The organism is Streptomyces scopuliridis (genome assembly GCF_042790125.1).
GTDB classification, from domain to species: domain Bacteria; phylum Actinomycetota; class Actinomycetes; order Streptomycetales; family Streptomycetaceae; genus Streptomyces; species Streptomyces scopuliridis_A.
On the sequence record NZ_JBHTZS010000042.1, the window covers coordinates 1 to 55,048 of the forward strand.

The window sequence follows — 55,048 nt, forward strand, 5'->3', positions numbered from 1 at the left end:
GGCCTCCGCCAGATCCAGTACTGCAGCAACGCCATCGACGGATGCCTCACCGCGACTGGACTCACACTGACGACACCACGCCTACAACCTCAGTAGAGGACCCGACCCTGGTGGTGCTGGACACCCAGAGTGTCCACGTGGCCGCCGGGGTCCCCGCCTCCACGAGTGGCCATGATCCGGCCAAGCGGGTGCCGGGCCGCAAGCGCGGCCTGGCCGTGGACGTCCTCGGCCTGGTCATCGCGGTCGTCGTCCTCGCCGCGAACACGCACGACAACGCCGCGGGTGTCGTCCTGCTGGACAAGGTCGCCGAGCACGCCGGCGGAACCGTCCGCAAAGCCCTGGTGGACCAAGGCTTCAAGAACCAGGTCGTCGTGCACGGCGCCGGCCTGGGCATCGACGTCGAGATCGTCGGACGCGACCCGCAGGTCAAGGGGTTCGTGCCGCAACCGAAGCGATGGAGGGTCGAGCAGACCTACGGGATCCTGATACTGCACCGGCGCCTGGTCCGCGACTACGAGCACCGCCCCTCCTCCTCCGCCTCCCGCGTCTACTGGGCGATGACCCACATCATGACCCGACGCCTCACCGGCGCGAACGCGCTCACCTGGCGCGAGCCGCAGGCGGTGGCAGCGTGAACATCCGGCCCCTGCTCGACGCCCTGGACCTCCAAGAAGACGCCGCCCGGGCCCTGGCCGACGACTTCCGCGCACAGATCAACGACCTGCAGACCCGGTTGCGGGAGGCCGAGACCCACCTGGAGCACCTCGCGATCACCCGCAAGACCGTCACCGGCCTCGCCGACCGGCTCCCGGCCGTCGTGCCGGCCCTGCCCGAACACCCGGACTACCCCCGCATCCTGACTGCCTTCAACCACGCAACCGGGCCGCTACGGGCCAAGGACGTCTGCAAAGCCCTCGGCCACGATTCGCTGCCGAAGAACGTCGAAGGCACCCGCGCCAAGCTGAAACGCCTGGTCAAGCTCGGGATCCTCACCGAGGCCGACACCGGCAACTTCGCCAGAAAGCAATAGCCGACGGAACCTCCACCAGCGGCCTCGCTCCCACCCTCAGCCGGAAACGGACATCACCTTACGAACCGCCCACTAAGAAGTGGGGCGTCTTCGAGGAAACAGCCGTATTGCGCTGAGTGCTCAGGCTGAGCCGCAGGCGCCGCCATGATTGAGTCTCTGAATCTTATGCGGCTGTGGTAGGTCGCTTAAACTCCCAGTGGATCTCGGGGCGGGCCATCGCGAGCCTGCGGAGCATGTTCTGGAACCGATTCTCATTGACCTGAAACTGCCCGTGCGGGCCCTTGCTGAGCGCGTCCATGATGTAGTCGAGCGCCGCACGCTCTTGCGCCTCGGAAGCGAGCACACTTACGTCAAGGACGAGGAGTTCGGGCCTGTAGACGACGAAGGCCCAGCGCTCGTCGGAGTGGAGCAAGCGCTCTGGGAACGTGCGCAGACCTCGGCGTACGATCTGAGTGCGGACAGCTTGCAGGCGCGTGATCCGCAGACGATCCATCCCTTCCCGGTCGCGCACCCAAGCGTTGCGGATGACGGCCGAGCCGTTGTTCTTGTTCACCGCAGCTTCGATCGAGTCGAGCGTGCTGGTGCGTACGTAGACCATGGACGCGCCTCTCCTGTTAACCGTTCGTTAGCAGGAGACATCGTCACCGTCAGAGCGCGTCTATGAACCGAATTGTTGATTTCCAACCCGCAAGGCTGGCTTGAGTGGTAATGCGGACGTTCGGCGGTGTTCTTCATCGGCGGCGACGGCCTGGCTTGCCGCAACCGGAGGGATTGGCTGGTGGCGGCTCAGGTGAGGGAGGGGTGAAGCGGGCCAACTGCGTACTTGCCGCGAGCCTTGTTCATCCTGGGTGGCGCAGACCGCGTCAGAGGGTCTCGGGACCCGAGAAGCCTTAGTTGTCGTGCTGCGGTCTGGACGCCATCTGCCCCTTCGGCTGTGGATCGATCTGGGCGACTTGGGGCACGCGGAGGGCATGCCACTCTCTAAGAGGTCTAGACAACAAGGAAGCCCCGGGCCGCTGGCCTGGGGCTTTTGCGTGGAGCGGGTGACGAGAATCGAACTCGCGCTCTGAGCTTGGGAATCAACGACGCTCCGGAGTACCGCAGCGCTCTGACCAGGGATTACGTGGGTGAGCGAGCAGTACGGAAGCCGGTTCGATTGACCGCTTCTGACCCTGGTGTACCGCCCTGAAGGGCTGGAGTGGGGCTGGGTCTGCGACTGCGCAATTGCCAAGGCGGTTCGGGTGGTCGCGTCAGCATGGCAAAGCACTTCATGATAAAGATCATGGGGGCGGTGTGCTCCCGCGAAGATTCGGAGCACCTCCTCCGCTCGCGCGTGCGTCAGCACGCCTTCCAACTGTTCATACGGAGTCTGCCCCGGTTCGTCACTCCTGACTTGGCCAGAGCGATTCCATGGCGTGCCTCCGGTCCGTGCCGGCTGCTGTTCTGGCTCACTGAGCGTTTGAAGCCGTGCGCTTGGCCAAATAGGCATGCTTGCCCCCGCTCCAGGCGGGTCTTCAGGCTTTCGACATGGTCTATCGATGTCGTGCGCAGAAGCCGGACCGCACGTTATGCAAGAACCGAGTGAGTCGCCCGGATACCCGCTGTCATCACCATTTGGGCAAGCCAGCGGGCCGCGTTCCTACGCCTCGAAGCCGACCTGTCAAGCGTGTCCAGGCGCCGCGGCGAGTACCTCGCCCTTCGGCGGCTCGGGTTGCCCTCCCGACTCCACGTATCTCCCAGCCGCCAACGCGACCCGCGCGGGAGCGTCTGAGGGTTGAGGGGTCGGCAAGGGCGGCCTTGGACGTAGTAGAGCGCGGTGGCACTGCTGTCATCGCTGAGCGCGCGGTCGCTTACGCCTCGGGCGACTCTTGGAGCAGGTTGGTCAAGCGCCACAGCAGGAGAGGCTGTGACGATCTCGCGCTGCTGGCTCGCCGGATCCTGCTGGGGAAGGATCAGTTGCACGATGTCGTCGGCCGTGCGGCAGGTGGTCTTTTCGGGCTGCTGGGACGTCCCAGGATCGAGCGGGTCTTCGCGCAGGAACTGGCGCGGAGGATCCCGCTACCCGTCGACGCCCAACTCTCCACGGCGGCAAGAGGCTTGCAGATCGCCGGCATCTACGTCTGTGTCGTCGGCAAGCAGAGCCTGACCGATTGCGCCTGCCTGCATGACGTACTCATTGTCGACGGTCAGGAACGCCTGCAGCAACTGCTCCAAAGGTGCTTTGGAGGACTGGCAGTGGCTTCCCCGGCGACTGAGTGGGAGCGTCGCAAAGTGAGCACGATGCTGAGTGGTCCTCTCCTACAAGGCGGCGTCTCGCGCATGCCGACCTCCGACTCGTAGACGTTTACGTTGGCCACAGCCTCACCGCTTTTACACCCTCAATGAAGGCGGTCTCCCTTTCCTCGGATTCACTGAGGGCGATGACGTCCAGTGGTGGAAACGTAATTAGCGATCTAATTCGATTGCAGAGGATATGTGCCGCTTCTAGATTCCCATCCTCGTATAGAACAAGGACGTCGATGTCGCGAGGTTTGTCTCCGGATCGCAGAGCTGAACCGAATACGAATAGGCGAACCCCGCAAAGAAGATCCGAGCAGTAAGAGATCACCTGTGTGAGGGTGGCCTCGACGTATGAACTAGGGATTATTGATTACCCCCATAAGTTCGGCGAGGCTCAAGAGGCGTACGCCTGCATGCTCGGCGTGTTCCAACGCCGCAGAAGTCGCCCGTCCGCTTGGGTTGGAGTTCAGTACGACATCCACTCCAGGGTGCCTGCCCAGTGCCTTTACCAGGGATTCTTCACCGAACTCGTATCCATATTCGACCGAAACGGTGACGCTTGCCATTCCCCCTTTTCGGATGAGTGTCATCGATGACTCGCACACCATTTGAACCTGCTGCACCCTTGAGTGCTGCCCAAGAATCCTCCTAGTGGAGTCCACGTCCTTTGATAAGAACCCCTGAGGGTCATCCTCGGCCATGGACCAGAAAACCTCGCTCATCGTCTGTACATCGGATCCCAGCTCATTTGCACGCTCCCTCGCCGACCAAAGATAGTGTGCGGTCTTTGGAACTAGACAAATGATCGTCGCCTCATCTTCTCGGAGAATGGCTTCCACTAGGGGCGGGGTAAGGGTTTCTGTGCGAATCGGCGCGATGCTGAGCTGCACCCCATCACGCCTAATTACTCGAAGGCGGCGATCGGAAATGCTGGAAGTCGAATATACTGCATCATGGTCCGAAATCTTAGGAGTAAACCAGTTGGTTAGGTATTGGACTTCGGTCACTCTCCCTCCTCCGTAAAAATCTTCTCAGCCCGTGCGGGGAATCGAGGAGCTGGCCCGAGCAAGGGTTCTCCCTTGTGTTTGCTTTCAAGCGCGTCAGTATGCTGACGAAGAAGCTCTGCCGTTTCCATCTCTTCTGCGGTGGCCAAATCCTCATTCACCTCAATCAGTGCTACGAGTAGGCGGCTATTGGGGACGATCTCATTGAGGATGCAACTGGACCAAACGGCAGCCTTTTCTCGCGACCCAGTGGACCCAGTGATGGGGTCGGGCCCCTTGGTCTCAAATAGTATTCTATTTCGCAGCAAAATCCTCCTAGCCGCCTTTCGGGCTTCCATCCTGCTGGAGAACGAAGGCGTCCCGCCAATGCGAGAAACGGCTTGCTTTCGCGCCTCCTTTGCTTTGGTGAGATAATCGGCTGGGTAACTTTCCGGCGCTTTGTCTACTTTCGTGTGGCAGTTGGGGCAGAGGAGCACTATGTTTGATGGGGAATCGCGATCCGGTTGTGAAATCCCGGAATCTGCACGTGGTCCGTCGTCGCTATGGGCCACGATGTGAGCCCGTTCTGCGATCGGGATGGATCTTTTACGCTTTGGGTCCGAGGGAAAGAGTGTGGTGTTGCATAGGAGGCAAGTACCAGCCGACTCGGCAAAAAGGGCTCGGTCGGCATCCTGACCCAGAGTTGGCCGCCCTGAAGTACATGCCATCCCGCACTCCTCATGAAGATTACGTATGGCTACGGATCATGCCAGGTCGCCCCGGGACTTGCCCATCCCATGCGAGCTGCCGACTCAAGCGAGGTCGGTGGAGAGGCTTGGGCGCAGGTGCCTTTTCGAGGGACAGGGCGGGTCGAAGGCAGGAGCGTCGGCGGTGAGCTGGGGAGCGAGCCGCCTTGATGACGTAGGTAGGTTGCACCGCGTCGGGTCCTCCCTCCGGGCAGTTGTGGGCGCGCGCCTGCGGCGGCAGCGCCGAGAGAGCCGAAGACAGGAGCGCGAGCGCAGCCAGAGCCGGGTGCTTGATGGAGGGGGGAAAGTTCTACCGCGCTGGGATCAGGTGCGAGGGACATTGAACGTGGAGGTCGCATCGCAGCGCGCGCCCCTTTCCCGTTCAGTCCCTCCAGTCATCCCGCGCGTGATCGGCATGGGCTCTATGATGACCGAGTCTTGACCAGATCAGACTTCGCGCCTATCTAGTGCGTGGGATGAAGTCAGAAACAGAGGTCCCGTGTCGGAGCCCTCTTCCGGCCCGCAGGCGCAGCCTTCAGTGACGGTCTCGGGCGAGCGGGCCATTGCGGCTGGCCGCAACATCGGCGTCGCCGTGACCGGCGATCACAACGTCATCAACTACTACCTGATCTTCGGCAGTACCGGGGACGGGGCCTCAAAACCGACTGAAGCGGGCGCGGCGCCCCAGCCTCTGACTGCCGCCAAGGTCAAAGCCCTCGTTCCTGTGCTTGTCGGCATCGTCAACTGGGTCGGCCAGAGTGTCTCGCTACACCCTGGTCACCGTTTGGTGCGTTCCTATGTCAAGCATGCGCTGCGCCAGGTGGGCACCGACGGAGTGATCGCCTACGGTCAGGAACTCGACACCGGCGAGACTCTGCTGCTGTTCACCGGAGCTGAGGATGTACGCACCCTGGGGGCCTTCCTGCTTCACGAGCTGGACCAGATGATGGCGGCAGACTGGGATCACACCACACGCAAGGCAGGCTACCTGTTGCCGCAATTGCGACTGGTGCTGCACGCAGGGTTCGGCGAGTTCGACGGTTCCTGCATCTCCAGCCCGTTGCTTGTGCATGCTCTCCGGTCGCACTCCAAGACCACGGCAATGAATGATGCGTCCGTCGGGGACGCAGTAGGCGTGGTGGCGCTGATCGCGCACGACGCCTTTGACGCCGAGATCTACGCCCAGCGCTGTGGCAGGAGTCGGCGCTGGCTTCCTTTCACGCAGAGGGTGGACGGTGCGCCCAGTTTGGACTTCTGGTCCCGCAGCGCACTGGGCATGACACGTTGCGAACAGACTGATGATGCGTGACACGGTTTGGGGCGTAGGACGGTCAACTAGGTTGTGATTAACGAAGATGATCTGGAGATGCGATGATGGTCGGCTGGCGCAGGGGCATGTTGTGGGCAGTGGCGACGGCAGCCGGCTTGAGCGTTGTGGGGTTGACGCTGCTGCTGTGGCTAAAGGATCTCGACACGGCGGGGACTGCGGCAGGCTTTGTCGCCGACACCACCGCGATCGTCATGACTGTCCTCACCGTGCGGGCGCTGTTGCTCCAGTCCGTTCAGCAGCCGAGCCACACCACAGCATCAGGCCCAGGGTCCGTTGCGGCCGGGGGGAGCATCGGAAGGGCCGTGACAGGCGATGGCAATCAGGTCTCTGTGCTGGCCCCGGCCGTCCCGCCGAGTGCGCCGGCGCCAAACGGAGCGGTGGACGCACCGGGCTCAAAATCGGTCGCGGCAGGCGGCTCGATCGGTGAGGCTGTGACGGGCGACAACAACACCTGAGACACCCAAAGATTTATCGGCAGGGCGGCCGCAGGGAACGGAAATAGCACGTGAAGAGTTTCCATCAAGCAGGACGACGACTCGTCCCGTGGGCCGCAGCAGCATTCGACTCGCCGCGCGAGATGTCCGCGTCAGTGACGGGTCCATCGCAGTGGGCGGTCTGCCGGAATCGCTGTGACCGGACGTGACGACACCGCGGTGCTGCAACCGTGGCTTGAGGGGTCGGGAACGCTTGGACATGACTGACGCGAGTCGGGCCCGCATGGCGCAGCGCTGGCACGCGGTCGGTGTTCCGATCGCTATGGCGTCCGAGTTCGCCGACACCCCCCAGCTGGGAACCCTGGCCGCAGCGGTCGTCGCCTCGACGGAGAGCCGTGTCGTGGTGCTGGAGGTCGGCTTCGCCGCGTAAGACCCTGGCAGCCGAGCGTCAACACCAGCAGGGCATCACCGCCGCCCGCGCAGGCGGCGGTTCCCGTCTATCTCACTAAGCGTATCGAGAGCGCTGTGATCGACGCCTGCGATTCGGGCGGCACGCCCCTCGGCGAGTTCGCCGCACGTGGAGTTGCCCTGGTGGTGGACGGGCTGGATGAGCCTAGCCCAATCCACGGTAGGGAGCTGCCAGATCACGGTCTCAGCTGGGGTCGCATCTACGACCGGGCAGCGCTGGCGCGTCCTGTTCACGGCCCAGCCCGGCCTGGAGATGGATTCCCGAAATCTTCGATGCTGTGCCGACTGTCCGTTCGTGCCCGCCGCACCATGCGTGATCGCATGGGCCCCGCCCAGTGGCCCTGGGATTCTGGTGCTGACGCTTCACCTGAATGGAGCCGTTGGAGGGGTGGTTCTTACGGCAAAGGTTTGAGGGGCGTCGCATCGATCTAGGTGCTGAGCCCACACTGGCCTGCGGCTCTGTGCTTGGCCGGGTGGTCGTGAGCGGAGGCTGGCAGGTGTCCGGACGTGTTCCATGCTCGAACAGGGGCCTGGCAGTGCTGGAGGTAGGGCACTAGGTTGTCAGCGACGCTGGCGGTTCTTGGGGGCGATGTGGAGGAGCAGGCGTTCAACAGGGCTGTGGCTGGGCTCATCCGAGACGCGCGGAGGCGCGCGGGGGTGACCCAGGCGTATGTGGGGCGCCAAGCGGGGCTGTCGCGCGCTTCGATCGCGAACATCGAAGCCGGGACGCAGGCGCCGCCGCTGTACCGGCTCGCTCTTATCGCCGTGGCGCTAAACGTACAACCGGCGGAACTGCTGCCCCCTCTCCGCCCCGACGAGGCGGCCGGTCTGCCGGCCCGACATGCTGCGGACGTAGCTGCGGTGTGGGCGCAGGCCGCCAAGATGAGGGATGGTCATGGCGAAGGCTGACATCGTGGCACGTGCGCTGCTGCGTGAGTTCCGCATCGATGAGCCCCCGGTCGACCCGTTCGAGCTGGCCCGCGAACTCGATGTCCTCGTTGTTCCTCAACGCATGGATGACGATGTCTCAGGCATGCTCCTCCGCAAAGACGGCAGTTGCGTCGTCGGTGTCAACGAGACCCACTCGCGCGAACGGCAGCGCTTCACCGTGGCACACGAGCTGGGGCATTTGCGCCTGCACGAGGGACGTCCGTTGATCTTGGACACCGACGCACGCGTGAACTACCGCAACTCGTTGTCGAGCATGGCCACCGACCGTGAGGAGATCGACGCCAACCGCTTCGCTGCGGCGTTGCTCGCCCCGGAGGAGATGGTCCGCCGGGCTGCCCAGCGCATCAGTTTCCGGACGACGGACGATCTTGTCCGCGTGCTTGCCAAGCAGTTCGTGTTGAGCGAGATGGCCATGACGTACCGCCTGATGAACCTCGGCATTGTCTCAGGTCCTGCCCACTGAGAGCGCGCTCCGGCCGCCAGTAGGCGGACTGGCCGTCGGCTGCCCCGAACGGGCCCTCGGCTGAACTTGGCACGCCCATAGCCTGGCTGAAGCAGTGTCAGTGGCGTTTGCTGGAATGTCAGCGAGACTGACGCTCAAAATGTGTCTTGCGCGAGCATTGCTCTGTGTGGTGCACTGGTTACAGCAGAGAGTAACCGGTCTCTCTGCGTGTGAGGTGAGCCCTGCTCGGCCTGAGGCTGAGAGGAGTCCACCCGCGCGTATAACGGGCGTACCGAGTGCATGTGCCTGGCCGCGATGGCCTCGGCACCTCTGACTGGACTGCACCGATCTCCATCCGATGGCCAGCGTCGCGAGCAGTCATCCGCTGATGCCGCGGAGCGGCGGACCCTCCGCGAAGCGCCGCCGCCGTTCTCCCACGCGAGCACGCACCCCGGGACCGTCACTTCGCACAACAACCCATACGAGGGGGCGTACCCGCTCCACGAGCGGGTCCCCGTGGCGACCCGCTCCACGAGCGGGTCCCCGTGGCCTTCCGCCCCCACCACTCTCCGTGGCCTATGCCGTCGTGCCTGTCGGCGTGGCCGTCGCACCCGCGTGGCCCCGTCACGCCAGACAAGCGCCATCCGAGCCCTTCAGCCCCTACAGAAAGGAAGCACCGCCATGCAGCACGTCAAAGGTTTCGACGTGTTCCTCCGGGACGCTGTGAACCTCAGCCAGGCCAAGCTCGACCTCCTCGCTACCCGCGTCGAGGCCATTTACAACGCCCTCAAGGCCGACCCCGACCTCGGGCCGCTGGTCCTCGGCAAGAAGCCGCAAGGATCCTGGGCCCAGCGCACCATCATTAACCCCGTCGGCGGCAGCGAGTTCGATGCCGACTTCATGCTTCACCTCGCTGAGGTAATCGAGTGGGCTGACAGTCCCAAGACGTACATCGACAAGGTCTACGCCGCCCTCCACCGGCACAGTGCCTACGGGGACATGCCGCACACCCGCAAGTGCCGCTGCGTGCAGCTGAGTTACGCCAACTCCATGCACGTCGACATCGTGCCCTACCTCCACTTGGAGGATGGCCGCGAGGTGATCGTCAACCGCGACGACAACCTGTGGGAGGAGACCAACCCGGCCGGCTTCACCGCCTGGATGCAGAAGAAGGACGGCATCGCCGACGGCAACCTACGCAAGATCATCCGCCTGATGAAGTACTTGCGAAACCACCGGAAGTCCTTCACCGGCACCCGCTCCATCATCCTCACCACCCTTCTCGGCGAGCGCGTCAGCGAGACCAAGGTCGTCAGCGAGCCCGGCTCCTACAGCAACGTGCCCACCGCCCTGCTCACCATCGTCGAGGACCTCGACGTATGGCTGCAGGACCGCCCCGTCAAGCCCTCCATCCCCGACCCATCCGGGTCTGGCGTCACCTTCGACCACCGCTGGAACCAGGTGACCTACGCGTACTTCCGTGAGCGCATCCACACCCACGCCCGCCAGATCCGCGAGGCTTACGACGAGCCGGACTACGACACGAGCGTACGCCTGTGGCGGAACCTGTTCGGCGACTCATTCCCCGCCCTTCCGCGCCCCACTGCCTCGGTCAACCCGACGAAGCCCAAGTTCCCGACACCGCTGCTGATCACCACTACGTCCCGTAACGGGCGTGCTGGATGAGCAAGCGCAATATGCCTCGGGCTCGGCCCAACGCGTGGCAGCAGGAGCTGCTGGACCAGCTCAAGACGCTCGCGGCCGGGCACCGCCAGGACCTGCGCGTCACCGGCCACCCTCGCACTGGTCCCGGAGGCCCGGTCATCGTCCCCATCAGCGTCCGCACTGGCGACATGCCCCAGGGGCCGGGCGGCCTGGCCGTGGGGGAGGTCGAGGACTTCATCCTCGTACTCCCCCCTACCCCCAGGATCCCGCCGTGGGTGCAGACCACGCACACTCGGTTCGCCGGCACCCCGCACGTACTGCAGGGCAACCGGCTGTGCATCTATCTCGACCCCGCCCGGGAATGGGACCCCACCGCCGGAATCACCCCCGTCATGAACCGACTGTGGGAGTGGCTCGCTGACGCGGCGGCTGGCAGATTCGACCCCGAGACCGCCCTCTACCACCCCGTCGGAGGCATCCTGCACCACACTCCAGGTGCTCCTACTGTGGTCGTGCGAGAACCCGTCCCGCACCACAGCCACGGCACAGGTTGGCTCACCCCGCGCTCCCCCGACCGACTCGACCTGACCGGGCAGCCCGCAGACGCGCACAGCCGCCGCACCCCGATTCTGCCGGTGGACCACTCGCTGCCCCTGGGGGCCGGCAGCACTCTGGCCGAGCTCGTGACGCTCATCGATTCCACCACCGCCGACACGCCCGTGTTCGCCCTGCGGACGGGCGACGCATCCCAGGCGCTGCTGACCGCACTTGCTGCCAGCGCCCTGCGCAACCCCGAGGGAACGGCCCAGCACTTCGTCCTAGCCGTCAGGCACCCCACTGCACCGGCAGCACCACCTTTCCTCCTCGCCGGCCGACTGCAGGCCCAACCCAGTGACACGCTGCGCCTGCTTGCCCGCCGTCGAATACCAAGCCACCTGGGCACCCTGCCCGACGAACTGCGCCAGGCTGCTATCGAATGGTGCTACCTCTCCGACGAGCGCCCTGAGGTCACCACCCGCCGGGACACCCAGCGCCCCGTTCACGCCTTTCATGGCGCCCATGTCCACATCTGGGGCTGCGGCGGCATCGGCTCATGGGCGGCCGAACTGGTCACCCGCGCCGGAGCCTCACGGCTCACCCTCAGCGATCCCGGCCGTATCACCGGCGGACTCCTCGTCCGGCAGAACTACACCGAGAACCACATCGGAATGAACAAGGCGGCAGTCCTGGCCCAGCGCCTGCGCACTATCCGGGACGACGTCACCATCGATATCACCGACCCGCTCCCCGACTCCGCTCTCCTTGAGGCCGCCGACCACGCGGACATCATCATCGACGCCACCGTCAGCATGGCCACCGGACGCTTCCTCGACCTCCTTGCCCAGCGCCCCCACCGCAGAGCGGTTCTCGCCCAGATGGCCACGGACAGCCTCACCGCCAGCCTGGGAATCCTCACCATCGCCGCCCCCGACAACCCCGCCAGTCTCTCCGCTATCGACCACACCAGCGGCCAGCACGTCCTGGACACCCCAAGCCTTGAGCCCTACCACCGCCTGTGGACCGAACCGGCCCCAGGCGACGAACTACGCCCCACCCGCGGCTGTTCCACCCCCACGTTCCATGGCTCCGCCGCCGACCTCATGGCAACAACCGCCACCCTGGTCAACCTCCTGGGCACCCAGATGCGTCACCCCGTATCAGGAACCCACCTGTGTGCCCAGCCCCATACCGGCACCCTCCCGGCCCACCACTTCATAGCCCACACGAGCCTGGACCGATAGATGGGCCCATGCCTCGGCTGGGCATCAGGACGGGGCGGCGTTGTGCACGCGGACAGTCGCTCGCACGCGCACAGCGGTGCTGCCTGCCGCTGCGTCAGCTGGTGGTCTGCCCCACCTCGAGTGTGGACACATAGCTCCCCGCCAGCCGCTCGTAGATCACCAACTGGGGGTGGACCTGAGGATGATGGACACGGCCCAGTACCAACGCTGCGGACATGGGGATGGCAGGCAGGACGTGCAACCGTCGCAGCGTCTTCGCCTCGGTCTCCAGCCGTGCCAGGAAGTCTCGGAGAGTGTCCTCCAGATGCCGTAGGGACGCGCGCTGGCGCAGTATGTCCGGGCGGGTCGCCGCGTTGGCTGGGCTGATCTCGTAGCGGCGCAGGGCTGCGAGTTCCGCAGGGACCTCGTGGGGGATGATCGCCCCCGAGACATTCATGATCACCACGGCCTCGTCATCGACCAGGTCGCCGCCGACCACACGCACAGTGAACTCCGTGGCCGGGCCGGTCTCAGCCGGCCACACCCAGGATTGCTCGGGCCGGTGACGCTGATAGACATCCGTCGGCACAGTATCGTCCAGCCGGGACCCCAAGTACACCAGCAGCGGCAGGCGCGCGAACCCGAACACGCTCACATGCTGCACGGAGCCGCGCTCGACGCCCGGCCGCAGCTGATGCCTGATCACCTCATCGATGACCTGTACCGCCTGCCGGTAGTAGCTGCGGCTCGCTGCTGCTGCGGACAGAGCGTTCCCGGACGTCGTGTCCTCCTCGCCAGGCGTGCGCTGCAGATCGATCTCCACCCCATGCCGGGAATAGGACTCCAAGAACAGCGGAAATCGGTGCCGCGCCGTCACCGCGCTCGCGGCGGTCTGCCGCGACAGTTCCACAGCCTTCCCGTGCACCGGACCCATCATCCGCACCACTGTGGTGGCACGGCTGGGTCCCAGACCGGTCACGTGCCTGATGCGGTCCTCATGCTCCTGCTTCAGATCATGCAGCCACGTAACGGTGAAGATGTCCTGTGTGGCCTTCGCATCGATTTCGGTGTGCTCCTGAGCGCACACCAACATCAGGTTGTCCGCCTCGTCCCGCAGCGTCTCTTCCAGCGGATCCGCGCCTCGCGGTGAGCGCTCATGTGTGCTCTGCCCGACGATGTGCGCGATCTCGCCCAGACGCACCGTCCGCCCTGACATTCGCCCGTCCAGCAAGTATGTGTTGCACAGCACGCAGCGGCCCCCACTGCGAACCCACACCTCCAGAGCCACCTGCTGGGCAGACCGGCCCCCTCTGCGCACCCTGCTGCCCGCGCTCATCGCTGCCACTTCCGTTCGCCCTCGTCCATCGGATTAGACGCTAGGCGACGTTCGCTCTCCTGGTGGAGCAACTTGACAAGAACGGGGCGATGTTCATAAGGCCACCGAGTAAAGAGCCATAGGAAGGACGACGGGTACGAAACCGTCCGCAGGGACGTGATCGGTGGCTCGCACGAAGGACATCCCGTCAGACACGGAGTCGCCTGCTTCCTACCATCATGCTGACAGCAACCTGCTAGGGGGTGCCCCGGCTACGGTGCCAGCGGGGGAGAGGCCGGGGCAGGAGTGTGGGCCCGGCCGGGGCCGGGCCCACACTCGGTTCTCGAACAGTAGGGCGTCGTTAAGGGTCGAGGTCCGGGGTGATCGCGCCGGGTGGGTCGATTGCTCCTTCGAGGACGGTGACTGGGCCGGTGTTGGTGTGGCTGCCTGGTAGGAACATGGTGATGCCGGAGTCGGGGCCGGGGGCACTGAGGAAGTACGCGACTTTCACAGCGAGGCGGGGGACGCGGTCGCGGCCGAGGTCGGCGACCGACCCTGAGCACACCTACGCATTCCCCGGCGGCCGTGAACTGGTGCTGTCGGTCGGGGACCACGTCCGTCTTCGTACCAACGACTACCGGGCCAAGCGAAGCCGTGGTGAGCGCCTCCAGCAGCTCGAACAGCAGCTGACTGCCACCAGCCGTTTCGGACGTCCCACGCTGCGCGGAGACGACCGGGCAAGCGTCGAATCTGAATATGAAGAAGTGCGCCGAGGCTACGCGGAGACCGGCATGAACTGGAAGAACTTAGCCGTCGCCTTCGCGAGCGTTCGGCAGCGGCGGGACCCGACACCGAGCATGGTGACGTGCTGGCTGAGGCTGCCGACATCGCTCGCCGCAAGGGCGCGCTCGTCCTCCAGGCTCAGGGGAAGGACGACGAACTCGCCAAGACGCTCCGGGCCGACGCGGCAACAGCCCGAGGCACTGCGGACGGTGCCGCCCACCGTGCAGCCCGACTGCGGGCCGAACTTGATGGTCGTCGTTCCGATTCGACGTTCCAGAGCGACTCGGAGCCGTCGCGGAGTCGGAAGCATGGGCCCGTACACGGGTGGACACCGCACGATCGATGTGATCCAGCCGGATGCTCCGGGACCGGCAGAGCCTCCCGCTGCACCACTGCCATAGATGGTGTCCGCCCGTTTCGTTGCGGGGAAAGTCAACGCGCGGACGGCCCGGCACGAGGTTGGTCGTACCGGACCGCCCACGCGCACGGGAGGGCTACGAGGCAAGGACTGATTCAACGCGCTGGACGACGTCGCCTTCGAGGTAGGCCATTACGCCGATGGCGAGAGCCTGTAGGCCGAGGAGTAGCCGTGCCTGCGCGTTCTCGGGCAGTTCCGTGATGGCTTGCCCGGTGGGTAAGACTCGCAGCACGGCCCGAGGGTCGCGGTACGCGAGATCCGCGGTGTCCTCGTGGGTAAGCGGATGCGTCGCTACGAGGTGTGAGATGACCTTCCGGCGCCGCATCTGCATGTGGTTCACGGCGACCTGTCGAAGCACGGGTAAGCCGTGTCGCGTTCCTTGCAGCGCTCGTTGGGCGGCCTGCTCAGGTGATTCGTCGTTCTCTACTGAGCCGGTGGGGAGCACGATGTCACCGCAGCCCGTAGCGTCCGCGACGAGTAGTTCATCGGCACCGATGGGCACGAGGAGCATCACCCCGATCACCGGGGGCCGCCAGTTTTCGTACGGGGCGCGTGAACGCGGGAGCGCTGCGGCGGAGGCGGCGGTCGGTGTCATGGCCGCCCGCTGTCCCTGACGGCGTTCACGATGTCCGCGAGGTGCCGGGGGTTGCTGGTCCCTGGGATGGGAGCCACGTGAGGCCCGAGCTGGAGCAGCCAGGAGAGAGGGGTTGTGACGTTCCCGCCCAGCGCCGCGCTCCCCGCGTCGAGGGGGCGATAGGGCACGTACGGAATGCCTTCGTCCCGGCAGAGTTCGAGCATGGGGTCGTAGCGGTCGTGGACGTTGAGAACGTTCTGTACCGCCGCGACGGTGACCTCCTTCGTCACTCGCTGGAAGTCCTCGGGAACGACTTTTGACAGGCCGATGTGCCTGATCTTGCCCTCGTCCTGGAGGGCCTGGAGTGTTCCGATCTGGTCAGCGATCGGTACCTCCACGTCGATGCGGTGCAGATAGCACAGCTCCAACTGCTCGACGCCGAGGCGGCGGAGGCTCGCTTCGACACAGGCCCGGAGGTAGGCGGGGTGGCCATGAGGGGTCCACACATTGGGGGCCGGCCGCGCCATGCCGACCTTGGTGGCGATCAGCACGTCTTCGGGGTACGGGTGGAGGGCGTCCTTGATCAGGTGCTCGACGGTGTGGGGGCCGTAGGCGTCCGCGGTGTCGATGTGCGTGATGCCGTACGTATGGACGGCCTGTCGGAGCACGCTGAGAGCTTGGTCGCGGTCGGGCGGGTCGCCCCAGGCGCCGGGGCCGGTCAGGCGCATGGTGCCGAAGCCGAGGCGGGAGACGGCCTTCCCCGCGATGGTGATGGTGCCCGCTGGCGGTGTGCTGCTCATATGGCGGCCTCCTTGAGGCAGAGCTCAAGCGCGCGTTCCACGGCCCGCGCCTGGCTGTCGGCATCGCTGGTCACCCGCTCGTGTGGGATCTCTTCCTCGTCCAGCAGCGCGTGCGTGTGCCGGTCGACGAGCGTGCGGTATCGGGTGTCGTAGTCGTGCTTGGGCGCGAGCGGGACAGCCGAGTCAAGGACCGTCGCGAAGAGCAGGTCGTATTTCGGGGCCTGGGTGGACGCGAGGAGCCGCAGCCGCTCGCGCTCCAGGCGGTGCGCGTGCTCCTGGCGCCACTCCTGGGCCGCGTGGAAATAGGCGAGGGCATCCCAGGTAGCACGATCGGCCAGGACTACTCGGACGGCATCGGGGCCCGGCGGGGCAGCGGCAGCGATCTCGTCGGCGATGCCCTGTGCCATGACCCACTCGGTGGAGGCCGCCGTGTGGTTCTGCATCTTCGGCAGGCCGACGAGCGCGGCGCGTCGCCCGAGCCTGCCGGTGCGGGCCACAGGGATTCCACGGCCGCGCAGCTCCATCTCGATGCGCTTGAGCAGCATGGTCTTGCCGGTGGAGTGGGTGCCCATCACGCCGATGCGGATGGGCGAAGTCGCGGTCACCACAGCATGGGGTCCTGTTCTGGTTCGGGGGCTCCGGGCAGGCCGGGCGGCACGGCCGCGGCGACGAGCTGGTCCCAGGTGTCGTAGCGGGCGGCCATGGCGATCAGGAGTTGAGCCGTGGCGTAAGCGTCGAAGGTGGCTCGGTGCCGCTGTGCGGGAGCCGCGCTCAGGTCGGGGTGCGCGTGCTCGATCAGGGCATCGAGGGAGTACTTCGGCAGGTCGGAATAGGTGGCCTTGGCCAGCCGCAGGGTGTCGAGCACTCCGGCCGGCTGCCACTGCGGAAGATGCGCGGACAACGCCTTGTAGTCCACATGTGCGTTGTGGGCACAGACCCACGAGACGCCCAGGAGGGCGTGGACCTCGTCGGCGATCTCCTCCCAGCCCGGCTCCTTCTCCAGTCGTTCGTTGGTCAGGCCGTGGATGCGAGCGGCGAGCGGTGTGACGGGGTGCCGCGGCTTGGTCAGCCACGCCCCCGCCGTGCTCGTGTCCGGCCGCCCCTCGCGTACGGGAAGGGCGGCGACCTCTACCAGGTCGGGCGGGTTGGTGCCGTTGCCCTCGACATCGACAACGAGGAGCCGGGGCCAGGAGGAGAAGTTCATGCGCCGGTGGGTCCGTCCTCCGCCTTCCAGCCGATGGGGGCCCGGCCGTGCTGGCGGTAGTGGTGGGGCTTGGCTCGGTCGTGGCACTGGTAGCCGAAGCCGTGCTGAAGGAAGTAGCGCGGCGGCTCGTCCAGTCCCTCCACGACAATGGCACGGTCGTTGACCTCTACCTCGCCCGTCGCACCGAGTGCTCGGGCTTCCTGCGTGACGGCCACGAGATCCGGCTTGACCCACGCTCCCTGGCACCGCGCGATCTGCTCCGCGGGACAGATGTCGCACAGTTCTCGAACACCGAAGTGGCCGTTGTAGTCCGCCTCGCCATGCGCGTAGGCCACTGCGCAGGAGGTCTTGCGGAAGAGGGCGCCCCAGGCGCCGTCACGCTCGAAAGCGTCGAGTATCCGCTGCTCGGCAGCCTCGGGCATGATCTTCCGCCGGGCCGTCTCGTCGTACGGCATCGGCAGGCCGTGCGACTCGTAGTACGAAGCGATCTCTTCGCGGAAGAACAGCCCGGTGAAGACGGTGGCGTGCGTGTACTGGGACAGCACCCGTGCCCGCTCGATGTCGGTGGCGGAGTCGTTGAGGCCAGGCACGATCGGCCGCCAGTACAGGACTGTTCGGTAGCGGTCCGCGTGCTCGTAGAGGGTGCGCAGGCTCTGAGCTGCTATGCGGGAGTCCACAGGCTCGATGTCGGGGTTGTCGATGTTGGAGTGCGTGACCAGCACGGTCAGGCGCAGGTTGGTGAAGCTGTTGAGGACAGCGCAGTCCTCGGGGGTTACCCGCCAGCGCGTGATGACCAGGACATGGTTGGTCAAACCCTGCTCGTCAAGCTTCCGCAGCACGGAGAACACGTGCGGTTTGACGATGGGGAGCATGGGGTCGGTGGCCCGGTTGAGGAGCTGGATCGGAGTCTTGTGCGCTCGGAAGTACGGATGGCCGATGAGGCGAGTGACCGCCTCCTCGTCGCTCATCAGGCGCCGGGGCACCTTCATCTCGAAGTTGTCGAAGAGATGCCGGACGCAGTACCCGCAGTCCAGCGGGCAACCCACGATCCAGTTCAGGGACAGCCCCGACTTGCGGTACTCGATCACGTCAGCGAGTGACGGCTTCAACGCGTCGATCTTGTCGGCGGACAGGATTGGCAGAGCGCGGCCCGGTACGGCTGTGGTCATGGAGTCCTCCGTAAGTTGTCAGGTGGCCCGGGACGGCTGGGCGTGGACTGGAGCGGGACGGAAGGCGCGAGGAGCGCGTGACGATCGGCGCCGAACCAGGTGCCGAAGTCGCGGCGGGCGGCGCTCGGGTCGTCGGAGGTGTGTACAAGGTTCTGTACGAGCCTCTTCTCCGCGAGCGCCGCAGCGAGGCTGTCGTCGCCGAGGTCCCCGCGGATGGTGCCGGGTGCGGCCTGGGTCGGATCGAAGTGACCGAGGAGCTGCCGCAGACGGTCGTGGATTCCGGGCTCTCCGTGCGCGAGGGCGACAGCCACGGGCCGGTGGGCATACATCGTGTCCAGGCACGCGGGGATGTCCCGGCCGGGGAATCTGTCGGCGTCCACCAACAGGTCCCAGTAGTGGACGTGGGCCTGCCATGCCTGCGCGGTGAGTTCGCGGCGGTTGGTGACGGTGACGCCGGTGGCAGCGATCCGTTCGAGCACGGCGTTGACCAAGTCCCGCTGGACGGCGTCCGGTTTGCACAGGACGACCGCGCATCGGGAGAAGTCGATCACCTCTACTCCGATGCCGCTCGGCGGCTTGCGGCTCACTGTTCGGCTCCGGCGTTCGCGCAGGCCGGCCAGCGGTGTCCGAGGAGCCAGCGCAGGCCCGGGTGGAGCGCGTCCAGCACATCACGGCTCACGGCATCGGTCTGATCGTGCTCGATCTGACGGTAGACCTCGAAGAGCAGTACGGCCTGCTGCCAGTACGCGTCCACGTCAAGGCTCGCGATCGTGTCCGCGCTGTACTGAGCCTTGTTCGTGCGCAGCAACTCCTCATGTTCGAGGACCCGCGTGATAGTGGCGGGGGTGGTCCGCGCCGACATCGCCGGGAACGGAAAGTGCTGCGGGTGCCGTCGCTCGTCCGCCTCATTCAGCACCCGCTCGACGCGCTCGGCGTTCCGATCGTTGACGTGCGCCGAGCCGATGAAATGGGTGTACACCCCCAGCTCCAGACCGAGTTGCACGGCCGCGTACTCCTGGATCATCGTGAAGCTGAAGACGTCGCTGAGCAGACCGCAGTCCAGGTCGTTCGCGCGCATGTTGCACACCATGTGGAGTCGTCCTTGACGCGCGAGCAGGTGCAGCCCGGCCAGGCAGGCCACGTCGGGGTTGTCGCTGACAGCCAGTTCGGCGGCGGAGAAGACCGGCAGGTACCCGCGTTTGCTGTCGGTCTCCGTGCGCAGCAGCTCCAGAACCCGGTCGAACGGCGAGACCGTGTCGCTGTCGGCGGGGTTGAAGAGGGTGTAGCCGTAGGCGGACCCGCCGAGGTTGATGCCGTCTGGGGAGCTGGAGCGCATGGACGGCGCGTAGTAGCCGACCATCTCCAGGTCGCGGCGGCCGGCCAGATACCAGAGGGCTTCGGCGAATTGGAAGACGGGATTCGCCTTGCGCGTCGCCAGGTAGGGGAGTCGTTGGCGGGGGTCGGGCAGCCGGAAGCCGACACCGATCACCTCGCGGGCCTCGTTACCGCGGGCCGTGATGTGGTGATCGTGCTCGTGGGTTGCCAGCTTGAGCAGAGCCAGGTAGGCGCCTTCGACGCCCCGGAAGGTATTCGGTGTGAGCATGCGGGCTCCAGAGGACGGGGTGGTTGCTGAAGGGTTAGCGCATGAGGAGGAGCGAGGCAGTTGAGTGGGGCGGGCCGCCTGCCCCAGCAGCGACGAGAACAGCGCGCGAGGTCTTCATCCCAGCTCACCTTTCGTAGTGGTGAGCTGTGTTTTCCGGCTCTGGACGCGCCCCTGAGCTGAAAGGCGTTGGAAGCCGAGAAGTGGGCTTCCAGGCGCTGGCGTCTCCTTACGGGGAAATTCGAGGCTGTTGTTCGATGTGCTCGAATTGGTGCAAGAGGACGGGGCTCAGATTGTAGGTGCGCCTGCTTTTCAGGTCGTAATGCTCGGCCATGGACTCGATCAGGTCCAAGGAGTCAGGCGGTGATAGTGAACTCGCCGCAATCAGGCTGTATGCAAATTCGTATTGTGCCACTGTTTCTGGATCGTCAAACAACTGGCCAGATGCGAAGCATTTCAGATAGGCGAGTGTCGGTGCATCCGAGAAGGTCATCAGTTTCAGTGCGCCTTCAATTGCCGGGTGTCCGCCGGCCGTAAATAGCAGTACCTGTGCGATGATTCTGCGCCGACGCATCAGTGTGGCGATGTGGCGCAGTGCTTCGGCCATCACCGCAGGGCCGCCGATCATCCGCCGTAGGACGGCCTCGTCAAGTACGGTCCACACTGCGGGCCCTGTTGCGTCTTGGAGCATCTTTGCGCGTTCGAGCACTGGAGTAAGCAGGTCTTTGATCGCGTCCTCGGCTGCTGTTGGGAGGCCGGAATGGAGGGCCGCTTGCGCGTACGCCTTTGTTCGCAATATTCCCGGGATGACCTGTGGGGCATACTCTTGGATGCGTTTTGCGGTTTGTTCGGCCTTGGCTGCTTCAATGCTTTGGTCCGGCTGTCGTAATTTCTTCAGTGCGTCACAGTTTCGGAAGAAAAACCCTCCGGTGTCGAAGAGGTCGTCAAGCCTGGGCGCGATTTCCGGCCGGATCTTGCGCGTGCCCGCCTCCAGCATTCCAATGAACGCGCCGGTCACAAAAAGCTGATGCCCCACCTCTCCCTGTGACATTCCTTCCTTTTCGCGGTGGTATTTGAGTTCTGCGCCGAGTAAGGCATGGACTGACGGTGACGTGTCCAGCGGCTTTGGGTGCATGGGAATCCTAGGAGAGTCAGTAGAGGCGTCTTGTCCGCTGCAATCAGTCCTGCAGTGGACGAGACATCTGCTGTCCTTACAGGCCCTTCAGGGCTTGCTGTTCGTATCGGACGATCGCCTCGTCGGAATAGCCGAGGTGTTTCCAACGGGTCACGGCGTCACCGCGGGGAAAGTCGTCTCCCCAGACGACCGTTCGGCGCGCGCTGTGAGCGCTTCCAGTCCCGCGCAAACGTACGGAGGGGAATCCCTGTCGGCCGGCCAGCGCGGACAGCGTCGCCTCCGCCTCGGCATCGTTCGCGACGGTGAGAGATCCTGCCCGGCGGGAGCCGCCAACCGGCACGGCGAGCCGGTACCGCATCTCGCCGTCCGTCTCACCCACGGGCACGGCGAACGCCGAGTCCAGGAGCGTGGGGTCGGCAAGCCTTTCACGCATCGACGCGCGGTCAGTCTCCAGTGTGTGCTTCATGAGTCCCCCTGTCTGAGGTCAGTCCCGGCGGAGCCGGACGAGTGGCCCTGTGGTCAACCGGGCCGACGCGGGACGCATCGCCGCGTCGGCCCGGAGTGGTGCGCCGCTCGGCGCGCCAGGCTGTGACGTCCCTTCGCGCCGAGCGGCTGTCTGGGGTGGGGTTGCCGCCAGGCGAGCGCATCACTTGTCGTCTCCCATCAGGTCGAGGAGAGCGAGGATGGCGAGAGCAAACCGACGGAGGTGAGGCACGGCCTGGCCCGGTTCCGGGCGCTCGTCGCGCAGAGCAAGCAGGAGACGCAGCTCCTCGGCGGGGTACATGGCGACACGGTGCGGTACGACCTGTATGAGCTGGGTCGTTGCCCTGCGGAACCTGTCGCTGATACGCGCGGCTTCCTCTTCACTCAGCACATGAGTGGAATGCTGCCGCGTCCGGCGCGGCAGGGGGAGACAAAGACGGGCTAAAAGGCTGTTTACCGTGCGGCCCGGGGCCGTTGGGGCGGGGCCGGCCTGCTCGCAGAGCACCTCGTTCAGGACGTCGTAGAGGTCGTCGCTCATCCCGTCGTCCGCGAGCGAGCGGGTCAGGGCGTCAACGAGCCTGCGCATGGTCGTCTCTTGGGTGGAGACAGGCCCGCAGACCACAGGGGTGATGTCCGCGAGGGTGACCATTACGGCTTCCTTTCGGGGACGCGGAAGCTGCACCACGTCGTCATGCCGTCGTCGCTGACGCCCCAGTCCCGCGCGAAGACGGCGACCAGGAACAGACCGCGACCCGTCTCGTCCACGGCGTCCGCGCAGCGCAGCACCGCCCGGGTCGGGTTGCCATCGGTGACCTCGATGCGCAGCTCGTCGAGGGTGCGCAGCACTCGCAGCTCGACGTCTCCCCGGCCGTGCCGGATGGCATTGGTTACCAGCTCGGAGACGGCGAGCACGATGTTCTCGGCCTCGGGATCGGGGACCTTCCACAGCCGCAGGTGGGCACCGGTGATGCGGCGCATGCGAGCAACGCGGGTCTTGTCCGGGGGGAACGCCACCGCGAAGCCGTCGGAGGTCTGGGACAGCAGTTCTGCTGCGACCGTTGCGACGGGTGTGGTGGGGGTCATCGGGAGCCTCCCAGGTGGGCACTGCGGCGTGCGGCGTGGGTGTGTCGCGCGGTGGCACGCCTCGTCTCACTGATCACCAAGCGTGTCCGTACGGTGACCAGAGAACACCGCGCGGTGAAGGCTTGGGAATGACTTGCCGACGACGTTGACTCGTCAGTAACCAGCGTTGGGGTGCCGCCGGAATCGGCAGTCCTGACATGCTGGGCGGCATGGTGACACTCGATGGAAAGCCCGTATCCGCAGACGACTTGCTTCCCTTGGCCCTGACCAACCTGGGCCACTTCACGTCCATGCGCGTCGATGGCGACGGCAGCATTCGCGGCCTTTCGCTGCACATGGAACGTCTCGTGAGGGACTGCAAAGCTGTGTGGGGGGCAGACCTCGACACCGGACGCGTCCGCGACTATGTCCGCCAGAACCTGGACGGACAGAACGGCCCGTGCGTCGTCCGCGTCACGATCTACGACCCCAAAGTGGATATGGGGCACCCGGCGAACGCCGACGAGCCGCACGTCCTGGTCTCTGTGCGCGGTGCCGGCGCGATGCCCCCGGAGCCGCTGCGAGCCATGAGTGTCCCGTACGACCGCGATCTGCCGGCGGTCAAGCACGTCGGTCTCTTCGGTGCCCTGCACGCCCGCCGCGCCGCGCAGCTCGCCGGGTTCGATGACGCCCTGTTCGTCGGCCGCGACGGACTCGTGAGCGAGGGCGGCACCTGGAACGTCGGCTTCGTCGACCACGACGGCACCGTGGTGTGGCCGCAGGGGCCTGTACTTCCCGGCGTCACCATGGCACTGCTCCAGCAGCATGCCGAGCACCGGGTAGCCACCGTCACTCTGGAGCAGGCGAAGGGTATGACGGCTGCGTTCGCGACGAACACGAGTGTCGGCGTCCGCGCCCTGAAGTTGATCGACGAGGCCGAACTTCCCGACGAGCACCCCGTCTTGAACCAGCTTCGAGAGACGTACCTCTCGGTCCCCGGCGAGACTCTGTAGAGCGAGAACATGGCGGGGGTGATCAGGTGGACCGGTCATGAGGCCGGCCTGCTGCGTAAGGCGATGCGCAAGACCGGCAAGGCGTTCGCCGAACTGGTCGGTGTGAACCAGCGCCAGATCCCCCGGTGGGAGGGCCGCGGCGAGACCCTGGAACTCAGTCTCGTCAACCAGGCGGCCCTCGACACCGTTCTCGCCCAGGCGGACCGCGACGTACAGCAGCGGTTCGCAGCCCTCCTCACCGAACGCGCCGCCGCCGAGCACGACGAACGCGCCGAGGAACTGCTGCGCCGAGATGCTCGCACCAGCAAGCACCCCGTCGACGGCAAGCTGATGACCCTCGTCGCGGAAGGCATTTTCCTGTCCGGCGCCGACAACCGTTCGGTGTGGCTGGACAGCTTCCTCATCGACATCTACCCGACGACCAACGAGGACTACAGGAAGTTCATCGCCGCCACCAGGCACCGACCTCCGCGGCACTGGCCCGGTGGTCGCTTCCCCGCCAACCTGGCCACCCATCCGGTGGTGTGGGTGACATGGAACGACGCCTCCGCCTATGCCCACTGGGCCGGCAAAGCGCTGCCCACGGCCCGGCAGTGGGAGAAAGCAGCCCGCGGCTCGAAGGGACGCATATACCCGTGGGGCACCGAGCCCACAGCCGCGAAGTGCAACGTTGCCGAGACTGGCATAGACATGACGACACCCGTCGCCCGCTACCAGTCCGGCGTCAGCCCGTACGGGGCCTTCGACATGTGCGGCAACGTCTGGGAATGGTGCTCCACCGAGGAGACGCCCGGCAGCGGCCGGTACGAGCTGAAGGGCTCGGCGTTCACCAGCCCGTTCGAGCGCTCCACGCCATCACTGCGGAACGCGGCGAACGCGTCCATGCTGGACAACGACACCGGCTTCCGCTGCGTCAGCCCCGCGTAAAAGGTCTCCAGTTCGCCAGGTGTCAGTGGGGCAATGCCGCGCGGGCTCGCAGGCAGGAGCAGCGCCAGTTCGGAGAGGGCCCTGAGTCGCTGTACGGCCCGGGGGACGGGCTGCGGGAGTCGACCGTCCGACTTCCGGTGGAGGTATGCGGTGTGCCATGAACGGTTCCTTCAGCAACATGGCCAGCACATCAGAGTTCCGTCGCAGCGTTCGGACGCGTGGAGCCGCGTTTCGCCGTACGTACGCGGTGACGCTCGGATATCTCGGCGTCACGCAGATCGCGAGCCGGAGCGTGGAGGAAGCGTGTGCCACCTGGGGCGGCGTACTGGACGCGATGGAGGAGGGTATCTACTCCGGACGCGCACGGCAGGCAGCCGTGGATATGCGCCATCCCGTCTTCCGTACCGTCGTCGTGGCATCGCGGCGGTCGCCGACCTGGACGCGCGGGCTGCCGCGTATCTCGCCCGAGTAGATTGACGCCGTCGCCACGCAGGCTCGAAGGGGAGTGCGGATCGCATGACGAAGTCACTGGAGATCAAGCCCATCGCCACCGTGGTCGGCGGACGCACCGAGCCCATCGACGACCACTGGACGGGCACGGCCATCATCCGCCTGAATCCGGACTTCCCCGTCGAGGTCGTGGAGGGTCTGGAGGAGTTCTCCCACCTGCTGGTTGTCTGGCACTTCCACCAGGCGTCGCCCGACGACGTCGCTCTCCACGCCCGTAGTCCCCGCAATAATCCCGAGTGGCCGTCGACCGGGACGTTCGTTCACCGCAACCACCGTCGGCCGAACCAGCTCGCCCAGTCCTTCCCCCGGCTGCTGAAGGTCGACGGCCTGGACCTGCACGTCACGGACCTGGACGCGATCGACGGAAGCCCGGTCTACGACCTCGCTCCGTACTTCAGGGAGATGGGCCCGCGTGGCGAGGTACGCGAACCCGGTTGGCCGGGCGAGATGCTCGCGGACTACTGGGACGACGCAAGGAGCGCAACCTGAGTCAGTGGAGCGGCCTTAATTGGTGTCCTGCCCAGTTTGGGAGCTGCCCCAAGCGCGGGCCACGGCACGGCCGCGCTGTGTGTGCGGATGTGGCCCTCAGGGGATGATGGACAGGCTGCGTTTCGCAGGAGCCGTCACGTGTCGGCCCTCACCATCGAAGGTTGTGAGGGTGAGCCCGAAGAGGAGCCGATTCATCTCCTCGCTGGTGAGTCCGAGTTCTGTGGCCACGGACGAAGGGCGGATACGCTTCGAACGCAGTGCGGTGAAGACCTTCGTCAGCACCTGCGACGTTTCGCGCCGGCCCATGCCCTGCGGCTCGTCGGACCGGTACCCCAACCGGCTCAGCTCGGCGCATGTAGAGCGGTACTGCCAGTCGGAGAGCAGGCCCAGGTCGTGGATGCGGTAGGTCAGGGCCATGGCGGAGACATTCCAGATCTTCTTGCCATGAAGGATCTGGTCGACGTGCGCGCCCGACGGCATGTGTCCCAGAACGCTCGCTCGCGGCATCAGGAACGCGGAGGCGAAGTGGTTCGCTTGCCGTTCGGCCTCGGGCCCTGAACTGGCGTGCTCGCTACCGTGCATGACGAGATGTCCCAGTTCGTGGGCGGCGTCGAAGCGGCCCCGCTCGGCAGACTTGAGCGTGTTGAGGAACACGAACGGAACACCGTCGCGCCATACCGCGAACGCGTCGACCTCGGCATGGTCGGGATCCAGTGAGAACACCCGAACTCCGTGCGCTTCCAGAAGGTGCACCATGTTGGGCGCCGGCGCCTCTCCCAGACCCCAGCGGGTGCGGACCATGCCAGCGGCTGTCTCGGGGTCGGGTTTGCCCAGTGAGGGTACGTCCACTGCTGGGAGGCGGAATCTTTGGTCGATCCACTCGTACAGCATCGCCCCCAGCGTGCCGGCGGCCCGAGCGGCTTCGAGGATCCTCGCCGACGTCTTGCTGCGCGCTCGCCAGGAGATACCTTCGGCGGGGAGTTCGTCCAGCGCGGGGCCTTCGAAGAACGCGGCGGGAAAGTCCAGCGCCGAGGCGATCTTGTCGAGAGTGTCGGGACGTGGTGCGGTGCGTCCTGTCTCGTAGTTCGACAGGCTCTGCAGTGACACCCCGGCCCGGTCCGACAGCTCAGCGAGGGTGAGGCCCCTGCGCTTGCGGGCCAGTGTGATACGGGACGGGGTCACCATGTGGGGCTGCCTCAGTTATTGGCGGTGCACGGTGGGGCGACAGGTTTCGCCGCCCCACCAACGGGCCTCAGCGGAAGTCGACAGGGATGTCGATCTCTTCGGGCCCATCATCGTTCACAAGTTCGATTCCGTCCATCACCAGGGCGGGAAGTGGAATCCGTCTACCCCATTCGACCACGAAGCCGTCCTCGAATCTCTTTGGCCGCGACAGTTCGCAATCGATCCGCACAGTGTCGCCGATCTTGGTCCGGTAGGACAGCAGGAACCACGTCTTGAGGGCGTAAGCCTCTTCCTCGCTCAACGCAACCCCGTCAGGACCGGCACCGGCTACGAACAGAGCCGTCTGTACGTGCGAGATGACCTCACCGGCATTGGCGCGAGTCACCATGTCGGTGGCGGGGCCGCGCCGGCGTGCGTTCTTCGGAAACAGGCGTGCCTGCCCCGTGGCGGCATCGCCGATCATCACGCCCATCGCGACCGACCGGTCCTCGTTGCAGACAAGCTCGAGGCGACCGTGAATGAGCCGGGCCCACCGCTCCTTCTCGATGTGCAACTCGCGGATGGTCCGCACATGCGCTTCGTAGGCCCGTCGGCCCGCCGTTCCCGTCGGGTCATTGGGGACGGCGGTGCGCCTCGCCGCCTCGCCCGCGCGCAGTACCTCGTGCAGGAACTCCAACCTGGTCCCCAGTCCGCCCAACTGGGCCCGTACGTCATCGGGTTCAGGGGACGGCTTCGCGAGGGACAGGACCAAGGGAACCTCCGGGAATCGATAGCAGGCTTATAAAGATTCTACCGCAAACGAGGAGCGAGTTTTATAAGGCTCGTCGGGGTTCGTGTTTCGAGATGGCCGCTACAGCTCATGTCGGCGAGTCCACCTGGGACGCAGAAGTAGCCTACCTACAGCCTCGTTCGCGCAGGAGAGGGCAGATGTAACTGCCCTTTCGACCGCTTGGCTTCCTGAGCGCTGAGTTTCAGCGGCGCTGGTTGGCTGCCTTCGTCGGATCAGCGCGGGGCGGGGCGGGCAGTTCGGAGTGGACAGGTTCTGTTGTCCGAGTGGCTCCTGTGGTTGTGCGTGCTTGGGCGGCGCGTGCTCGGGCGCTCGGGACGGGGCGCTGGGTGAGGCGGTGGATTCGCCAGGCGAGGACCTGTGCAGGAGAACGTGCGTCGTCCAGGGCTCGTTCGTCGACTGCCTGCTGGAGCAGGCGTTCCGGGGTGTGCCCTGCGGCTTCGGCGTTGGTGAGGGCGGCAGCGAGGGACGCCCAATGGGGGCCGGTGAGGATTTCTTCGGCGTGCTCGGGTGCGTACGCGCGTATGTGTTGGGCGTGGCGTGTGATCGTGTGGGCCGGGGGCCTGTGTTGGGCGAGTAGGGCCAAGGGTGCTGCTGCGGCGTGCTGGTAGGCGGCCTGGAGGTGGTTGAGGGTCTGGCGGGCGGCGATGACTTGTTGGTCGTGGTGGCGCAGGTCGTGCCAGCGGATGGCGGCCATGACGACGAGGACGGCTGCGTCGAGGAACATCGCGAGTCCGGTGCCGTCTCCGGTGGTGGGCTGGCGGAGCATGGCGCGGACGGCGCCGCGTAGGGCGCTGGCGTGGTGGTGGTCGGCGTGGATGCGGGAGCGGGTGGCGCGTTTGAAGGCGTCTGCGGCTTGTCGGAGTTGGGGGCGGATGGCTGCGGGTGCGATGAGGGGGAGGGCGTCGAGGGCTTCGCCGAAGGCGGCGAGGTGGGCCTGGGCGGCTGGGTCGTCGGCCTGGTCGAGGTGGTGGGGGATGCGTTCGGCGGCTGCGCTGGCCTGGTGCCAGGGGTTGGGCCTGTGCCGGTCTCCGGTCTGCGGGGTGGCTTGCGGGGCGGTGGCGGTCAGGCGTTCGCGGACCTGGGGGAACGACAGGTCGGGGGCGAGGGTGGAGCCTGAGAACCAGATGGGCTGGCCTGCGGCGTTGGTGTCGCCTTCGAGGGCGATTTTGTAGCCGCGTATCCCGCCGGAGGGGAAGTACTGGACCTCGGTCAGCACCCCTTCGGTGTGGGAGAGGAGATGAAGGAACTCTTCCGGTGTGATGGCGATGGCGACCATGGTGCGGGCGGTGGAGCGCAGGTGCTCGCGGGCGGTGCGCTGTCGGCCGGTGCGGGTGGCTTTCTCTGTCTCGGCCCGGGTGGGGCGTTTGGCGGCGGTGCGGTCGCCTCGTACGACGTGGCGGAGGCCGTATTCCTTCTCAATGGCGGCGAGTTCGCGGTCGGCGGTGAGGTAGTCGTTCCAATGGCGTGCGGTGCGCAGGTCCGCGCGGACTTTGGTGGCGGCGATGTGGATGTGGTCGGGGGCGTGGCGTACGGCGACCCAGCGGCAGCCGTCGGGGTCGTCGTCAGGGGCGATGCCGGTGGCTGCGACGACGCGGCGGGCGATGTCGGCCCAGTCGTCGTCGCTGAGGATGCGGTCGGTTTCGGCGGCGCGGATCGAGCAGTGCCACACATGCTGCTCGGGCGCGCGGCCGAGGCGCCTGGCCTGGTTGACGTGTAGGTCGAGGTCCGCGACGAGGAGTTTCCTGAGGGCGTCGGAATCTTCGGCGCGTCCGGGGTCGGGGGCGAAGCCGTCCCAGGAGGCGACCAGGTGGGGGTCGGCGTGGTCCTTGGCCTTCTTGGTGTCGAAGAGGTAGCGGATCAGGCCGGTGGTGCTTTTGCCGCTGCTGATCTTCGCGATCATCGGCCCGCCGTCGTTGTGGCGGCCTGGTTGGCGGCGTGGGCGATGTGGCGGATGGTGGTGCCGATCGCGGTCAGGGTGCGTTCGGTCTGGGCGAGGAGGGCGGTGTCCCCAGGGTGTGGATGGCCGCCGGAGTTGAGAACGCGGGCGATCTGGTTGACGTTGCGGCCGATGGTGGCGACCTGGTGGCGCAGGGCGTTGAGTTCGTCGATGTAGTCGTCGAGTGGGGTGCGCTGGCCGGGCAGGGTGAGGTCGCCGTGGACGTGGGCCATAACGACGCCGCCGACGTAGTGGGCGCCGGCGATGTTCAGCGACCGCGCCTTGGCGAGGATGCCGGTCTTTTCGTCGATGCTGTAGCGCACGTCGACGCGCTCTTTTCGCTGCTCATTCTTGCGCGTGCGGCGGCGGGCGACACGGTGGAGTGCGGCTTCGTCGGCGGCGCGTGGCGGTGGCACTACGGCGACGTCAGCAGGCTTGTTCTGCTCGGGCGCCCCCTGGTGCCCGAGTTCCTCCGCCACCCCCGGGGCGGAGGCTTCCCCGTTGGTCCGGCCTGTGGACGGTCCAACGGGATACCTTGCTCCGTCTGTGGCTGGGGTGGTGTTCATCTGCTCTGGGTTGGTGGGAAGTCCTTGGTGCTGGCCGCGCATCTGTTTGCTCTCCAGGGTGGGTTCACGGTGTTGGTACGGATCGGTTGCGGGGGCCGAGGCCCGTCCCTGGCCTGGTTGATCGGCAGGGACGGGCGACGGGGGCTGCGGATGGCTTGGGTGCGCGTGGGATTTCAGACGTGGGCGTGGTCGAGTTCTTCCTGGAGCACGCGGGTGGCTTCGACCAGGCGGTCCTTGCCGATGGAGTGGCCCTGGGCGCGGATCGCTTTCTCGACGGCGCTGCGTGAGATGTTGCCGTCGGGGCCTCGGGGAGCGTCGCGGCCGATGGTGATGAGTTCGGCCATGGTGGCGCTCGGTTGGCGGCCTTTTGGCTTTGCGCCTTCCGCCGGGCGTTCCGCCACGTCAGGCGCGTGAGTCGCCACATGGCTGTTCGGCCGTGCGGCTTCGGGCTGGCTCGGAGAAGCCGCTGCGGCATCGGGGCCCGGGTGGCTTTGTGGTGTGGCGGATTGCGCTAGCCGAGGTGGCTGGGGCCGTGTGGGGTGGCGGCGTATGACGAGGTAGAGGTGGACGGATCCGGCGAGGGCGAGCGGTGCGATGGCGGAAAGGGCGCCGACGGTGAGGTCGTCGAGATGGAGTCCGGTGTCGTGGGTCTGCTGGTTGAGGCGGATGGCGTGCAGGGCGTTGGCCCAGATGCTGGTGGCGGTGGCGATGCCGACGAGCGCCCACACGTACAGGCGGGAGGGCAGCGGGGCGGTGCGCAGGATGAGCAGGGCGCCGACGCCGATGGCGATGAAGCCGTCGATGACGAGGGGGAAGGTGTAGGTCAGGAGCCCGCGGATGTGGATGGCGACGGCCATCTGGCGCAGGGCGTCGTAGGAGAGAGCGAAGCCGATGGTGCCGAGGAGTGTGATGCCGGCGCGGATCGCGGCGCTTCCGGGGGTGGGCACCGGGGCAGTGGTTATGGCGGGGGGCATGCGCAAGTACTCCGGGAAAGGTGTGTGGCGGCCACTGGCCTGGGCGGGGGCGGCGGTTGGCTGCCGACGGGTGGCGACTCGTACCACTCGTCGCGTGCCTGTTCAGGGCAGGTACGGGTGAAGTGGTGATGTCGGGTTGACTCGTTGCGGGTGCCGCACTCGTCCCCGCCCTGACCTGCACGGGGACGAGTGCGACGAGTGCCTACGGGTTACGGGCCGACCGCGGCGGCGGGCGCCGGTTCCTGTGCGGGGCAGTAGCGGGCCCAGGCGTCGAGGAACTGGTTGCGGGCGAAGCCCTTGGCCTGGGTGCCGCCGGGGAAACGGTGGTTGGCCGAGCTGATGCCGTAGTCCTTCAGCAGCAGTTGCAGGCCGCGCGGCGTGAGGCCCTGCGCGCTGTACTCGGCCCAGGGCGCTTCGGGGTCGGCGTTGAGCTGCTGGATGAGGCGGCCTGTGCGCAGGGTTGCCGGATCGCCTTCGGCGGTGAAGACCCGGCGGATGTCGACGAGGATGCGGGTGCGGAGTCCGGCGTCCTCGTCCTGTCCGGCCTCGTGGGCGGTCATGGCCGAGCAGGTTGTACGGGCGAGGGCCGGCCACTGGCCGCCTGCCAGGTCGGCGACGATGACCAGTGGTTCCCAGGTGTCCGCGGCGCGGTCCTCGACCGGCATGACGGGCTCCATGCTCATTGCTGTGGCGTGCAGCGGGTGCAGCCAAGCGGTGAGGCGGTCGCGCAGCGCGTGGAGCGCGGGGGTGTCCCGGCCGGTGCGGAAAGCGGCGACGCCCTCGTGCGATGCCCTGCGGCGCATGCGGATGACCACGGACCGGTCCATGATCGTGTCGGGCAGGTCGCCGATGCCGGCGAGGGCGGCCATCGCGAAGGTGGGGAAGGCGACCGGTGTGTGTTCTGGGCCGGTGACCCGGAGGGTGGGGCGGTTGCGCTGGTGTCCGGCGTTGAGCAGTCCGCGCAGGTCTTCGTTGCGTTCGGCTGCTTTGAGGGTGCCGAACAGGGTGTCGGCCTCGTCGACGAGCAGGGTGGGCGGGTTCTTTGCCGTGATCGACCGGAAGATCGCCGCTGGGCTGGCGTTGACGGTGATCAGCGGGGCGTGCACGGTCTCGGTCACCACGTCCAGGAGCCGTGATTTGCCGCAGCGTTTCGCCGGACCGACCACGGCCAGGCGCGGCGCGTGCTGCCACGCGGTCTGGAGATGGGTGGCCGCCACCCAGAGCGTGACCGCCGTGAGCGCCTCCTCGCTCGGCATCACGACGAACCGCTTGATCTCCTCCCGGAGGTCCGCCAGCACGTGCTCGCCTTCGGAGACCGAGACGGGATCGGGCTCGTCGGCGGGTGGCTCCGGGGACGCTGGCGTGGGGGGCGCGGGCTGGCCGGGTGTGGCGACGGTGGGCCATGCGGCGGGCGCGGCGGGGAAGGATGGCGTGTTCGGTTTCGGGTCGGGCATACTGGGATCTGCTCCTCTGCTTGCGGGCCATATGGGACGGCAATCCCGGCCTCGCGGGTTGATCGCTAGGGATGGCGGTTGAGAGGTTTGCGCTTGGCCCCCCGGCATCGCCGGGGGGCTTTTCGCGTCCTGAGGGCGGGGCTTCGTGGTGCTCTCTGGTGGGACTACCAGTGTGCCACATGATTGCGGATTGCAGAACTGTTTTGCGCACCGCAGAACGCGTGCTACTGTTTTCCTGTCCCTGCGAACAGCAGAGACCCGCTACAAACGGAAGGGGGTGGTCATGGTGGAAGAGGACTCCCAGCAGGGCGTGCTGATCAGCGGCGAGGAGAACGTCGCGGTGCGGATCAAGCTGGAACGCGAAGCGCGTGGCTGGAGCACCAACTCGCTGTCCGACCGCCTGAACGAGGCCGGCTTCGACATGAACCCGTCCGCGGTATGGCGCATCGAGAACCGCAAGCGCCGCATCAACGTCGACGAGGCCATCGGATTCGCCGAGGTCTTCGGCATCGACCTGCGCAACCTGGTCGGCCCGCCGAACCTCGCTGCCAAGGCCCGCGCCATGGAGCTCATCGACGCCGTCACCGACGCCTTCCGCCAGACGCAGCGCGCCAACGCGGCCTTCACGAAGGCCCGGGTCGCCCTCGACGCCTACCTCGCCGAACACCCCGACATCCGCGAAGAGGCCGACGTGATGGTCTCCAACGCCATCGCCCAAGCCGCCGACAGCCACCTGCTGGAAGCGTACGGACCAGGGCCGGGTGACCATCCGGCTGGCGAGAGCGGCCCCAGCGGCGACGCGTAGCCCAACCTCCGCCCCTGGCCCGCAAACCCCAGGGGCGGACGCCCGTACACACGACCGCCATCCCACACGATCAACCCCGCAGGCCGGCATTGCCGTGCCACACGCCTGCGAAGGAAGGACCCCGCCTTGCCCCGGCCGGCGATACCCCATGCCTCCACGCAGCCCCCGCGCACAGCGAAGGAGGTGACACACACCGCCGACCGCCTCCTCACCGTGGACGAGACAGCCGAACGCCTCGGCACCGGCGTCCGCTTCGTACGGCGACTGGTCTCCGAACGCCGCATCGCCTTCGTCAAGGTCGGACGCCATGTCCGCGTATCCGACAGCGTTCTCACCGCCTACATCGAGGCCCACACCGTCCAGCCCGTACGGCGGGTCCGGTCCGACTACGGCAGGGCTGCCTGATGGCGCGCAAGCCGCAGCGGCGGCGCGAGTTCGGCAGCGTGCGCAAGACCGAGTCGGGGCGCTTCCAGGCCCGGTACTGGGCTCCGGACGGTAAACGGCGCTATGCGCCACACACCTTCGAGACCAAGACGGAGGCGACGACCTGGCTCACGCTGACCCAGGCGGACATAGAGCGCAAGCAGTGGGCTGACCCCGACGCTGGCGCGGTCAACTTCGAGGACTTCGCCAATAAGTGGGTTCGGGACCGTGGCCTCGCGGCGACCACCGAAGACCTGTACACCCGCCTGCTCAGGCTCCACATCCTGCCCGCCTTCGGGGCATGGGACCTGGACGAGATCGAACCGGCGGACGTGCGCGTCTGGCGAGCCGAGCGGCTCAAGGCCACCAACGGTGCGAAGACAACGGTGGCCAAGTCCTATCGCCTGTTGAAGGCCGTGCTCCAGACTGCGGTCGACGACGATCTCCTCAAGAGCAACCCATGCCGCATCAAGGGCGCTGGCAAAGAGGAGGCGGACGAACGCGACGTCGCCGAGGTCGAACAGGTCTACACGCTGGCCGAAGCCATCGGACCGCGCTGGCGGATCATGATCTTTCTGGGTGCCTTCGCCTCCCTCCGTCCCGAAGAGCTCGCGGAGCTGCGGCGCCGTGACATCGACCTCGACGAGGGCGTCGTGTGGATCCGGCGTGCCGCGCCGGAGCTGACCAATGGTCAGAAGGTCATCGGCGATCCGAAGTCGCGGGCGGGTAAGCGCGCGGTCTACCTGCCTGACTTCGTGGTGCCTGAGCTGCGTCGCCACCTTCAGTGGTTCGCCGAGAAGGAGCCGGACGGGCTCCTCATCGTGGGTGAGCGAGGAGCCGCCCTGCGGCGGTCCTCCTTCGGGCGGAAGTGGCGCAAGGCGCGGACTGCGGCGGGTCTGCCGGACAACTTCCGCTTCTACGACCTGCGCCACACCGGCAACACCCTGGCCGCCGACTCGGGCGCCAAGCTCAAGGACCTCATGGTCCGCGCGGGCCAGTCCAGCCCGAAGGCACAACTGATCTACCAGCACTCCAAGAAGAAGCACCAGCGCAAGCTCGCGAAGAGCATCGACGCCGAAGTGCGCCAACAACGCGCGCAGTCGGCCGAGGAGTCCCAGACGGAGACGCGGAAGCGCTCCGGCTGAGAGCTGAGGCAACGATCCCTCACCGCAGGGGCAGCGTGGCGGAGGCAGGACTGCTCGGCAATGCCGGTTCTGTCTTCGCCGCCCCGCGCTCTCTACGGAGTTCGTGGAAAGCCGTATTGCATCCGCAATGTCGCGACGGCTCACATCCACGTGACCCAGTTCACATGAAATGCGTCTCGCCATTTGAGAAGCCTGGTGCGGAAAGGCTCTCAGGTGACACGGAAAGCCGCTCAAACGTGGCTCCTGCCAGCAGATAGGGCTGGCGGAGGGCTGGCTTGCCCGGAAATGTTCTAGACAACAAATAACCCCCGGGTCATTGACCTGGGGGTTTGTCGTGGAGCGGGTGACGAGAATCGAACTCGCGCTCTGAGCTTGGGAAGCTCATGTTCTACCATTAAACTACACCCGCGAGGCGGGCCGGTGATCGGCTTCGCATCGTCGGACACTCTACCTCATCGCGGGCCCCGGGCGTATTGCGCTGTGGGGCCCGTGGTGTTCCCGGGCGGCGTGGGGGCGGTTGTGGTGGGTGGATGCGGGGGGCGGATGTGGTGGGTGGTGGGCGGGAGTTGGGGCGTAGGGTCGGGGGCGGAGTGCCGTTGACGGGTGGGTTCTGTTCATCCCCTAGTGTGGGCTTTCGTCCGCGTTTGTTGGGGAAGGGACCTGATGGACTTGATGGAGCGCACCGTCGTCCGCTGTGCCGAAGGGCATGTGTTCAGTACCGCCACGTTTCCGATGCAGCAGCTTGATTCCGGGCGGATCGGCCCCGGGCGGCTCATCCGGTGTCCGCGGTGTGCGCGGTTGCGGCATGCCGTGCCCGTGGAAGCAGCCGGGGCTGTGGCCGAGGCAGTGACGGTGGACGCAGTGGTGGTCGAGGCCGTGGCGGTGGAGCGGCACTGACCGTCGTGGTTCAGGCGCGCGGGGCCGCCCGATTGGGGTGGGCTCGCGCGCTCTGCGTATCCTCGGGGCGTGCTTCTCTCAGACAAGGACATCCGGGCCGAGCTCGAATCCGGACGCGTACGCCTCGAACCGCATGATCCCTCGATGGTGCAGCCCTCCAGCATCGATGTGCGGCTCGACCGGTATTTCCGGGTGTTCGAGAATCACCGCTATCCGCATATCGACCCCGCCGTCGAGCAGGTCGATCTGACGCGCACCGTCGAGCCGGACGGGGACGAGCCGTTCATCCTGCACCCCGGGGAGTTCGTGCTCGCGTCGACGTACGAGGTCATCTCGCTGCCCGACGACATCGCCTCCCGCCTGGAGGGGAAGTCCAGCCTCGGGCGCCTCGGGCTGGTGACGCACTCGACCGCGGGCTTCATCGATCCCGGGTTCTCCGGGCACGTCACGCTCGAACTGTCGAATATGGCGACGCTGCCGATCAAGCTCTGGCCCGGGATGAAGATCGGGCAGCTGTGTCTGTTCCGGCTCAGTTCGCCGGCGGAGTTCCCGTACGGCTCCGAGAGGTACGGCTCGCGTTATCAGGGGCAGCGGGGGCCGACCGCGTCCCGCTCGTATCTCAACTTCCATCGGACACAGGTGTGATGCAGGCATGACGGAGACCCGAGAGAACCTCACGTACGAGAAGTTCGGCCGCGCCGTCCGCGAGCTGGCGCAGACGATCGCCGACGACGGGTACGAGCCCGATGTCGTGCTGAGCATCGCGCGCGGCGGTGTCTTCGTCGCCGGTGGGCTCGCCTATGCCCTGGACTGCAAGAACATCCATCTGGTCAATGTCGAGTTCTATACCGGGGTCGGGACCACGCTCGCGATGCCCGTCATGCTCGCGCCCGTCCCCAACGTCATCGACTTCTCCAACAAGAAGGTCCTCATCGCGGACGACGTCGCCGACACCGGCAAGACGCTGAAGCTGGTGCACGACTTCTGCATAGATCACGTCGCCGAGGTGCGCAGCGCCGTCATCTACGAGAAGCGCCAGTCGCTCGTGAAGTGCGAGTACGTCTGGAAGCGCACCGACGACTGGATCAACTTCCCCTGGAGCGTGGAGCAGCCCGTCGTCCGCCGCAGCGGACAGGTCCTCGACGCCTGAGGCGGCGGGCAGGCGGGCAGGCGGGCAGGCGGGCAGGCGGGGATGTGTACGCCGAAGGGGCCCGGCAATTCTTCCGCCGAGCCCCTTCCGCATGCGCACGTGCCACGTTCCGCATGACACGTGCCGCGTTCCGCTACAGCGTGCCCAGCTTCAGCAGTGACAGCAGCGCGATCAGCTGGATCGCCGACGCGCCAAGCGCCTTCGGCCACGGCAGGTCGTGCGACTTGCTCACCATCACCGTGAACAGCGCGCCCGCGCCGATCCAGGTGAGCCAGCCGAGCAGCTGCACCAGCGAGTTCTCCCCGCCCAGGAAGAGCGCGAAGACCAGGCGCGGGGCGTCCGTGATCGACATGATCAGCATGGAGAGGCCCACGGTCGGCTGCCAGGCGCCGTCGCCCCCGAGCTGGCGGGCGAGGGTGTGGGTCACCGCGCCCAGGATCAGCCCGCCGAGGACGAAGACGACTCCGGTGGTCAGTACGTACGGAATGGCCGTGGAGAGGGTCGCGTTGATCGCGTCCTCGCGGGCCGTGTCGAAGCCGAAGAGCGCCAGCAGGCCGTAGACGAACGTCACGATCAGGGCGGGCGCCCAGACCGGGTAGTCGCGCATCCGCAGGAACGTCTCGGAGGGGCGCAGTACGACGCCGCTCAGCAGTTCCTTCCAGTGCAGCCGGGGTCCCGCGGGGGCCGCGGCCGCGCCGGCGCGGTAGGCGGTGCCGTCGCCGTACGGGTCCTCGTTGACGCTGAACGCCTGCGTATGGCCCGGGTTGTTGGCGTACGGATCGCCGGGCTGGCCGCCCCGGGGAGAGTGCCCGTGCTGACCATGCGGGCCCTGCTGGCCGTACGGGTCGCCGAAGTACTCCGGTTCGCCATGACCACCGCCGTGCCCGCCACCGCCGTGCCCGCCGCCGTACCCGTTCGGTGCGCCGCCCGCGGGGGGCCACTGCTGCTGCCCGTACGGGGGCGCGGCTTGGTGCCCGCCCCCGTACCCCGGGGGCGGCGGCGCCTGCCGTCCATACGGCTGTTGCTGCCGCTGCTGCGGTTGTTGTCGCGAGGTGCGGTTGTCCCGGCCGCGTCCGATCCTGAATCCAGCCACGCGATCGAACGTACCCGGTCCGGGCGGGCGGGGCGGCTGAGGTAGGGAAACGGGAGGCCCTTTGCGGCCGAGCTGTGACATCCCCTAGGGGAACCCCATGGGGACCGCCCCCGGGCGCCGCCCCGAGCCCCGCCCGCCCCGTCCTGACTATCCGAGGAAGATCGACGTACTGAACGTGATCACCGGCCGGTCCGCTCCCGACGCGTACAGCGCGATCAGATCCGTACGCTCGCCGCGGTGGGTGCGGGTCACCAGATCCTGGCGCCCGTCCCCGGTGAAGTCGGCCGCGCCGAGGAGCTCCGTCACGGCCCTGCCGGACCCCGACGGGAGTCTGGGCGCGGTCGGGAACCGTACGGCCTTGAAGCGGTACGCGCCTCCCGCGCGCCCCGGACCCTCCGGGCCGCCGAGCAGCAGCTCGCCCTTGGCCGCGCGGCCAAGGGCGTGGGCCCGGGTCGAGTGGACGAGGTCGTCGTAGCCGTCACCGTTGACATCGGCCTTCGGCGTGGGTGCCTCCAGGACCGGGCCGCCGCCCGGGATCGGCGCGGAGGCGGCGCGCGGGGTGCCGGTGCGGCTGAAGGGGCCCCGCAGGTAGCTCACCTGGCCCGCGCTCGCGGTCACCGCGAGGTCCATCGCGCCGTCGCCGTCGAAGTCGCCGCAGACGGGGTGGTCGGGCCACTCGTTTCCGGCGCGGGCCTTGGCGGGGATCCGGAGGACCACCGCCCTGCCACCGTTCCCGTCACCACCCTTGCCGCTCGCGCCGAGGCCGTCGGGACCGCCGAAGAGGATCTGGAGCGGTACGGGCGGCGCACCGATCCCGTCGTACGGCGGGTCCGTGGCGACGATCAGATCCCCGAACCCGTCGCCGTCCAGATCGCACGCCGCCTCGGCGTCGAACGCCGCGGGGAGCGCGCCGTCTACGGGGGCGCCGTGCTTCCGCGGGCTGAGGATCTGGCGTACGGCCGGATCGAGACCGCGGGCCGTGGCGGTGCCGTACACGATCCCGATGCCGGCGTCATCGTCGTACGTGTCGCCCGGGGCCTTGACCAGGTCGTTCAGTACGAGGTCACGGTGGCCGTCGCCGTTGAAGTCGTCGGGGATGCGGCTGCCTTTGCCGCGGGGTACGGGACGACGTGGGGCGCCGGAGAGGCCGGAGAGCGGGGCGGTGTCGCCGTTCTTGCCGGCAGTCGTGCCCTTGCCCCGGTCCTGGCCATCGCCGGGGCCCGAGGGGGAGGTGCAGCCCGTCAGCAGCAACGCCGCGCAGACCACGGCACATACAGCCGTGCCGACACCGCGTTTCATCGCCGTAGCCGTAGCCGTAGCCGTAGCCGTAGCCGTAGCCGCAGTCGCAACCGCTGTCACGCGTATGTGCATGCCCCCCACCCGCCCCACCCGCCACGTCCACCTGATCCGCCCGGTCCGCCCGGTCCCTCACGCCGGCCCGGCCGTCACATGGTGCCGTACTCCTCGTCCCGCCTCGCCCCGCCCCCCACGCCGACCTATGTCACCCACTCCACCCGCCCACCCGCTACTTCACGGGCTGAGGCTCCGGATCCGGGTCCGGGTCCGGCGCGCTCTCCGGCTCCTCCGAGCCCTCCGGCCCCGCCGGCGTCCGTACCGAGTCGAGCAGCAGCTGCGCCACGTCCACGACCTGGAGGGACTCCTTCGCCCGGCCGTCGTTCTTCTTGCCGTTGACCGAGTCGGTGAGCATCACCAGACAGAACGGGCAGGCCGTCGACACGATGTCCGGGTTCAGCGAAAGGGCCTCGTCCACCCGCTCGTCGTTGACCCGCTTGCCGATCCGCTCCTCCATCCACATCCGCGCGCCGCCCGCGCCACAGCAGAAGCCGCGCTCCTTGTGGCGGTGCATCTCCTCGTTCCGCAGACCGGGCACCTTCGCGATGATCTCGCGCGGCGGTGTGTAGATCTTGTTGTGCCGGCCCAGATAGCAGGGGTCGTGGTACGTGATCAGACCCTCGACCGGTGTGACCGGCACCAACTTGCCCTCGTCCACGAGGTGCTGGAGCAGCTGCGTGTGGTGGATGACCTCGTACTCGCCACCGAGCTGCGGGTACTCGTTCGCGATCGTGTTGAAGCAGTGCGGGCAGGTCGCGACGATCTTCTTCGACGACTTCGGCTTCTTCTCTGCCTCGTTGTCGTCGTCCTCGCCGAACGCCATGTTCAGCATTGCGACGTTTTCCTGGCCGAGCTGCTGGAACAGCGGCTCATTGCCCAGGCGGCGGGCCGAGTCGCCCGTGCACTTCTCGTCGCCGCCCATGATCGCGAACTTGACGCCCGCGATGTGCAGCAGCTCCGCGAAGGCCTTGGTGGTCTTCTTGGCCCGGTCCTCCAACGCGCCCGCGCAGCCGACCCAGTACAGGTAGTCGACCTCTGTCAGGTCCTCGACGTCCTTGCCGACGACCGGCACCTCGAAGTCGACTTCCTTCGTCCACTCCAGGCGCTGCTTCTTCGCCAGACCCCAGGGGTTGCCCTTCTTCTCCAGGTTCTTGAGCATCGTCCCGGCCTCGCTCGGGAAGGCGCTCTCGATCATCACCTGGTAGCGGCGCATGTCGACGATGTGGTCGACATGCTCGATGTCGACCGGGCACTGCTCCACGCACGCACCGCAGGTGGTGCAGGACCACAGCACGTCCGGGTCGATGACGCCGCCCGTGGCGAAGCCGCTGCCGGAGTCCGCCTCCAGCGTCCCGATCAGCGGGCGTTCGGCCTCCGCGAGGGCCGCGGCGGGCACCCCGGCCAGCTGCTCCTCGGTGCCCTTCTCCTCGCCCTCCATGGTCTTTCCGCCGCCGGCCAGCAGATACGGCGCCTTGGCGTGCGCGTGGTCGCGCAGCGACATGATCAGGAGCTTCGGAGAGAGCGGCTTGCCCGTGTTCCAGGCCGGGCACTGCGACTGGCAGCGGCCGCACTCCGTACACGTGGAGAAGTCGAGGATGCCCTTCCAGGAGAAGTGCTCGATCTGGGAGACACCGAAGACGTCGTCCTCTCCCGGGTCCTCGAAGTCGATCTCCTTGCCGCCGCTCGTCATCGGCTGAAGGGCGCCGAGGGCCGTCCCGCCGTCCGCCTCGCGCTTGAACCAGATGTTGGGGAAGGCGAGGAAGCGGTGCCAGGCGACGCCCATGTCGGTCTTGAGCGCGACCGTGATCATCCAGATGAAGGACGTCGCGAGCTTGATCAGCGCGACCAGGTAGACCAGGTTCTGCAGGGTGCTGAGGCTCAGCCCGTCGAACGCCGCGACCAGCGGGTACGAGACCAGATACGCCGCCTGGTACGAGTCGACGTGGTGCAGCGCGCCCTCCAGGCCGCGCAGGACCAGGATCGCCAGGCCGATGACGAGGATGACGGCCTCGACGAAGTACGCCTGGCCGAAGTTCGACCCCGTGAAGCGGGACTTGCGGCCGGCGCGGCTGGGGAGCGAGAGCTGCCGGATGACGATCAGGGTCAGGATGCCGAGCGTCGTCAGCAGGCCGATGAGCTCGACGAAGACCTCGTACGGCGTCCAGTCGCCGATGACCGGCAGCAGCCAGTCGGCCCGGAAGAGCTGCCCGAAGGCGTTCACCAGGGTCAGTACGAGCGAGAAGAAGCCGATCGCGACGAACCAGTGCGCGACGCCGACCACGCCCCAGCGGTTCATCCGGGTGTGGCCGAGGAACTCCTTGGCCACCGTCAGGGTGCGCTGGGCGGGCTCATCGGTCCGGGTGCCCGCGGGGACGGGCTGGCCGAGCCGTACGAAACGGCAGATCTGCGCGATGGCTCGGCCGAACAGCGCCACACCGACGACGGCGAGTACCAGCGACACGATGATCGCGGCGAGTTGCATTGGGGGCTCCTCGGGCCTGCGAGGGTGGGAAATCGGCCCACTCTTCCACGGGCTTCTGCTTTACGGGACGGGCTACTGGCTTCCTGCTGCGTACCGACTACTGCGACCGACTGCCGCGTACCGGAGCAACGGCTACTACTAAGCGGTAACTTAATCGGCTTGTGCTGAGGTTACCCACTTATCCCGCCGCAATGTAGCCGCGGAGCCGGTGATCTGTGTCGCTCGGGGAGCCTCAGGGGAACGTGGCGGCCCTCAGCGCGCGTCCGGGCGTGCGCGCGAGGATCGCCAGGTCCAGGCCGATCCAGTGGTGCTCCACGTAATGCTGGTCAAGGAGCGGCGTCTCGTCCCACGGCAGCCCCGAGTGGCGCCGTACCTGTGCGAGGCCGGTCAGGCCGGGCCGTACGAGCTGCCGCCAGGGAGCCGCCCCCGCGGGGGAGCCGGGCCGCAGGGGCGCCGGCCCGACCAGGGACAGCTCGCCCCGTACGACATGGGGCAGCCGGGAGAGCAGGTCGAGCCGGAACCGGCGGGTGCGCAGGGAACTCAGCAGGAAGGGGCGACCGTTGAGCCCTGTGCGGTAGTCGCGTACGAAAACGCCCCCGGCCGGCCGGGACAGCGCGAGGGCGAGGGCGGCTGCCGCGAGCAGGGGCGCGGTCAGTACGAGGAGGGCCGAGCCGAGGGTCAGATCCAGAAGGCGCTTGGGCTCCGGGGGGCGGGGCGGGCGCCAGGTCGTGGGGCGTCGCTTCAAGGTCACACCTGACCGTTCTTTTCGCTATGCGTGCTCTGTTACGTTCGGCGGTGGTTTCGGTGACTGATGTTTGGCTGATGTGATTTGGGTGCTTTTGTCACGGAACGATCGCACGGGGAGGGCGCGACAGCCGGTCAGGCGGGCCCCATAGGCGCGTCCGGAAGTGCCCGTCGCCCGCCCCGAAGGCCCCGGAGTCCGGCGTCGGCGCACGATAGTTGAGTCGGACCGACTCAGGTCCTTTGACTCCCTGAGATCCGTGATGCATCCTTGAGTCAGTTCCACTCAAGTCAGCTGGAGGAATCGAAATGGCACGTGCGGTCGGCATCGACCTGGGCACGACTAACTCCGTCGTCAGCGTTCTCGAAGGCGGCGAGCCCACCGTCATCACCAACGCCGAAGGCGCCAGGACCACGCCGTCCGTCGTCGCCTTCGCCAAGAACGGCGAGGTGCTCGTCGGCGAGGTCGCCAAGCGCCAGGCAGTCACGAACGTCGACAGGACCATCCGGTCGGTCAAGCGCCACATGGGCACCGACTGGAAGATCAACCTGGACGGCAAGGACTTCAACCCGCAGCAGATGTCGGCCTTCGTGCTGCAGAAGCTGAAGCGGGACGCGGAGTCGTACCTGGGCGAGAAGGTCACCGACGCGGTGATCACCGTCCCCGCGTACTTCAACGACTCCGAGCGTCAGGCCACCAAGGAGGCCGGCGAGATCGCGGGCCTCAATGTGCTGCGTATCGTCAACGAGCCGACGGCGGCCGCCCTGGCCTACGGGCTCGACAAGGACGACCAGACGATCCTGGTCTTCGACCTCGGTGGCGGCACCTTCGACGTCTCGCTGCTGGAGATCGGTGACGGCGTCGTCGAGGTGAAGGCCACCAACGGTGACAACCACCTCGGTGGTGACGACTGGGACCAGCGTCTCGTCGACTTCCTGGTGAAGCAGTTCGCCAACGGCCACGGCGTGGACCTCTCCAAGGACAAGATGGCTCTGCAGCGTCTCCGCGAGGCCGCGGAGAAGGCGAAGATCGAGCTGTCGTCCTCGTCCGAGACCACGATCAACCTGCCGTACATCACGGCGTCCGCCGAGGGCCCGCTGCACCTCGACGAGAAGATCACGCGCTCCCAGTTCCAGCAGCTGACCGCGGACCTGCTGGACCGCTGCAAGACCCCGTTCCACAACGTCATCAAGGACGCCGGCATCCAGCTGTCCGAGATCGACCACGTGGTGCTCGTGGGTGGTTCGACGCGTATGCCCGCCGTCGCGGAGCTCGTCAAGGAGCTGACCGGTGGCCGCGAGGCCAACAAGGGTGTCAACCCCGACGAGGTCGTCGCCATCGGCGCCGTGCTCCAGGCCGGTGTCCTGAAGGGCGAGGTCAAGGACGTCCTGCTCCTCGACGTCACCCCGCTGTCCCTCGGTATCGAGACCAAGGGCGGCATCATGACCAAGCTGATCGAGCGCAACACGACGATCCCGACGAAGCGTTCGGAGATCTTCACGACGGCCGAGGACAACCAGCCGTCGGTGCAGATCCAGGTCTACCAGGGCGAGCGCGAGATCGCGGCGTACAACAAGAAGCTCGGAATGTTCGAGCTGACCGGTCTGCCGCCCGCGCCGCGCGGTGTGCCGCAGATCGAGGTCGCCTTCGACATCGACGCCAACGGCATCATGCACGTGGCCGCGAAGGACCTCGGCACCGGCAAGGAGCAGAAGATGACCGTCACCGGTGGCTCCTCGCTGCCGAAGGACGAGGTCAACCGGATGCGCGAAGAGGCCGAGCAGTACGCGGACGAGGACCACCGCCGCCGCGAGGCCGCGGAGACCCGCAACCAGGCCGAGCAGCTCGTCTACCAGACGGAGAAGTTCCTCAAGGACAACGAGGACAAGGTTCCCGGCGACATCAAGACCGAGGTCGAGACGTCCATCGCCGAGCTGAAGGAGAAGCTCAAGGGCGAGGACACCGCCGAGATCCGTACCGCCACGGAGAAGGTCGCGGCCGTCTCCCAGAAGCTCGGCCAGGCGATGTACGCGGACGCCCAGGCGTCCTCCGGCGCCGCCGCCGGCGGTGCCGAGGCCGGCGCGGGTGCCGGGCAGGCCAAGGCCGAGGACGATGTCGTCGACGCCGAGATCGTGGACGACGAGAAGCCCAAGAAGGACGGTGCGGCGTGACGGAGGAGACCCCGGGCTTTGACGAGAAGCCCGACGTTCCCTCCGGCGCGACCCCCGAAGATGCCGCGTCGAAGGGCGCCGAGTCCGACTCCGTAGCGGAGTCGGGCCCGGCGGCCCCGGGCGGGGACGTACAGGAAGTCGCTCTGACGGCGCAGCTGGACCAGGTCCGTACGGCGCTCAACGAGCGCACGGCAGACCTCCAGCGGCTCCAGGCCGAGTACCAGAACTACCGCCGCCGGGTGGAGCGCGACCGGGTCACGGTCAAGGAGATCGCCGTGGCGAGTCTGCTGACCGAACTGCTGCCTGTCCTGGACGACATCGGCCGGGCGCGCGACCACGACGAACTGGTCGGCGGGTTCAAGTCGGTGGCCGAGTCGCTGGAAGCGGTCACGGTGAAGCTGGGCCTCCAGCAGTTCGGTACGGAGGGCGAGCCCTTCGATCCGACGATCCATGAGGCCCTGATGCACTCGTATGCGCCGGATGTCACGGAAACGACGTGCGTCGCGATCCTTCAGCCTGGGTACCGGTTCGGCGAGCGGACGATCAGGCCCGCCCGGGTCGCGGTGGCCGAGCCCCAGCCGGGGGCCCAGCCCAAGGCCGCGGACGAGCCGGCCGAGTCCGCCAAGGACAAGGAGAGCGGTGGCCCGGAAGAGGGCTGACGCGACGGCAGGCAGTGAAGGCGGAGAGGAGGGACGTCGGGAATGAGCACGAAGGACTTCGTGGAGAAGGACTACTACAAGGTTCTCGGCGTCCCCAAGGACGCCACCGAGGCCGAGATCAAGAAGGCGTACCGGAAGCTCGCCCGCGAGTTCCACCCGGACGCCAACAAGGGCGACCTCAAGGCCGAGGAGCGCTTCAAGGAGATCTCCGAGGCGAATGACGTCCTCGGCGACCCCAAGCGGCGCAAGGAGTACGACGAGGCCCGCGCCCTCTTCGGCAACGGCGGGTTCCGGCCCGGTCCCGGTGCCGGGGGCAACGGCTCGTTCAACTTCGACCTGGGGGACCTCTTCGGCGGCGGCCCCGGGGGCTCCCAGGGCGGACCCGGCGCCGGCGGCTTCGGCGGCGGGCTCGGGGACGTCTTCGGCGGGCTCTTCAACCGAGGCGGCGCCGGGACCCGTACACAGCCGCGCCGCGGCCAGGACATCGAGTCCGAGGTGACGCTCAGCTTCACCGAGGCGGTCGACGGGGCCACGGTCCCGCTGCGGATGTCCAGCCAGGCGCCCTGCAAGGCGTGTTCGGGCACCGGCGACAAGAACGGCACACCGCGGGTCTGCCCGACCTGTGTGGGCACCGGACAGGTGTCACGGGGCTCCGGCGGCGGCTTCTCGCTGACCGATCCGTGCGTGGACTGCAAGGGCCGTGGGCTGATCGCCCAGGACCCGTGCGAGGTCTGCAAGGGCAGCGGGCGCGCCAGGTCCTCCCGGACCATGCAGGTCCGTATCCCGGCGGGCGTCAGCGACGGGCAGCGGATCAGGCTGCGCGGCAAGGGCGCTCCCGGCGAGCGCGGCGGCCCCGGCGGCGATCTGTATGTCGTCGTCCATGTCGACGCCCATCCGGTCTTCGGGCGCAAGGGCGACAACCTCACGGTCACCGTGCCCGTCACGTTCACGGAGGCGGCGCTCGGCGGCGAGGTGAAGGTGCCGACCCTGGGCGGTCCGGCGGTCACGCTCAAGCTTCCGGCGGGGACACCCAACGGCCGTACGATGCGCGCCCGCGGCAAGGGCGCGGTACGCAAGGACGGCACCCGTGGCGACCTGCTGGTCACCGTCGAGGTCGTCGTCCCCAAGGACCTCGACGCGCCCGCGCGGGACGCGCTGGAGGCCTACCGGAAGGCGACCGCGGCCGAGGATCCGCGGGCGGAGCTGTTCCAGGCGGCGAAGGGAGCATGACCTCATGGACGGGCGGCGGCGGCAGTCTTCATCGTTCACCAGGGCGTATCAGCTGACCGAGGAAACGCCGGTGTACGTCATCTCGGTGGCGGCACAGCTCTCCGGGCTGCACCCGCAGACGCTCAGGCAGTACGACCGCCTCGGTCTGGTCTCCCCGGACCGTACGGCGGGCAGGGGACGCCGCTATTCGGCCCGTGACATCGAGCTGCTCCGCCAGGTGCAGCAGCTGTCGCAGGACGAGGGCATCAATCTGGCCGGCATCAAGCGGATCATCGAGCTGGAGAACCAGGTCGCCGCGCTCCAGGCACGGGTCGCCGAGCTGTCGGCGGCGGTGGACGGCGCGGCGACGGCGATGCGCCAGCGCGAGGCGCAGGTGCACGCCTCGTACCGCCGGGACCTGGTGCCGTACCAGGACGTGCAGCAGGCGAGCGCGCTGGTGGTGTGGCGGCCCAAGCGGCCGACGGACTGAGACGTGCGTGAGTGGGCGGGCGCCCGGCCGGGGATTCCCGGCCGGGCGTTTCGCGTTGTCGTGGTGCCGTGGTGCCGTGGTGTCGCGTTGCCGAGGTGCTGCGGTGCCGAGCGGTCGGAGCGGGCCGGTCAGCCGAGCTTGCGCTCGTCCGCGGCGGCCTCGGAGCTCCACCACACACCGAGCGCGAACTGGGTGTCCACGCCCACGGCTTCGTAGAGCTTGTTCAGATCGCTGTTGACGGTGCGCAGACTGACGCCCAGCTCCGTGGCGATCTGCTTGAGTGTGCGGCCTTCTCGCAGCTTGTTGAGGATGCGTCGGGACCGGCCCGTCGTGACTGTCTCCGCATTTCGTAGAAAACGGCCGCCCGCCCAGGGCTCGGCACGCTCCCACTGCTGGTCGTAGATATGGCGGAAGAAGGCCAACAAGCCGGGGTGTGTCGCCTTGAAGGCAGCGTTCGCGCTGGTCCCGCCCCGGTGGTCGGAAATTATGGCGACTTTGTTGTCCACCAGAATCATGCGCTCGAAATCGGTGGCGAGGGTACGTACCGCTGCGCCGTGCTTGCTTACCTCCGCGGCCCATTCTTGTTCCGCGGATCGAGTGCGAGCGGTGTCCGGATAGATCGTGCGCAGCGCGATACCACGCTGGAGGAGCTTGATTTCGGAGGTGACCACCGCTCGTAGCGTCTCAGGCCTTCTGTTCTGCGGATGCGCCGTACAGATCTGGAGCCTCGCCGAATCGACCGCTTGCATGATGGCGGCGGTGACCAGTTCGTTCCCGTCGAGGAACTCGATACCGTCACCTCTCGATGACTCCGCGTTTCTCAACTCACTGTGCAGCTCGGAGAGTTGGTCCATGCGGTGGAGGTGATGGGCGATGGCGGCACGCTCCTCCGCCAGGGCGGTTTGCTCGGCGTGCCACATGTCCGCCGAGCCCCATCGGTCGTACTGCGGGTTGTGCACCGCGAGGCCGAGGGCGGCCAACTCCGCGCGGCCGGGCTCGGAACCATCGACTTGATCGCCCTGGACGAGCCGGTGCAGCAGGGCACGCGCCTCTTCTGACATGTCGAACGCCGGCGTCTTATGTGAGGCTATGTTCTTTTCCCCCACTTGTTCCTCCCTGCGCGATTCCGCAGTGCATATCAGTGCAGTCGCATTCCGCTTGACCGGTGTGCTCCGAAACGGCAATCTCAAGCAAACGGTTCAATTGGTTCACTGCTTCAGTGGCTGCCCGGGGGTGCGCGTCCGTCACCGATCGCCGCCGCCGCGGCTCTCCGGCTCAGTGTTCTTCGTCCAGGATTCCCGAGTGCGCGATGAGGTAGCCGAGTTGGGCGCGACTGCCGCTGCCGAGCGTATTGGCGAGTTTGGCGATATGGGCCCGGCAGGTTCGTACGTTCATCCCCAGGCGACGGGCGATGGCTTCGTCGACGTGTCCCTCGACGAGCAGCTTGGCTATGGTCCGCTGGAGGCCAGTGATGCCGACCGGGGTGGGCTCGTACGAAACCTGCTCGTTGAGGGGCGTGGCGCGCCGCCAGAGCTGCTCGAAGACCTTGACGAGATAGGTCACCAGGCCCGGGTGGCGCAGCTCCAGGGCGACCTGCTGGTCGTCGCGCGCGGGTATGAAGGCCACGGTCTGGTCGCAGATGATGAGCCGCTCGATCAGCTCTTCCAGGGTCCTTATCTCGATCTTGCCGCTGGCCATGCGGTCCACATAGGCCATGGTGCCCTGGCTGTGCCGGACGGTGTGCTGGTAGAGCGTGCGCATGCTGACGCCGCGGTCGATCAGTGGCCGGTCCCGCTCCAGCGCCTGACTGAGAATGTGCTCGCGTCGGCCGCCTCCGGGCTGGATCGTGAGCATCTCCGTATGGCACTCGGCTGTGGCGAGATTGAGAGCGGCGTTGATCCGGTTGAAGCCCTCCAGAACGGTGATCGAGTGGGTGGGGGCCGGGTTCAGTGCGCTGATCGCCATGAATGGCTCAAAGGATTCTGTTAGATCATTCGAGAGGCGCCTCCGGTCCAGGATCTCCCGCTCGATGGGATGGAGTCGCTGCGCGAGCGCGACGGACGGCGGGACAGGGCGCAGCCAGTTCGGGTCGTCCGGATCGGGGTGCAAAAGAGCAAATTCGAGAAGGCACGGTGCCTCCTCCGCCTCCGCGCGGGAGATGCGCCCGGCGCTCAGGGCGCTGGCGTAAAGGTGCGCTCCCTCGTCGCACAGCGCGGTCACAGCATGGGGATGTGTCGGTTTTGGAATGATCTTAGGCAAATCTCCACCCCCCAGGGTCCTGAACGTACAGGAACATGATGCATCGGCCCTGTGGCATTGACGTGCCTGAATGAGCCATCGTCTTGTGACGCGGGGGAGAGGAATCCATCAAGTGAGGACGAAGCCGACTATGTACAAGAGATTGCTTCGCTCGGTGCTTGCCGCAGCTTTCTCCGCGGTCGTGGCTTACGGGGTTCTGGGTGGCGCGGACAGTGGTTGGGGATTCGCGCCTCAGGCCGGCCAGTCGGACAGTGGCTGGGGCAGTGCACCGGCCGACAGTGACTGGGGCAGCGGCACGAACTCGAATGACAGTGGTTGGGGCTCCACGGCGGCGAACGAACCGCCGGACAGCGGCTGGGGGAGCTCGCCGGCCGATGTAAGCGCATGACTGTCCCGCCGGACGACCGGGTCTTCCGGCGCGAGATGGCCACGGCCTACCGGTCGGGGTGGCACTTCATCGATCTCGTCACCGCTATTCCTCACCGTGGCGACTCGTTGATGGTCACCCTCTTCGGAGAGCCGATTGTCGTCGTACGCGAGGAGGACGAGGACGTCCGTGCCTACCGCTGCCTTCGGAGGCCGCGGGGGGCTCCGCAGCCGGTCCGGTGTGCCATCCGGTACGACATGATCTTCGTCAACCTCGACCAGCGTGACCACCAGCTGGTCGGATCGAATACCACCATCGCCACCCCCCGCAGCGCCTGAGCGATTCCCCCGTCGTTGTAAATCGCTCGGGCGCTTCCCCCACACAGCGGCGCCATCGTGGACCTGAAACACGATGGCGCCGTTGTGCTGCCCGCGTGCGTTTCCGCGTGCGGGCTCGCGTGTGCGCGCCGGGCCTCCCGGCTCTCGCGGTCAGCCGCGGCCGAGCGCCCGTTCCAGGGCGATCTCGATGACGACCCGGTCCGGGTTGGGTGAGGGCGTACGGCCGTAGCGCTCCGTGTAGCGGCTCACCGCGTCCGCGACGACCTCCGGCTCCGTACGGACCGTCGCGCGGCCCTCCAGCGTCGACCAGCGGCCCTTCTTGACCTGGCACACCGCCACCCGCGCGCCCTCCGGGCCCGCCGCCAGGATGTTGGCGACCTTCGTGCTGCTCTTGCTGGTGATGACGCGGGCGAGCCCCGCCTCCGGGTCGTACGTCACGCCCACCGGCACCACATGCGGACTGCCGTCCGGACGCGGGGTGGTGAGGGTGCAGACAAGGCGCTCGCGCCAGAAGGCGAGAAAATCGGGGCTGGGATCGCGTACGTCGTGGGCCATGCCGGAAGCCTAGAACGGGTGACCCGCGAGCCGGGGGAGAGTGCGGGACGGCGCCGGAGGGCGCGGGAGGGCGCGAGGGGCGCGGAAACCCTGGGAGGGCGGCCCGCGCGGAAACCCCCGAGATAGCGGCCCGCCCGGAAACCCGGGAGAGCGGCCCCGATTCAGGCTTGAGTGGAATAGACTCAACTTTGCGCACGTTCTCGATGTCAGGGTCGGACGGAGACCCGAGGTCTGTGCAGAGGAGGAGAGGGCGCACGTGGACGCCGAGCTGACCAACAAGAGCCGGGATGCGATCAATGCCGCCACCAACCGGGCCGTGGCCGGCGGGCATCCCGATCTGACCCCCGCGCATCTGCTGCTCGCGCTGCTGGAAGGCCAGGACAACGAGAACATCACCGATCTGCTGGCCGCCGTCGAGGCGGACCAGGCAGCGGTACGGTCCGGAGCGGAGCGGCTGCTGGCCGCACAGCCCAGCGTGACCGGTTCCACCGTCGCGCCCCCGCAGCCCAACCGCGAGCTGCTCGCCGTCATCAACGACGCGGCGCAGCGGGCCAAGGAGCTGGGGGACGACTACCTCTCCACCGAGCACCTGCTGATCGGGATCGCGGCCAAGGGCGGCCAGGCCGGGGAGGTGCTCGACCGGCAGGGGGCGGGCGCGAGGAGACTGCTGGACGCGTTCGAGAAGACGAGGGGAGGGCGCCGGGTGACCACACCCGACCCGGAGGGTCAGTACAAGGCCCTGGAGAAGTTCGGTACGGATTTCACGGCCGCCGCCCGCGAGGGCAAGCTCGACCCGGTCATCGGCCGGGACCAGGAGATCCGGCGTGTGGTGCAGGTGCTGTCACGCCGTACGAAGAACAATCCCGTGCTCATCGGCGAGCCCGGCGTCGGCAAGACCGCCGTCGTCGAGGGGCTCGCTCAGCGCATTGTCAAGGGCGACGTGCCGGAGTCGCTGAAGAACAAGCGGCTGGTTTCGCTGGACCTCGGTGCGATGGTGGCGGGTGCCAAGTACCGCGGTGAGTTCGAGGAGCGGCTCAAGACCGTTCTCTCCGAGATCAAGTCGAGCGACGGCCAGATCATCACCTTCATCGACGAGCTGCACACCGTCGTGGGCGCGGGCGCGGGCGGCGACTCCGCGATGGACGCCGGGAACATGCTCAAGCCGATGCTGGCCCGCGGTGAGCTGCGGATGGTCGGCGCGACCACGCTGGACGAGTACCGCGAGCGGATCGAGAAGGACGCGGCGCTGGAGCGGCGCTTCCAGCAGGTGCTGGTCGCCGAGCCGACCGTCGAGGACACCATCGCGATCCTGCGCGGGCTCAAGGGCCGGTACGAGGCCCACCACAAGGTGCAGATCGCGGACGCGGCGCTGGTCGCCGCCGCGACGCTCTCCGACCGCTACATCACCTCGCGCTTCCTGCCCGACAAGGCCATCGACCTGGTGGACGAGGCCGCGTCCCGGCTCCGGATGGAGATCGACTCCTCGCCCGTCGAGATCGACGAACTCCAGCGCTCCGTCGACCGCCTCCGCATGGAGGAGCTGGCGCTCAAGAACGAGTCCGACCCCGCCTCCAAGCAGCGGCTGGAGAAGCTCCGCCGCGATCTCGCCGACCGCGAGGAGGAGCTGCGCGGCCTCAACGCCCGCTGGGAGAAGGAGAAGCAGGGCCTCAACCGCGTCGGCGAGCTGAAGGAACGCCTGGACGACCTGCGCGGCCAGGCCGAGCGCGCCCAGCGCGACGGCGACTTCGACACCGCCTCCAAGCTGCTGTACGGCGAGATCCCCGGCCTGGAGCGCGAGCTGGAGGAAGCCGCCGAGGCGGAGCAGGAGGCCGCCAAGGACACGATGGTCAAGGAGGAGGTCGGCCCGGACGACATCGCCGATGTGGTCGGCTCCTGGACCGGCATCCCGGCCGGCCGGCTGCTGGAGGGCGAGACGCAGAAGCTGCTGCGCATGGAACAGGAGCTGGGCAAGCGGCTGATCGGCCAGAGCGAGGCCGTCCAGGCCGTCTCCGACGCCGTACGCCGTACCCGCGCCGGCATCGCGGACCCCGACCGTCCCACCGGCTCCTTCCTCTTCCTCGGCCCGACCGGTGTCGGCAAGACCGAGCTGGCCAAGGCGCTCGCGGACTTCCTCTTCGACGACGAGCGGGCCATGGTCCGTATCGACATGAGCGAGTACGGCGAGAAGCACTCGGTGGCCCGGCTGGTCGGCGCGCCTCCCGGCTATGTCGGCTACGAGGAGGGCGGCCAGCTCACCGAGGCCGTACGCAGGCGCCCGTACTCCGTGGTCCTGCTGGACGAGGTGGAGAAGGCGCACCCCGAGGTCTTCGACGTCCTGCTCCAGGTCCTGGACGACGGCCGGCTCACCGACGGCCAGGGGCGGACGGTGGACTTCCGCAACACCATCCTCGTCCTGACGTCGAACCTCGGCAGCCAGTACCTGGTCGAGCCGCTGACCAGCGAGGAGACCAAGAAGCAGCAGGTCCTGGAGATGGTACGGAGCTCCTTCAAGCCGGAGTTCCTGAACCGCCTGGACGACTTGGTGGTCTTCTCCGCCCTCTCGCGCGACGAACTGGCCCATATCGCCAAGCTCCAGATCGACCGCCTGGCCCGCCGCCTCGCGGAACGCCGGCTCACCCTGGACGTCACCCCGGCGGCGCTGGAATGGCTCGCCGACGAGGGCAACGACCCGGCCTACGGAGCCCGGCCACTGCGCCGCCTGGTCCAGACGTCGATCGGCGACCGGCTCGCGAAGGAGATCCTCGCGGGCGAGGTCACGGACGGCGACACGGTCCGGGTGGACCGCTTCGAGGACGGCCTGATCGTGGGCGCGGCGTCCGCGGAGCCGACGGGCAAGACGCTGTAGCAGCGGGACTCCGGCACGGCCGGGACAGGGGCCGGCAGGCGCGTGGGCGCCTGCCGGCCCCTGTGTACGCCGGAAGCTGCGCGCCTGTACGCCGGAAGCTGCGCGCCGGATCCTGCGCGCAGATGGTGCGCACCGGATCTTGTGTGCCGGATCGGCGGGCCGGGGTTGCCAGAGCCTCCCCGCTATGGGGGAGGATGGAAGGAACCGTACGAAGGGAAATACACGGTGAGCATCGACCCGTCCTCGATTCCGAATTTCGGGGGCCAGCCCCAACCGCAGGGTGCAGGACCGGCGGGCCCCGTCGTCCCCGACCAGGATCTGGTCAAGCAGCTCCTCGAACAGATGGAGCTGAAGTACGTCGTCGACGACGAGGGCGACCTCGCGGCGCCGTGGGAGGAATTCCGTACGTACTTCATGTTCCGGGGCGAGGACGACCAGCAGGTCTTCTCGGTGCGGACGTTCTACGACCGGCCGCACCCGATCACGGACAAGTCGAAGGTCCTCGACGCGATCGACGACTGGAACCGCCGCACGCTGTGGCCCAAGGTCTACACCCACGTCCACGAGGAGGGTGACGGTCCTCCCACCGTCCGGCTCATCGGCGAGGCCCAGATGCTGATCGGCATGGGGGTCAGCCTGGAGCACTTCGTGTCGTCCACGGTCAGCTGGGTGCGCGCGTCGATCGAGTTCGACAAGTGGCTCGTCGAGCAGTTCGGCCTGGAGCCGGGCGACGAGAAGCCCGAGGACGCCTGAGCCACGCCTCCTGGGGTGGGCACGTGTACGCACGCACGTGCCCACCCGCGGCGGGACTACGCCGCCTTGCGGAGCCGCGCGATGACGCCGTTGATGTCGTCGGTGAGCCGCTCGGGGCGTACGAAGTGTCCGCCGGGCTCCTCGCGCCACTCGTGCGGGATACCGGCGTCGCCGAGCAGCGCCCGGAACTCGCGCTGGCCGGCGAGTACGTGGGTCTCGTTGATCGTGTCGAACCAGTTGACCGGGTCGGGGCTGGTACCGGCGACCAGGAAGACCCGCTTGTTCCGGTAGCGCTCGATGTTCTGGACCGGGTTGTCGGCGGTGACCCTGGCCTCGTCCCACAGCGGCGCGCCGTAGATCGTGCCGCCCGCCAGGTCCAGGGCCGCGGATGTCACATTGGCCCAGTGGGCGACCGCGTTGTTGTCGCGGCGCAGGCTGGCCGGGCCGGAGTGGGCGCTCACGGAGGCGAAGTGGCCGTAGTACTTGGCCGCGTACTTCAGCGCGCCGAAGCCGCCCATCGAGAACCCGGAGACGGCGCGGCCGTCGTACTCGGCGTACGTCCGGAAGTTCGCGTCGATCCAGCGGAGCAACTGGTCGATGTGGAAGGTCTCCCAGTTCCGGGGGCCGGTGTTGGAGTTGACGGGGTTGGAGTACCAGCCCGCCTGCCCGCCGTCGGGCATCACGACGATGAGCGGCTTGCCGGCGGTCAGGTCACGGATCCTGAGGTCGCGGTCGAAGGTGATGAAGTCCTGGCCGGGACCGCCGCCGTGGAACAGGTAGAGGACGGGGTAGGTGCGTCCGCTGGTGTGGTAGTC

The 55,048-nt window shown here is 67.2% G+C and carries 56 protein-coding genes, 1 tRNA gene and 1 pseudogene (1 of these 58 cut by a window edge); 27 read left to right on the forward strand and 31 right to left on the reverse strand.

The genetic code is table 11. The features are described 5' to 3' along the window. Window positions 1–92 precede the first annotated feature (92 nt). Together ACFRKB_RS35610 and ACFRKB_RS35615 are read left to right on the forward strand one after the other, a co-directional pair. A pseudogene (locus ACFRKB_RS35610) lies at window positions 93–635 on the forward strand (transposase); the annotation flags it as partial. Beyond that, entirely contained in the window at window positions 632–1,030 is a 399-nt protein-coding gene (locus tag ACFRKB_RS35615; RefSeq protein ID WP_383110763.1) for a hypothetical protein, read from the forward strand. The pseudogene ACFRKB_RS35610 and the gene ACFRKB_RS35615, both read left to right, overlap by 4 nt. A gap of 163 nt (window positions 1,031–1,193) precedes the next feature. On the opposite strand, the gene ACFRKB_RS35620 is transcribed toward ACFRKB_RS35615, so the two are convergent. Beyond that, on the reverse strand, window positions 1,194–1,628 hold the full coding sequence (locus ACFRKB_RS35620; RefSeq protein WP_383110764.1) for a hypothetical protein: 435 nt from the start codon (window positions 1,626–1,628) through the stop codon (window positions 1,194–1,196). A gap of 1,280 nt (window positions 1,629–2,908) precedes the next feature. On the opposite strand from ACFRKB_RS35620, the gene ACFRKB_RS35625 reads away from it, so the two are divergent. Further along, window positions 2,909–3,370 (forward strand): hypothetical protein, encoded by a 462-nt coding sequence (locus ACFRKB_RS35625; protein ID WP_383110765.1) that lies wholly within the window; start codon window positions 2,909–2,911, stop codon window positions 3,368–3,370. A gap of 296 nt (window positions 3,371–3,666) precedes the next feature. Here ACFRKB_RS35625 and ACFRKB_RS35630 read toward each other — a convergent pair whose 3' ends face one another. Next, a complete protein-coding gene (locus ACFRKB_RS35630) occupies window positions 3,667–4,317 on the reverse strand; it encodes a hypothetical protein (protein ID WP_383110766.1) in 651 nt (216 codons plus the stop codon). After that, the gene (locus ACFRKB_RS35635) at window positions 4,314–5,021 is read right to left on the reverse strand and encodes an HNH endonuclease (RefSeq protein WP_383110767.1); all 708 of its coding nucleotides are present in this window, start codon (window positions 5,019–5,021) and stop codon (window positions 4,314–4,316) included. The genes ACFRKB_RS35630 and ACFRKB_RS35635 overlap by 4 nt, the downstream gene beginning before the upstream one ends. 517 nt (window positions 5,022–5,538) lie before the next feature. On the opposite strand from ACFRKB_RS35635, the gene ACFRKB_RS35640 reads away from it, so the two are divergent. From ACFRKB_RS35640 to ACFRKB_RS35670, 7 genes are all read left to right on the forward strand, one after another. Further along, window positions 5,539–6,348, forward strand: coding sequence for a hypothetical protein (locus ACFRKB_RS35640; RefSeq protein WP_383110768.1), 810 nt, complete (start codon window positions 5,539–5,541; stop codon window positions 6,346–6,348). 131 nt (window positions 6,349–6,479) lie between these two features. Beyond that, window positions 6,480–6,824 carry a hypothetical protein gene (locus tag ACFRKB_RS35645; protein WP_383110769.1) on the forward strand — a complete coding sequence of 115 codons (345 nt, stop codon included), beginning with the start codon at window positions 6,480–6,482 and terminating at the stop codon, window positions 6,822–6,824. A gap of 238 nt (window positions 6,825–7,062) precedes the next feature. Beyond that, on the forward strand, window positions 7,063–7,233 hold the full coding sequence (locus ACFRKB_RS35650) for a hypothetical protein (protein WP_383110770.1): 171 nt from the start codon (window positions 7,063–7,065) through the stop codon (window positions 7,231–7,233). A 656-nt stretch (window positions 7,234–7,889) separates the two neighbouring features. Beyond that, a complete protein-coding gene (locus ACFRKB_RS35655) occupies window positions 7,890–8,180 on the forward strand; it encodes a helix-turn-helix domain-containing protein (protein ID WP_383110807.1) in 291 nt (96 codons plus the stop codon). Next, window positions 8,167–8,685 carry an ImmA/IrrE family metallo-endopeptidase gene (locus ACFRKB_RS35660; RefSeq protein WP_344269680.1) on the forward strand — a complete coding sequence of 173 codons (519 nt, stop codon included), beginning with the start codon at window positions 8,167–8,169 and terminating at the stop codon, window positions 8,683–8,685. Before ACFRKB_RS35655 ends, ACFRKB_RS35660 begins: the two co-directional genes overlap by 14 nt. A gap of 660 nt (window positions 8,686–9,345) precedes the next feature. Beyond that, on the forward strand, window positions 9,346–10,350 hold the full coding sequence (locus tag ACFRKB_RS35665; RefSeq protein WP_383110771.1) for an SMODS domain-containing nucleotidyltransferase: 1,005 nt from the start codon (window positions 9,346–9,348) through the stop codon (window positions 10,348–10,350). Continuing rightward, window positions 10,347–12,110, forward strand: a complete 1,764-nt coding sequence (locus tag ACFRKB_RS35670; protein ID WP_383110772.1) for a ThiF family adenylyltransferase — start codon at window positions 10,347–10,349, stop codon at window positions 12,108–12,110. Before ACFRKB_RS35665 ends, ACFRKB_RS35670 begins: the two co-directional genes overlap by 4 nt. A 94-nt stretch (window positions 12,111–12,204) precedes the next feature. On the opposite strand, the gene ACFRKB_RS35675 is transcribed toward ACFRKB_RS35670, so the two are convergent. The 13 genes from ACFRKB_RS35675 to ACFRKB_RS35735 all read right to left on the reverse strand — a co-directional run bounded on the left by ACFRKB_RS35675 (window position 12,205) and on the right by ACFRKB_RS35735 (window position 22,653). Then, window positions 12,205–13,290, reverse strand: a complete 1,086-nt coding sequence (locus ACFRKB_RS35675; protein ID WP_344269688.1) for an SAVED domain-containing protein — start codon at window positions 13,288–13,290, stop codon at window positions 12,205–12,207. Between the two features lie 889 nt (window positions 13,291–14,179). Then, on the reverse strand, window positions 14,180–14,497 hold the full coding sequence (locus tag ACFRKB_RS35680) for a hypothetical protein (RefSeq protein WP_344269691.1): 318 nt from the start codon (window positions 14,495–14,497) through the stop codon (window positions 14,180–14,182). Between the two features lie 184 nt (window positions 14,498–14,681). Beyond that, window positions 14,682–15,200, reverse strand: coding sequence for a hypothetical protein (locus ACFRKB_RS35685; RefSeq protein WP_383110773.1), 519 nt, complete (start codon window positions 15,198–15,200; stop codon window positions 14,682–14,684). Beyond that, window positions 15,197–15,979 (reverse strand): aldo/keto reductase, encoded by a 783-nt coding sequence (locus ACFRKB_RS35690; RefSeq protein WP_383110774.1) that lies wholly within the window; start codon window positions 15,977–15,979, stop codon window positions 15,197–15,199. Before ACFRKB_RS35690 ends, ACFRKB_RS35685 begins: the two co-directional genes overlap by 4 nt. Beyond that, complete coding sequence (locus ACFRKB_RS35695; RefSeq protein WP_383110775.1) at window positions 15,976–16,584, reverse strand: AAA family ATPase; 609 nt, start codon at window positions 16,582–16,584, stop codon at window positions 15,976–15,978. Before ACFRKB_RS35695 ends, ACFRKB_RS35690 begins: the two co-directional genes overlap by 4 nt. Further along, the gene (locus ACFRKB_RS35700) at window positions 16,581–17,183 is read right to left on the reverse strand and encodes a 3'-5' exonuclease (protein WP_383110776.1); all 603 of its coding nucleotides are present in this window, start codon (window positions 17,181–17,183) and stop codon (window positions 16,581–16,583) included. Before ACFRKB_RS35700 ends, ACFRKB_RS35695 begins: the two co-directional genes overlap by 4 nt. Continuing rightward, complete coding sequence (locus ACFRKB_RS35705; protein ID WP_383110777.1) at window positions 17,180–18,352, reverse strand: radical SAM protein; 1,173 nt, start codon at window positions 18,350–18,352, stop codon at window positions 17,180–17,182. Before ACFRKB_RS35705 ends, ACFRKB_RS35700 begins: the two co-directional genes overlap by 4 nt. Further along, the gene (locus ACFRKB_RS35710; protein WP_383110778.1) at window positions 18,349–18,939 is read right to left on the reverse strand and encodes a nucleoside-diphosphate kinase; all 591 of its coding nucleotides are present in this window, start codon (window positions 18,937–18,939) and stop codon (window positions 18,349–18,351) included. The genes ACFRKB_RS35705 and ACFRKB_RS35710 overlap by 4 nt, the downstream gene beginning before the upstream one ends. After that, window positions 18,936–19,955, reverse strand: a complete 1,020-nt coding sequence (locus tag ACFRKB_RS35715) for a thymidylate synthase (protein WP_383110779.1) — start codon at window positions 19,953–19,955, stop codon at window positions 18,936–18,938. Before ACFRKB_RS35715 ends, ACFRKB_RS35710 begins: the two co-directional genes overlap by 4 nt. A gap of 226 nt (window positions 19,956–20,181) precedes the next feature. Then, entirely contained in the window at window positions 20,182–21,087 is a 906-nt protein-coding gene (locus ACFRKB_RS35720; RefSeq protein WP_383110780.1) for a helix-turn-helix domain-containing protein, read from the reverse strand. A 76-nt stretch (window positions 21,088–21,163) separates the two neighbouring features. Then, window positions 21,164–21,553, reverse strand: coding sequence for a DUF6302 family protein (locus tag ACFRKB_RS35725; protein WP_383110781.1), 390 nt, complete (start codon window positions 21,551–21,553; stop codon window positions 21,164–21,166). 180 nt (window positions 21,554–21,733) lie between these two features. Further along, window positions 21,734–22,219, reverse strand: a complete 486-nt coding sequence (locus ACFRKB_RS35730; RefSeq protein ID WP_383110782.1) for a hypothetical protein — start codon at window positions 22,217–22,219, stop codon at window positions 21,734–21,736. Continuing rightward, window positions 22,219–22,653 (reverse strand): ATP-binding protein, encoded by a 435-nt coding sequence (locus tag ACFRKB_RS35735; protein WP_383110783.1) that lies wholly within the window; start codon window positions 22,651–22,653, stop codon window positions 22,219–22,221. The genes ACFRKB_RS35730 and ACFRKB_RS35735 overlap by 1 nt, the downstream gene beginning before the upstream one ends. A 209-nt stretch (window positions 22,654–22,862) precedes the next feature. Between ACFRKB_RS35735 and ACFRKB_RS35740 the strand changes: the two genes are divergently transcribed. The 4 genes from ACFRKB_RS35740 to ACFRKB_RS35755 all read left to right on the forward strand — a co-directional run bounded on the left by ACFRKB_RS35740 (window position 22,863) and on the right by ACFRKB_RS35755 (window position 25,571). Next, window positions 22,863–23,645, forward strand: a complete 783-nt coding sequence (locus tag ACFRKB_RS35740) for an aminotransferase class IV family protein (RefSeq protein WP_383110784.1) — start codon at window positions 22,863–22,865, stop codon at window positions 23,643–23,645. Between the two features lie 9 nt (window positions 23,646–23,654). Continuing rightward, window positions 23,655–24,572 carry a formylglycine-generating enzyme family protein gene (locus ACFRKB_RS35745; protein WP_383110785.1) on the forward strand — a complete coding sequence of 306 codons (918 nt, stop codon included), beginning with the start codon at window positions 23,655–23,657 and terminating at the stop codon, window positions 24,570–24,572. Between the two features lie 178 nt (window positions 24,573–24,750). Then, window positions 24,751–25,044 carry a hypothetical protein gene (locus ACFRKB_RS35750; RefSeq protein ID WP_383110786.1) on the forward strand — a complete coding sequence of 98 codons (294 nt, stop codon included), beginning with the start codon at window positions 24,751–24,753 and terminating at the stop codon, window positions 25,042–25,044. 44 nt (window positions 25,045–25,088) lie between these two features. Beyond that, the gene (locus ACFRKB_RS35755; RefSeq protein WP_383110787.1) at window positions 25,089–25,571 is read left to right on the forward strand and encodes an SAM-dependent methyltransferase; all 483 of its coding nucleotides are present in this window, start codon (window positions 25,089–25,091) and stop codon (window positions 25,569–25,571) included. A 96-nt stretch (window positions 25,572–25,667) separates the two neighbouring features. Here ACFRKB_RS35755 and ACFRKB_RS35760 read toward each other — a convergent pair whose 3' ends face one another. The 6 genes from ACFRKB_RS35760 to ACFRKB_RS35785 all read right to left on the reverse strand — a co-directional run bounded on the left by ACFRKB_RS35760 (window position 25,668) and on the right by ACFRKB_RS35785 (window position 32,476). Beyond that, window positions 25,668–26,756 carry a helix-turn-helix domain-containing protein gene (locus tag ACFRKB_RS35760; protein WP_383110788.1) on the reverse strand — a complete coding sequence of 363 codons (1,089 nt, stop codon included), beginning with the start codon at window positions 26,754–26,756 and terminating at the stop codon, window positions 25,668–25,670. A 67-nt stretch (window positions 26,757–26,823) separates the two neighbouring features. Then, entirely contained in the window at window positions 26,824–27,432 is a 609-nt protein-coding gene (locus ACFRKB_RS35765) for a hypothetical protein (protein ID WP_383110789.1), read from the reverse strand. A gap of 295 nt (window positions 27,433–27,727) precedes the next feature. Continuing rightward, window positions 27,728–29,446: a relaxase/mobilization nuclease domain-containing protein gene (locus ACFRKB_RS35770; protein ID WP_383110790.1), complete on the reverse strand. Its 1,719-nt coding sequence runs from the start codon at window positions 29,444–29,446 to the stop codon at window positions 27,728–27,730. Beyond that, window positions 29,443–29,961 carry a MobC family plasmid mobilization relaxosome protein gene (locus ACFRKB_RS35775; protein ID WP_383110791.1) on the reverse strand — a complete coding sequence of 173 codons (519 nt, stop codon included), beginning with the start codon at window positions 29,959–29,961 and terminating at the stop codon, window positions 29,443–29,445. The genes ACFRKB_RS35770 and ACFRKB_RS35775 overlap by 4 nt, the downstream gene beginning before the upstream one ends. A gap of 260 nt (window positions 29,962–30,221) precedes the next feature. Next, window positions 30,222–31,022, reverse strand: a complete 801-nt coding sequence (locus ACFRKB_RS35780) for a DUF2637 domain-containing protein (RefSeq protein ID WP_383110792.1) — start codon at window positions 31,020–31,022, stop codon at window positions 30,222–30,224. Between the two features lie 209 nt (window positions 31,023–31,231). Next, on the reverse strand, window positions 31,232–32,476 hold the full coding sequence (locus ACFRKB_RS35785) for a DUF3631 domain-containing protein (RefSeq protein ID WP_383110793.1): 1,245 nt from the start codon (window positions 32,474–32,476) through the stop codon (window positions 31,232–31,234). Window positions 32,477–32,759: 283 nt separating this feature from the next. On the opposite strand from ACFRKB_RS35785, the gene ACFRKB_RS35790 reads away from it, so the two are divergent. The 3 genes from ACFRKB_RS35790 to ACFRKB_RS35800 all read left to right on the forward strand — a co-directional run bounded on the left by ACFRKB_RS35790 (window position 32,760) and on the right by ACFRKB_RS35800 (window position 34,849). After that, window positions 32,760–33,281 carry a helix-turn-helix domain-containing protein gene (locus ACFRKB_RS35790; RefSeq protein WP_383110794.1) on the forward strand — a complete coding sequence of 174 codons (522 nt, stop codon included), beginning with the start codon at window positions 32,760–32,762 and terminating at the stop codon, window positions 33,279–33,281. Window positions 33,282–33,464: 183 nt separating this feature from the next. Further along, entirely contained in the window at window positions 33,465–33,686 is a 222-nt protein-coding gene (locus ACFRKB_RS35795; RefSeq protein ID WP_383110808.1) for an excisionase family DNA-binding protein, read from the forward strand. Beyond that, window positions 33,683–34,849: a tyrosine-type recombinase/integrase gene (locus ACFRKB_RS35800; protein ID WP_383110809.1), complete on the forward strand. Its 1,167-nt coding sequence runs from the start codon at window positions 33,683–33,685 to the stop codon at window positions 34,847–34,849. The genes ACFRKB_RS35795 and ACFRKB_RS35800 overlap by 4 nt, the downstream gene beginning before the upstream one ends. 335 nt (window positions 34,850–35,184) lie before the next feature. Here the strand turns inward: ACFRKB_RS35800 and ACFRKB_RS35805 are convergent. After that, window positions 35,185–35,258 (reverse strand) — tRNA-Gly (locus ACFRKB_RS35805). Window positions 35,259–35,512: 254 nt separating this feature from the next. On the opposite strand from ACFRKB_RS35805, the gene ACFRKB_RS35810 reads away from it, so the two are divergent. The 3 genes from ACFRKB_RS35810 (at window position 35,513) to ACFRKB_RS35820 (ending at window position 36,896) form a co-directional block, all read left to right on the forward strand. Next, a complete protein-coding gene (locus ACFRKB_RS35810; RefSeq protein WP_383110795.1) occupies window positions 35,513–35,746 on the forward strand; it encodes a hypothetical protein in 234 nt (77 codons plus the stop codon). Window positions 35,747–35,815: 69 nt separating this feature from the next. Next, window positions 35,816–36,391, forward strand: coding sequence for a dCTP deaminase (gene dcd / locus ACFRKB_RS35815; protein WP_365974771.1), 576 nt, complete (start codon window positions 35,816–35,818; stop codon window positions 36,389–36,391). Window positions 36,392–36,398: 7 nt separating this feature from the next. Next, complete coding sequence (locus ACFRKB_RS35820; protein WP_365974772.1) at window positions 36,399–36,896, forward strand: phosphoribosyltransferase; 498 nt, start codon at window positions 36,399–36,401, stop codon at window positions 36,894–36,896. Window positions 36,897–37,029: 133 nt separating this feature from the next. On the opposite strand, the gene ACFRKB_RS35825 is transcribed toward ACFRKB_RS35820, so the two are convergent. The 4 genes from ACFRKB_RS35825 to ACFRKB_RS35840 form a co-directional block, all read right to left on the reverse strand. Next, a complete protein-coding gene (locus ACFRKB_RS35825) occupies window positions 37,030–37,989 on the reverse strand; it encodes a Yip1 family protein (protein WP_383110796.1) in 960 nt (319 codons plus the stop codon). 147 nt (window positions 37,990–38,136) lie between these two features. After that, complete coding sequence (locus ACFRKB_RS35830; protein ID WP_383110797.1) at window positions 38,137–39,288, reverse strand: FG-GAP repeat domain-containing protein; 1,152 nt, start codon at window positions 39,286–39,288, stop codon at window positions 38,137–38,139. Window positions 39,289–39,514: 226 nt separating this feature from the next. Further along, complete coding sequence (locus tag ACFRKB_RS35835; protein WP_383110798.1) at window positions 39,515–41,824, reverse strand: (Fe-S)-binding protein; 2,310 nt, start codon at window positions 41,822–41,824, stop codon at window positions 39,515–39,517. A 232-nt stretch (window positions 41,825–42,056) separates the two neighbouring features. Continuing rightward, the gene (locus ACFRKB_RS35840) at window positions 42,057–42,569 is read right to left on the reverse strand and encodes a sugar transferase (RefSeq protein ID WP_383110799.1); all 513 of its coding nucleotides are present in this window, start codon (window positions 42,567–42,569) and stop codon (window positions 42,057–42,059) included. Between the two features lie 305 nt (window positions 42,570–42,874). On the opposite strand from ACFRKB_RS35840, the gene dnaK reads away from it, so the two are divergent. The 4 genes from dnaK to ACFRKB_RS35860 are packed head-to-tail and all read left to right on the forward strand — an operon-like array spanning window position 42,875 to window position 47,095. After that, window positions 42,875–44,737, forward strand: a complete 1,863-nt coding sequence (gene dnaK, locus ACFRKB_RS35845) for a molecular chaperone DnaK (protein WP_030353172.1) — start codon at window positions 42,875–42,877, stop codon at window positions 44,735–44,737. Then, window positions 44,734–45,396, forward strand: coding sequence for a nucleotide exchange factor GrpE (gene grpE, locus ACFRKB_RS35850; protein ID WP_383110800.1), 663 nt, complete (start codon window positions 44,734–44,736; stop codon window positions 45,394–45,396). The genes dnaK and grpE overlap by 4 nt, the downstream gene beginning before the upstream one ends. 42 nt (window positions 45,397–45,438) lie before the next feature. After that, entirely contained in the window at window positions 45,439–46,626 is a 1,188-nt protein-coding gene (gene dnaJ, locus ACFRKB_RS35855; RefSeq protein WP_365974779.1) for a molecular chaperone DnaJ, read from the forward strand. A gap of 4 nt (window positions 46,627–46,630) precedes the next feature. After that, window positions 46,631–47,095 carry a heat shock protein transcriptional repressor HspR gene (locus ACFRKB_RS35860; RefSeq protein ID WP_030353175.1) on the forward strand — a complete coding sequence of 155 codons (465 nt, stop codon included), beginning with the start codon at window positions 46,631–46,633 and terminating at the stop codon, window positions 47,093–47,095. A gap of 128 nt (window positions 47,096–47,223) precedes the next feature. Here ACFRKB_RS35860 and ACFRKB_RS35865 read toward each other — a convergent pair whose 3' ends face one another. Further along, the gene (locus ACFRKB_RS35865) at window positions 47,224–48,201 is read right to left on the reverse strand and encodes a hypothetical protein (RefSeq protein WP_383110801.1); all 978 of its coding nucleotides are present in this window, start codon (window positions 48,199–48,201) and stop codon (window positions 47,224–47,226) included. A 169-nt stretch (window positions 48,202–48,370) separates the two neighbouring features. Beyond that, window positions 48,371–49,369 carry a helix-turn-helix transcriptional regulator gene (locus tag ACFRKB_RS35870; RefSeq protein ID WP_383110810.1) on the reverse strand — a complete coding sequence of 333 codons (999 nt, stop codon included), beginning with the start codon at window positions 49,367–49,369 and terminating at the stop codon, window positions 48,371–48,373. A gap of 369 nt (window positions 49,370–49,738) precedes the next feature. On the opposite strand from ACFRKB_RS35870, the gene ACFRKB_RS35875 reads away from it, so the two are divergent. Beyond that, a complete protein-coding gene (locus tag ACFRKB_RS35875; protein WP_030353182.1) occupies window positions 49,739–50,059 on the forward strand; it encodes a Rieske (2Fe-2S) protein in 321 nt (106 codons plus the stop codon). 150 nt (window positions 50,060–50,209) lie between these two features. On the opposite strand, the gene ACFRKB_RS35880 is transcribed toward ACFRKB_RS35875, so the two are convergent. Beyond that, the gene (locus tag ACFRKB_RS35880; RefSeq protein ID WP_365974782.1) at window positions 50,210–50,614 is read right to left on the reverse strand and encodes a pyridoxamine 5'-phosphate oxidase family protein; all 405 of its coding nucleotides are present in this window, start codon (window positions 50,612–50,614) and stop codon (window positions 50,210–50,212) included. Between the two features lie 256 nt (window positions 50,615–50,870). On the opposite strand from ACFRKB_RS35880, the gene clpB reads away from it, so the two are divergent. After that, window positions 50,871–53,480 carry an ATP-dependent chaperone ClpB gene (clpB, locus tag ACFRKB_RS35885; RefSeq protein ID WP_383110802.1) on the forward strand — a complete coding sequence of 870 codons (2,610 nt, stop codon included), beginning with the start codon at window positions 50,871–50,873 and terminating at the stop codon, window positions 53,478–53,480. Window positions 53,481–53,705: 225 nt separating this feature from the next. Beyond that, complete coding sequence (locus ACFRKB_RS35890) at window positions 53,706–54,233, forward strand: type III secretion system chaperone family protein (protein WP_383110803.1); 528 nt, start codon at window positions 53,706–53,708, stop codon at window positions 54,231–54,233. 56 nt (window positions 54,234–54,289) lie between these two features. Here the strand turns inward: ACFRKB_RS35890 and ACFRKB_RS35895 are convergent, their stop codons facing one another. Then, window positions 54,290–55,048, reverse strand: the 3' portion of a protein-coding gene (locus ACFRKB_RS35895) for an alpha/beta hydrolase (protein ID WP_383110811.1). 174 nt of this gene lie beyond the right edge of the window; the window shows 759 of its 933 coding nt (coding positions 175–933); its start codon lies off the right edge, out of view; its stop codon occupies window positions 54,290–54,292.

What these genes read in the sequence shown, in the direction of transcription:
- ACFRKB_RS35705 (WP_383110777.1), bottom strand. Translation starts at nt 18,352, where the DNA reads ATGACCACAGCCGTACCGGGCCGCGCTCTGCCAATCCTGTCCGCCGAC.
- ACFRKB_RS35670 (WP_383110772.1), top strand. Translation starts at nt 10,347, where the DNA reads ATGAGCAAGCGCAATATGCCTCGGGCTCGGCCCAACGCGTGGCAGCAG.
- dnaK (WP_030353172.1), top strand. Translation starts at nt 42,875, where the DNA reads ATGGCACGTGCGGTCGGCATCGACCTGGGCACGACTAACTCCGTCGTC.
- ACFRKB_RS35835 (WP_383110798.1), bottom strand. Translation starts at nt 41,824, where the DNA reads ATGCAACTCGCCGCGATCATCGTGTCGCTGGTACTCGCCGTCGTCGGT.
- ACFRKB_RS35660 (WP_344269680.1), top strand. Translation starts at nt 8,167, where the DNA reads ATGGCGAAGGCTGACATCGTGGCACGTGCGCTGCTGCGTGAGTTCCGC.
- ACFRKB_RS35730 (WP_383110782.1), bottom strand. Translation starts at nt 22,219, where the DNA reads ATGGTCACCCTCGCGGACATCACCCCTGTGGTCTGCGGGCCTGTCTCC.
- ACFRKB_RS35720 (WP_383110780.1), bottom strand. Translation starts at nt 21,087, where the DNA reads ATGCACCCAAAGCCGCTGGACACGTCACCGTCAGTCCATGCCTTACTC.
- ACFRKB_RS35690 (WP_383110774.1), bottom strand. Translation starts at nt 15,979, where the DNA reads ATGAGCAGCACACCGCCAGCGGGCACCATCACCATCGCGGGGAAGGCC.
- ACFRKB_RS35880 (WP_365974782.1), bottom strand. Translation starts at nt 50,614, where the DNA reads ATGGCCCACGACGTACGCGATCCCAGCCCCGATTTTCTCGCCTTCTGG.
- ACFRKB_RS35700 (WP_383110776.1), bottom strand. Translation starts at nt 17,183, where the DNA reads ATGAACTTCTCCTCCTGGCCCCGGCTCCTCGTTGTCGATGTCGAGGGC.
- ACFRKB_RS35750 (WP_383110786.1), top strand. Translation starts at nt 24,751, where the DNA reads ATGGCCAGCACATCAGAGTTCCGTCGCAGCGTTCGGACGCGTGGAGCC.
- ACFRKB_RS35650 (WP_383110770.1), top strand. Translation starts at nt 7,063, where the DNA reads ATGACTGACGCGAGTCGGGCCCGCATGGCGCAGCGCTGGCACGCGGTC.
- ACFRKB_RS35810 (WP_383110795.1), top strand. Translation starts at nt 35,513, where the DNA reads ATGGACTTGATGGAGCGCACCGTCGTCCGCTGTGCCGAAGGGCATGTG.
- ACFRKB_RS35820 (WP_365974772.1), top strand. Translation starts at nt 36,399, where the DNA reads ATGACGGAGACCCGAGAGAACCTCACGTACGAGAAGTTCGGCCGCGCC.
- ACFRKB_RS35685 (WP_383110773.1), bottom strand. Translation starts at nt 15,200, where the DNA reads ATGACACCGACCGCCGCCTCCGCCGCAGCGCTCCCGCGTTCACGCGCC.
- ACFRKB_RS35680 (WP_344269691.1), bottom strand. Translation starts at nt 14,497, where the DNA reads ATGCTTCCGACTCCGCGACGGCTCCGAGTCGCTCTGGAACGTCGAATC.
- ACFRKB_RS35830 (WP_383110797.1), bottom strand. Translation starts at nt 39,288, where the DNA reads ATGAAACGCGGTGTCGGCACGGCTGTATGTGCCGTGGTCTGCGCGGCG.
- ACFRKB_RS35735 (WP_383110783.1), bottom strand. Translation starts at nt 22,653, where the DNA reads ATGACCCCCACCACACCCGTCGCAACGGTCGCAGCAGAACTGCTGTCC.
- dnaJ (WP_365974779.1), top strand. Translation starts at nt 45,439, where the DNA reads ATGAGCACGAAGGACTTCGTGGAGAAGGACTACTACAAGGTTCTCGGC.
- ACFRKB_RS35760 (WP_383110788.1), bottom strand. Translation starts at nt 26,756, where the DNA reads ATGGTGACCCCGTCCCGTATCACACTGGCCCGCAAGCGCAGGGGCCTC.
- ACFRKB_RS35780 (WP_383110792.1), bottom strand. Translation starts at nt 31,022, where the DNA reads ATGCCCCCCGCCATAACCACTGCCCCGGTGCCCACCCCCGGAAGCGCC.
- ACFRKB_RS35635 (WP_383110767.1), bottom strand. Translation starts at nt 5,021, where the DNA reads ATGGCATGTACTTCAGGGCGGCCAACTCTGGGTCAGGATGCCGACCGA.
- ACFRKB_RS35770 (WP_383110790.1), bottom strand. Translation starts at nt 29,446, where the DNA reads ATGATCGCGAAGATCAGCAGCGGCAAAAGCACCACCGGCCTGATCCGC.
- ACFRKB_RS35740 (WP_383110784.1), top strand. Translation starts at nt 22,863, where the DNA reads ATGGTGACACTCGATGGAAAGCCCGTATCCGCAGACGACTTGCTTCCC.
- ACFRKB_RS35725 (WP_383110781.1), bottom strand. Translation starts at nt 21,553, where the DNA reads ATGAAGCACACACTGGAGACTGACCGCGCGTCGATGCGTGAAAGGCTT.
- ACFRKB_RS35620 (WP_383110764.1), bottom strand. Translation starts at nt 1,628, where the DNA reads ATGGTCTACGTACGCACCAGCACGCTCGACTCGATCGAAGCTGCGGTG.
- ACFRKB_RS35755 (WP_383110787.1), top strand. Translation starts at nt 25,089, where the DNA reads ATGACGAAGTCACTGGAGATCAAGCCCATCGCCACCGTGGTCGGCGGA.
- ACFRKB_RS35745 (WP_383110785.1), top strand. Translation starts at nt 23,655, where the DNA reads ATGGCGGGGGTGATCAGGTGGACCGGTCATGAGGCCGGCCTGCTGCGT.
- ACFRKB_RS35875 (WP_030353182.1), top strand. Translation starts at nt 49,739, where the DNA reads ATGACTGTCCCGCCGGACGACCGGGTCTTCCGGCGCGAGATGGCCACG.
- ACFRKB_RS35715 (WP_383110779.1), bottom strand. Translation starts at nt 19,955, where the DNA reads ATGCTCACACCGAATACCTTCCGGGGCGTCGAAGGCGCCTACCTGGCT.
- ACFRKB_RS35785 (WP_383110793.1), bottom strand. Translation starts at nt 32,476, where the DNA reads ATGCCCGACCCGAAACCGAACACGCCATCCTTCCCCGCCGCGCCCGCC.
- ACFRKB_RS35790 (WP_383110794.1), top strand. Translation starts at nt 32,760, where the DNA reads ATGGTGGAAGAGGACTCCCAGCAGGGCGTGCTGATCAGCGGCGAGGAG.
- ACFRKB_RS35665 (WP_383110771.1), top strand. Translation starts at nt 9,346, where the DNA reads ATGCAGCACGTCAAAGGTTTCGACGTGTTCCTCCGGGACGCTGTGAAC.
- ACFRKB_RS35860 (WP_030353175.1), top strand. Translation starts at nt 46,631, where the DNA reads ATGGACGGGCGGCGGCGGCAGTCTTCATCGTTCACCAGGGCGTATCAG.